The 57,671-nt window shown below is 64.1% G+C and carries 50 protein-coding genes; 19 read left to right on the top strand and 31 right to left on the bottom strand.

What is annotated here, in order from left to right:
- The first annotated feature begins 166 nt into the window (after positions 1-166).
- Positions 167-748: a tetratricopeptide repeat protein gene (locus GQB03_RS20520; RefSeq protein ID WP_235027161.1), complete on the top strand. Its 582-nt coding sequence runs from the start codon at positions 167-169 to the stop codon at positions 746-748.
- Between the two features lie 117 nt (positions 749-865).
- Positions 866-1,609: a penicillin-binding protein activator LpoB gene (locus GQB03_RS20515; protein WP_235027160.1), complete on the top strand. Its 744-nt coding sequence runs from the start codon at positions 866-868 to the stop codon at positions 1,607-1,609.
- Positions 1,610-1,702: 93 nt separating this feature from the next.
- Here GQB03_RS20515 and GQB03_RS20510 read toward each other — a convergent pair whose 3' ends face one another.
- The 4 genes from GQB03_RS20510 to GQB03_RS20495 all read right to left on the bottom strand — a co-directional run bounded on the left by GQB03_RS20510 (position 1,703) and on the right by GQB03_RS20495 (position 7,416).
- Positions 1,703-2,290, bottom strand: coding sequence for an OmpA family protein (locus tag GQB03_RS20510; RefSeq protein WP_235027159.1), 588 nt, complete (start codon positions 2,288-2,290; stop codon positions 1,703-1,705).
- A gap of 154 nt (positions 2,291-2,444) precedes the next feature.
- Positions 2,445-6,467, bottom strand: a complete 4,023-nt coding sequence (gene hrpA / locus GQB03_RS20505) for an ATP-dependent RNA helicase HrpA (RefSeq protein WP_235027158.1) — start codon at positions 6,465-6,467, stop codon at positions 2,445-2,447.
- A gap of 31 nt (positions 6,468-6,498) precedes the next feature.
- Positions 6,499-6,882: a fluoride efflux transporter CrcB gene (gene crcB, locus GQB03_RS20500; RefSeq protein ID WP_159693283.1), complete on the bottom strand. Its 384-nt coding sequence runs from the start codon at positions 6,880-6,882 to the stop codon at positions 6,499-6,501.
- Between the two features lie 81 nt (positions 6,883-6,963).
- Entirely contained in the window at positions 6,964-7,416 is a 453-nt protein-coding gene (locus GQB03_RS20495; RefSeq protein ID WP_159693281.1) for a hypothetical protein, read from the bottom strand.
- 191 nt (positions 7,417-7,607) lie between these two features.
- Between GQB03_RS20495 and GQB03_RS20490 the strand changes: the two genes are divergently transcribed.
- Both GQB03_RS20490 and GQB03_RS20485 read left to right on the top strand, forming a co-directional pair.
- Complete coding sequence (locus tag GQB03_RS20490; protein ID WP_159693279.1) at positions 7,608-8,123, top strand: sigma-70 family RNA polymerase sigma factor; 516 nt, start codon at positions 7,608-7,610, stop codon at positions 8,121-8,123.
- Positions 8,120-8,830 (top strand): DUF3379 family protein, encoded by a 711-nt coding sequence (locus tag GQB03_RS20485; protein ID WP_159693277.1) that lies wholly within the window; start codon positions 8,120-8,122, stop codon positions 8,828-8,830. The genes GQB03_RS20490 and GQB03_RS20485 overlap by 4 nt, the downstream gene beginning before the upstream one ends.
- 4 nt (positions 8,831-8,834) lie before the next feature.
- Here the strand turns inward: GQB03_RS20485 and GQB03_RS20480 are convergent, their stop codons facing one another.
- From GQB03_RS20480 to GQB03_RS20455, 6 genes are all read right to left on the bottom strand, one after another.
- Positions 8,835-10,964 (bottom strand): putative bifunctional diguanylate cyclase/phosphodiesterase, encoded by a 2,130-nt coding sequence (locus GQB03_RS20480; RefSeq protein WP_159693275.1) that lies wholly within the window; start codon positions 10,962-10,964, stop codon positions 8,835-8,837.
- The gene (locus GQB03_RS20475) at positions 10,961-13,780 is read right to left on the bottom strand and encodes a response regulator (protein WP_159693273.1); all 2,820 of its coding nucleotides are present in this window, start codon (positions 13,778-13,780) and stop codon (positions 10,961-10,963) included. The genes GQB03_RS20480 and GQB03_RS20475 overlap by 4 nt, the downstream gene beginning before the upstream one ends.
- The gene (locus tag GQB03_RS20470; protein ID WP_159693271.1) at positions 13,777-14,310 is read right to left on the bottom strand and encodes a YfiR family protein; all 534 of its coding nucleotides are present in this window, start codon (positions 14,308-14,310) and stop codon (positions 13,777-13,779) included. Before GQB03_RS20470 ends, GQB03_RS20475 begins: the two co-directional genes overlap by 4 nt.
- 7 nt (positions 14,311-14,317) lie before the next feature.
- Entirely contained in the window at positions 14,318-16,297 is a 1,980-nt protein-coding gene (locus GQB03_RS20465) for a TonB-dependent receptor plug domain-containing protein (RefSeq protein WP_159693269.1), read from the bottom strand.
- Between the two features lie 257 nt (positions 16,298-16,554).
- Positions 16,555-17,112: a YfiR family protein gene (locus GQB03_RS20460; protein ID WP_159693267.1), complete on the bottom strand. Its 558-nt coding sequence runs from the start codon at positions 17,110-17,112 to the stop codon at positions 16,555-16,557.
- An 11-nt stretch (positions 17,113-17,123) separates the two neighbouring features.
- Positions 17,124-19,205: a TonB-dependent receptor plug domain-containing protein gene (locus GQB03_RS20455; RefSeq protein ID WP_159693265.1), complete on the bottom strand. Its 2,082-nt coding sequence runs from the start codon at positions 19,203-19,205 to the stop codon at positions 17,124-17,126.
- A gap of 199 nt (positions 19,206-19,404) precedes the next feature.
- Between GQB03_RS20455 and GQB03_RS20450 the strand changes: the two genes are divergently transcribed.
- The 3 genes from GQB03_RS20450 to flhA all read left to right on the top strand — a co-directional run bounded on the left by GQB03_RS20450 (position 19,405) and on the right by flhA (position 24,665).
- A complete protein-coding gene (locus GQB03_RS20450; protein WP_235027157.1) occupies positions 19,405-21,141 on the top strand; it encodes a glutamine--tRNA ligase/YqeY domain fusion protein in 1,737 nt (578 codons plus the stop codon).
- A gap of 271 nt (positions 21,142-21,412) precedes the next feature.
- A complete protein-coding gene (flhB, locus tag GQB03_RS20445) occupies positions 21,413-22,555 on the top strand; it encodes a flagellar biosynthesis protein FlhB (protein WP_159693261.1) in 1,143 nt (380 codons plus the stop codon).
- A gap of 13 nt (positions 22,556-22,568) precedes the next feature.
- A complete protein-coding gene (gene flhA / locus GQB03_RS20440) occupies positions 22,569-24,665 on the top strand; it encodes a flagellar biosynthesis protein FlhA (protein WP_159693259.1) in 2,097 nt (698 codons plus the stop codon).
- Between the two features lie 4 nt (positions 24,666-24,669).
- On the opposite strand, the gene GQB03_RS20435 is transcribed toward flhA, so the two are convergent.
- The 12 genes from GQB03_RS20435 to GQB03_RS20380 all read right to left on the bottom strand — a co-directional run bounded on the left by GQB03_RS20435 (position 24,670) and on the right by GQB03_RS20380 (position 34,263).
- Positions 24,670-25,122: a DUF192 domain-containing protein gene (locus tag GQB03_RS20435; protein ID WP_159693257.1), complete on the bottom strand. Its 453-nt coding sequence runs from the start codon at positions 25,120-25,122 to the stop codon at positions 24,670-24,672.
- Positions 25,119-25,781, bottom strand: coding sequence for a pseudouridine synthase (locus tag GQB03_RS20430; RefSeq protein ID WP_159693255.1), 663 nt, complete (start codon positions 25,779-25,781; stop codon positions 25,119-25,121). Before GQB03_RS20430 ends, GQB03_RS20435 begins: the two co-directional genes overlap by 4 nt.
- A gap of 72 nt (positions 25,782-25,853) precedes the next feature.
- On the bottom strand, positions 25,854-27,011 hold the full coding sequence (locus GQB03_RS20425; RefSeq protein WP_159693253.1) for a DesA family fatty acid desaturase: 1,158 nt from the start codon (positions 27,009-27,011) through the stop codon (positions 25,854-25,856).
- Between the two features lie 73 nt (positions 27,012-27,084).
- Positions 27,085-28,404, bottom strand: a complete 1,320-nt coding sequence (locus GQB03_RS20420; protein ID WP_235027156.1) for a mechanosensitive ion channel family protein — start codon at positions 28,402-28,404, stop codon at positions 27,085-27,087.
- 79 nt (positions 28,405-28,483) lie between these two features.
- Positions 28,484-29,053, bottom strand: a complete 570-nt coding sequence (locus GQB03_RS20415; protein WP_159693251.1) for a phospholipase D family nuclease — start codon at positions 29,051-29,053, stop codon at positions 28,484-28,486.
- A 32-nt stretch (positions 29,054-29,085) separates the two neighbouring features.
- The gene (locus GQB03_RS20410; RefSeq protein WP_159693250.1) at positions 29,086-29,505 is read right to left on the bottom strand and encodes a hemerythrin domain-containing protein; all 420 of its coding nucleotides are present in this window, start codon (positions 29,503-29,505) and stop codon (positions 29,086-29,088) included.
- On the bottom strand, positions 29,502-30,125 hold the full coding sequence (locus tag GQB03_RS20405) for a hypothetical protein (RefSeq protein ID WP_327517257.1): 624 nt from the start codon (positions 30,123-30,125) through the stop codon (positions 29,502-29,504). Before GQB03_RS20405 ends, GQB03_RS20410 begins: the two co-directional genes overlap by 4 nt.
- Before the next feature lie 66 nt (positions 30,126-30,191).
- The gene (locus GQB03_RS20400) at positions 30,192-31,463 is read right to left on the bottom strand and encodes an RsmB/NOP family class I SAM-dependent RNA methyltransferase (protein ID WP_159693248.1); all 1,272 of its coding nucleotides are present in this window, start codon (positions 31,461-31,463) and stop codon (positions 30,192-30,194) included.
- A gap of 37 nt (positions 31,464-31,500) precedes the next feature.
- A complete protein-coding gene (locus GQB03_RS20395; RefSeq protein WP_159693246.1) occupies positions 31,501-32,397 on the bottom strand; it encodes a DUF3108 domain-containing protein in 897 nt (298 codons plus the stop codon).
- 12 nt (positions 32,398-32,409) lie between these two features.
- Positions 32,410-33,054: a phosphoribosylglycinamide formyltransferase gene (gene purN, locus GQB03_RS20390; RefSeq protein WP_159693244.1), complete on the bottom strand. Its 645-nt coding sequence runs from the start codon at positions 33,052-33,054 to the stop codon at positions 32,410-32,412.
- Between the two features lie 271 nt (positions 33,055-33,325).
- On the bottom strand, positions 33,326-33,589 hold the full coding sequence (locus tag GQB03_RS20385) for a hypothetical protein (RefSeq protein ID WP_159693242.1): 264 nt from the start codon (positions 33,587-33,589) through the stop codon (positions 33,326-33,328).
- Positions 33,590-33,591: 2 nt separating this feature from the next.
- Entirely contained in the window at positions 33,592-34,263 is a 672-nt protein-coding gene (locus tag GQB03_RS20380; protein WP_159693240.1) for an OmpA family protein, read from the bottom strand.
- A 101-nt stretch (positions 34,264-34,364) separates the two neighbouring features.
- On the opposite strand from GQB03_RS20380, the gene mutL reads away from it, so the two are divergent.
- Positions 34,365-36,182 (top strand): DNA mismatch repair endonuclease MutL, encoded by a 1,818-nt coding sequence (gene mutL, locus GQB03_RS20375; RefSeq protein WP_159693238.1) that lies wholly within the window; start codon positions 34,365-34,367, stop codon positions 36,180-36,182.
- Between the two features lie 21 nt (positions 36,183-36,203).
- On the opposite strand, the gene GQB03_RS23365 is transcribed toward mutL, so the two are convergent.
- From GQB03_RS23365 to GQB03_RS20345, 5 genes are all read right to left on the bottom strand, one after another.
- A complete protein-coding gene (locus GQB03_RS23365) occupies positions 36,204-37,184 on the bottom strand; it encodes a DUF2478 domain-containing protein (protein WP_235027155.1) in 981 nt (326 codons plus the stop codon).
- An 82-nt stretch (positions 37,185-37,266) separates the two neighbouring features.
- Positions 37,267-38,271 carry a thioredoxin family protein gene (locus GQB03_RS20360; RefSeq protein ID WP_159693236.1) on the bottom strand — a complete coding sequence of 335 codons (1,005 nt, stop codon included), beginning with the start codon at positions 38,269-38,271 and terminating at the stop codon, positions 37,267-37,269.
- Between the two features lie 71 nt (positions 38,272-38,342).
- The gene (locus tag GQB03_RS20355; RefSeq protein ID WP_159693234.1) at positions 38,343-39,350 is read right to left on the bottom strand and encodes an inorganic phosphate transporter; all 1,008 of its coding nucleotides are present in this window, start codon (positions 39,348-39,350) and stop codon (positions 38,343-38,345) included.
- Positions 39,351-39,366: 16 nt separating this feature from the next.
- Complete coding sequence (locus GQB03_RS20350; RefSeq protein WP_159693232.1) at positions 39,367-40,005, bottom strand: DUF47 domain-containing protein; 639 nt, start codon at positions 40,003-40,005, stop codon at positions 39,367-39,369.
- A 19-nt stretch (positions 40,006-40,024) separates the two neighbouring features.
- Positions 40,025-40,990, bottom strand: a complete 966-nt coding sequence (locus GQB03_RS20345; protein ID WP_159693230.1) for a TraB/GumN family protein — start codon at positions 40,988-40,990, stop codon at positions 40,025-40,027.
- Position 40,991: 1 nt separating this feature from the next.
- Here GQB03_RS20345 and miaA point away from each other — a divergent pair, with 1 nt between their 5' ends.
- Positions 40,992-41,960, top strand: coding sequence for a tRNA (adenosine(37)-N6)-dimethylallyltransferase MiaA (miaA, locus tag GQB03_RS20340; RefSeq protein ID WP_159693228.1), 969 nt, complete (start codon positions 40,992-40,994; stop codon positions 41,958-41,960).
- Positions 41,961-41,962: 2 nt separating this feature from the next.
- Here the strand turns inward: miaA and GQB03_RS20335 are convergent, their stop codons facing one another.
- Positions 41,963-43,291, bottom strand: a complete 1,329-nt coding sequence (locus GQB03_RS20335; protein WP_235027154.1) for a hypothetical protein — start codon at positions 43,289-43,291, stop codon at positions 41,963-41,965.
- A 129-nt stretch (positions 43,292-43,420) separates the two neighbouring features.
- Between GQB03_RS20335 and GQB03_RS20330 the strand changes: the two genes are divergently transcribed.
- Positions 43,421-44,281, top strand: coding sequence for a metallophosphoesterase family protein (locus tag GQB03_RS20330; RefSeq protein ID WP_159693226.1), 861 nt, complete (start codon positions 43,421-43,423; stop codon positions 44,279-44,281).
- Here the strand turns inward: GQB03_RS20330 and GQB03_RS20325 are convergent.
- The 3 genes from GQB03_RS20325 to purM all read right to left on the bottom strand — a co-directional run bounded on the left by GQB03_RS20325 (position 44,278) and on the right by purM (position 49,668).
- On the bottom strand, positions 44,278-47,364 hold the full coding sequence (locus GQB03_RS20325) for an efflux RND transporter permease subunit (RefSeq protein WP_159693224.1): 3,087 nt from the start codon (positions 47,362-47,364) through the stop codon (positions 44,278-44,280). The genes GQB03_RS20330 and GQB03_RS20325 overlap by 4 nt on opposite strands.
- Before the next feature lie 12 nt (positions 47,365-47,376).
- Positions 47,377-48,477 carry an efflux RND transporter periplasmic adaptor subunit gene (locus GQB03_RS20320; protein WP_159693222.1) on the bottom strand — a complete coding sequence of 367 codons (1,101 nt, stop codon included), beginning with the start codon at positions 48,475-48,477 and terminating at the stop codon, positions 47,377-47,379.
- 144 nt (positions 48,478-48,621) lie between these two features.
- The gene (gene purM / locus GQB03_RS20315; RefSeq protein ID WP_159693220.1) at positions 48,622-49,668 is read right to left on the bottom strand and encodes a phosphoribosylformylglycinamidine cyclo-ligase; all 1,047 of its coding nucleotides are present in this window, start codon (positions 49,666-49,668) and stop codon (positions 48,622-48,624) included.
- A gap of 133 nt (positions 49,669-49,801) precedes the next feature.
- On the opposite strand from purM, the gene GQB03_RS20310 reads away from it, so the two are divergent.
- The 9 genes from GQB03_RS20310 to GQB03_RS20270 all read left to right on the top strand — a co-directional run bounded on the left by GQB03_RS20310 (position 49,802) and on the right by GQB03_RS20270 (position 57,381).
- Complete coding sequence (locus GQB03_RS20310) at positions 49,802-50,893, top strand: AI-2E family transporter (protein ID WP_159693218.1); 1,092 nt, start codon at positions 49,802-49,804, stop codon at positions 50,891-50,893.
- Positions 50,890-51,564, top strand: coding sequence for a DnaA regulatory inactivator Hda (hda, locus tag GQB03_RS20305; protein WP_159693216.1), 675 nt, complete (start codon positions 50,890-50,892; stop codon positions 51,562-51,564). The genes GQB03_RS20310 and hda overlap by 4 nt, the downstream gene beginning before the upstream one ends.
- A 21-nt stretch (positions 51,565-51,585) precedes the next feature.
- The gene (locus tag GQB03_RS20300) at positions 51,586-52,248 is read left to right on the top strand and encodes a histidinol-phosphatase (protein ID WP_159693214.1); all 663 of its coding nucleotides are present in this window, start codon (positions 51,586-51,588) and stop codon (positions 52,246-52,248) included.
- 99 nt (positions 52,249-52,347) lie between these two features.
- Positions 52,348-53,694 (top strand): polynucleotide adenylyltransferase PcnB, encoded by a 1,347-nt coding sequence (gene pcnB / locus GQB03_RS20295; RefSeq protein ID WP_159693212.1) that lies wholly within the window; start codon positions 52,348-52,350, stop codon positions 53,692-53,694.
- Positions 53,691-54,191: a 2-amino-4-hydroxy-6-hydroxymethyldihydropteridine diphosphokinase gene (gene folK / locus GQB03_RS20290; protein WP_159693210.1), complete on the top strand. Its 501-nt coding sequence runs from the start codon at positions 53,691-53,693 to the stop codon at positions 54,189-54,191. Before pcnB ends, folK begins: the two co-directional genes overlap by 4 nt.
- A gap of 169 nt (positions 54,192-54,360) precedes the next feature.
- Positions 54,361-54,996, top strand: coding sequence for a deoxynucleoside kinase (locus GQB03_RS20285; protein WP_159693208.1), 636 nt, complete (start codon positions 54,361-54,363; stop codon positions 54,994-54,996).
- A gap of 73 nt (positions 54,997-55,069) precedes the next feature.
- The gene (gene panB, locus GQB03_RS20280) at positions 55,070-55,885 is read left to right on the top strand and encodes a 3-methyl-2-oxobutanoate hydroxymethyltransferase (protein WP_159693206.1); all 816 of its coding nucleotides are present in this window, start codon (positions 55,070-55,072) and stop codon (positions 55,883-55,885) included.
- A gap of 8 nt (positions 55,886-55,893) precedes the next feature.
- Positions 55,894-56,721, top strand: a complete 828-nt coding sequence (panC, locus tag GQB03_RS20275) for a pantoate--beta-alanine ligase (protein ID WP_159693204.1) — start codon at positions 55,894-55,896, stop codon at positions 56,719-56,721.
- A 216-nt stretch (positions 56,722-56,937) separates the two neighbouring features.
- Positions 56,938-57,381, top strand: coding sequence for a CBS domain-containing protein (locus tag GQB03_RS20270; protein WP_046532531.1), 444 nt, complete (start codon positions 56,938-56,940; stop codon positions 57,379-57,381).
- Positions 57,382-57,671 lie beyond the last annotated feature (290 nt).

Raw genomic sequence — 57,671 nt, 5'->3', positions numbered from 1 at the left:
GTTCGTTCACTGGGTTTTGCATCAACCTGCTAGACCCTAATTCATCAAGACTCCCTGTACCTCGCTGCTCTCCGGCGCATCGAATCTGACAAGAACATATTGTCTTGTGCTACGTTTTGCAAAAGCTATAATCGCCCGATCATATTCATTCTCCATGGACTGCATGATGCGACCGCTCAAAGGCTTCATGCTCTTGCTTGCGCTGCTCGCCGCAACTGGATGCGCTCAACCTCAGCCCCGCCAGACCGTGCAGATCTGCGATACGTCGGGCTGCAACGAGCGCCCGCGAAACTACGCGCCCGAGCGAAAGGCTGAGGAACTCGCAGATCCGCGCGTCCTTGCCCTCGAAGACGTCGCGAAAAAGGATCCGAGAGCCGCCTATGATCTCGGTTTGCGATATTTCAGGGGCGATGGCATCAGACAGGACAGTTACCAGGCGCTCACCTGGATGCGGGATGCAGCTGAACGCGGCGAGCTCTCCGCACAGAAGGCGCTTGGCCGGTTCTACCTTACCGGCCTCGAAGAGATGGGATCGGATCCCGCCGAGGCAGAAAAGTGGCTCACAATTGCGGCCGGGCGTGGTGACAAGGAAGCAAGCAAACTACTCGCGGAGGCCAGCGCAGCGAAGAAGTCAGATCAGGAATACTGGAAATGGACCCAGCGCTGGCGGCCGGTTTTCTACCGCTACTGGTACAGCGGCTACGCCTACCTTGGCTACTGGCGCGCCGGCTACTGGTATTACCACTGACAGCAACACTTTACTCCCCCTAATCTCCGTTCCGAGGCCCAACACATGAAACACTCCGCACTGACCATTTCCGCCCTGCTCGCCTCCGGCCTTCTTGCCGGCTGCGTGACGCCAGGGATGCCCAGCTTGGGCACCAACAGTACCTCGGAACAAGGTGCGGCTGCGGGGGCAACAAGTGTCAGTGAAAACGCTGATTTCGAACGATGTGACGAGACACTCGGTACGATCGCGATCGACGACGGCCGCAACGCATCGTGGTACGACGAGTTCGGTCGCACCACGCAGGTCACCTCGATAGAGCCGATGCTGAGGCTGGCCGTGCAAAAATCCAACTGCTTCGTCATTACCTCGATTGGTAATCAGCGGGCAGACGCCAGGCTTTCCCGAATCACCCAGATTCAACGCAACTCTGGAGAATACCGGGCCGGCTCAAAGCAACAGAAAGGCCAGCGCGTCGCGGCCGACTACTATCTCGAACCACAAATAATCATTAACAATGATTCAACCGGCAAGGTCGGCGGCGCGTTGGGCGGCCTGCTGGGCGGAACGATCGGCGCACTTGCAGGCAGCCTCGAATCAAAGGCTTCAGTGGTCACGCTATCGCTTTTCGACGTTCGCTCGGCGGTTCAGATTTCGGCGGCGGAAGGCAGTTCCACGGCAACCAACTACGGCGCGGCGCTGGGCGCCTTTGGTGGAGGTGCGGCAGGCGCACTTTCCGGCTTCTCGCGCACGCCGGAAGGCAAGGCGACCGTCGCGGCCTTCACTGATGCATACAACAAGATGGTCGTCGCGCTTAAGAACTACAAGGCTCAGGAAGTAAAAGGAGGCCTCGGCCGCGGAGGTCGCCTCAAGGTCAATTGACCAACGCTCCAACCGGGCAAGGGCAAGGCGGTCTCTCCTTCGGAAAAAGGCTGACCTGCCCTGCTCGGCCCCGGAACTATCTAACCGCGACCGTCAGTTCTTGGCGGCCGGGTTAACGAACATTTCCACGCGACGATTCTGCGCACGCCCGGCCTCGGTGGCGTTATCCGCGACCGGCATGCTTTCCCCCATGCCCGAAGCGATGACACGCGCGGCCGTAACGCCCCGCGACTGGAGATATGAGGCGACGCTCGTCGCCCGCTTCAGCGAGAGGCTTTGGTTGTATGCCTCACTTCCCTCGCTATCGGTATGGCCGACCACATTCACGGTGGTCGTCGGATGCTCATTGAGCGTAACCGCGATCCTGTCCAGGGTTTGCTCGAACGCGGGACTGATGGCAGCACTATCCGTACTGAACAGAACGGATCCAGGAATATCGAGCTTGACCGAGCCGTCCGGGCGCTCCGTCACTTTCACCTTGCTGCCGGCGAGATAACCAAACGCGCCCCCCAAGGCGGCCCCAACGACAGCGCTACCGGTCCCCCCGCCAATCTGCTTGCCGATCACACCACCAAACACGGCACCTGTCGCCGTGCCGATGGCCCTGTTCTGATTCTGGGTATTCGTAGCGCAACCAGCGAAAGCCATCGCGGTAACAACTATGGGGATAACAACCTGCATTCGCATACTCATACGATTTCCTTCTTGTTGACGTTCAACTACACGATTTCTCCGACGCTTAGTGCCACTGGCAGACCGCGCCCCTCATCGACAAGATACTCCCGGAGAGCACTTTCAGCTGTAAGACGATACCGACATCAGTGCCCGCTACGACCTACATTGGGCGGCTGTCCCAGATTTTCTGGAGCCGCTTCACCGACACCGGCATCGGCGTCCTGAGTTCCTGCGCAAACAGGCCGACCCGCAACTCCTCGAGCAACCAGCGGAACTCCTCCAGCGCGGGTTCCCGCACGCCGGCCTTGAGCTTGGCCAGGTTTTCCCGCTCCCACGCCTGGGCGAGCACCTTCCAGTCGCGCATGAGTTCGGCATCGCGGCCGGGGTTGTTGCGCAGCTTGTCGATTCGCACCACCGCGGCCTTGAGATAGCGCGGGAAGTGCGCAAGCCGTTCCCACGGGCAGGCCAGCAGGAAATCCCTGGGCATCAATGCAGACACCTGCGACTGGATGTCGGCCACCACGTCGGGGAAGGTCTTCAGGCCACCGAGGCGCTTCTGCAACAGGCCGTGCTCGACAATCACCTGACCGGCAAGCCGCATGAACTCCTGCGCAACCAAGGTGATTCGTGGCTTGGCCTCACGGCAGCGCTGCTCGAAGCCGGCCGCGTCGCCGGGCAGCGGCTCAACCAGGCAGGTTCTCGCCAGCGTCGCCGCCACAAGCTGCTGCTTGAGTTCGGCTTCGGTGCCGAAGGGCATGAACTGCAGCGCCAGTTCGCGAATTCCGGGAAGGCGTTCGATGGCCTTGACCTGATCCTTCAGGTTCAGCGCAAACAGCCGCGCGAGACCCTTCGAATGTACCCGGGCGGCCTCTTCCGGCGTGTCGTAGGGCCGCAGGCTGACCGTGGCGCCGTCGTCATGCAGCGCCGGAAAGCCGATGATCTCGCGCTTGCCGACCTTGACCTCGAGCAGTTCGGGCAAGGCACCGAAAGTCCATGCGATCAGCCCCGCGAACGAGTGCCCCTGCGCATCGTCGCCAGCACCCGTAGGCGGAGCGCCGGTATCGGCACGCTTGTCGGAGCGGCTCGCTGTGGGCTCGACTGCCGGCGCATCCGCCACCAGCTGCGCGGCCTTGAAGGCCGCGGCAATCTGCCCGTGGAAGCGCGCCCGCAGTTCCGAGAGGTTGCGCGACTGTCCCATCACCCGCCCGTGCTCATCGACCACACGGAAATTCATGAAGCAATGCGGATTGAGGTTCTCCGGGCGAAAACTCTCCATCGGCAATTTCAGGCTCACCCGCTCTTCGACAAAACGCTGCAGGGTACGCACCAGCGGTTCGTCGGTTTCGAGTTCGCCTGCCTCATAGAGCGCCATGAAGGCGGCGGCGCTTTCGACCATCGGCTGCAGGCGGTGGCGATGCTTCTGCGGCACGGTGCGCAGCAGTGCCGCAACCTTTTCTTCGAGCAGTCCGGGCACCAGCCATTCGCAGCGATTGCCCGGAATCTGGTTGAGCATCGCCAGCGGCACGAGCAGCGTCACGCCATCATCGGCCTCACCGGGCTGATGCAGATAGACCAGCCTGAGCTTCTGGCCGAGGACCTCGAAGCTGGCCGGAAAGCGCTCGGTGGTGATGCCCTCGGCCTCGTGACGCATGAGCTGGTCACGGGTCAGGTGGAGCAGCTTCGGCTCGGCCTTCTCGGCCAGCTTGCGCCACTTCTCGAAGCTCGCCAGATCGACCACATCGGCCGGCACCTTGCTCTCGTAGAAGGCCTGGATGAGCGCTTCGTCCACCAGCACATCGGGGCGCCGCGACTTGTGCTCGAGACGCTCGATCTCGGCCATCAGCCACCGGTTGTGGTTAAGGAAGGGCATGGCACGCGCAGGCCCCTCGGCGATCTCGCCCTCGACCAGGGCGCTGCGGATGAAGATTTCGCGGCAAAGAGCGGGATCGACATCGCGATAGGCGACGCTGCGCCGTGCATAGAGCACGATGCCGTGCAGGGTGCCGCGCTCCCACGCGCGCACCGCCCCCTGGGCCTTTTCCCAGTGCGGCTCGAACACGTGACGCTTGAGCAGATGCGCACCCACCTCCTCGAGCCACTCCGGCTCGATGCGGGCGATGCATCGACCGAACAACCGCGAGGTATCCACCAGCTCGGCGCTGACGATCCACTTGCCGGCCTTTCGCGCCAGCGACGAGCCGGGATGCGGCCAGAATTTGATCCCGCGGGCACCCAGGTAAGAACCCGCCTGCGGACCCGATGCATCCTCGACCTTGCAGCCCACGTGGCCGAGCAGGCCGGCCAGCAGGGCCTTGTGGATCGCTTCGTAGTTGGCCGGCTGCTGGTTCTCCTTCCAGCCGTGCTCGGCGCAGAGGGTATGCAGCTGGCTGTGCACATCGCGCCATTCGCGCAGCCGCAGCCAGGACATGAAGTGTTGCTTGCACCAGGCTTTCTGCTTGCTGCTGCTTTCGTGCCGGAGCACCTCATCCCAGGCCTTCCAGGCATGCAGAAACCACAGAAACTCGGATTTCTGGTCGATCTCGCCGCCACGGAACGTCGCATGCGCCTGATCGGCGGCGCCCTGCCGATCAGGCGGCCGCTCGCGCGCGTCCTGCGCTGACAAGGCGCTGGCGATCACCAGCATTTCACGCAGGCATCCGCGATCGCGGGCGGCGAGAATCATGCGGCCGATCTTCGGGTCCAGCGGCAGCTTGGCAAGCTCGCGCCCCACGGCGGTCAGCTGCAGGCTCTCATCCACAGCGCCCAGCTCGCCGAGCAACTGGTAGCCATCCGAAATCATCTTGCCGAGCGGCGCATCGATGAACGGGAAATCCTCGACCTCACCGAGCCTGAGCGACTTCATGCGCAGGATCACGCCCGCCAGCGACGAACGCAGCACTTCCGGGTCGGTATGGGCCGGGCGTTTGTCGAAGTCGTCCTCGGCATAGAGCCGGAAGCAGATGCCGTCCATCACCCGGCCGCAGCGACCGGCACGCTGCCGCGCCGCCGACTGGGCGATCTTCTCGACCTGCAGCTGCTCGACCTTGTTGCGATGCGAGTAGCGCTTGACCCGCGCCAGCCCGGTATCGACCACGTAGCGGATGCCGGGCACGGTGAGTGAGGTTTCAGCCACGTTGGTGGCGAGGACCACGCGACGCCCCCGGCTCGGCGCAAAAACCCGCGCCTGCTCCTGTGCGGACTGCCGGGCGAACAGGCTCAGCACCTCGGTGCCGGCGGAATGGTGGGCCTTGCGCAGCGCTTCGGCCGCCTCGCGAATCTCCCGCTCGCCGGGCAGGAACACCAGCACGTCACCGGGCCCGGCTCGCTGCGCCTCGTCCACCGCGTCGACCAGCGCATCGTAGAGATCCGGGCCCTTCTTTTTAGAATCGTCGACCTCAAGGTCCTCGACCGGCCGATAGCGGACCTCGATCGGGTAAAGCCGTCCCGACACCTCGATGACCGGGGCCGGCTTGCCTGCCCGATCGGCGAAGTGCTTCGCGAAGCGCTCGGCATCGAGCGTTGCCGAAGTGACGATCACTTTCAGATCGGGCCGCTTGGGCAGCAGCTGGCGCAGGTAGCCGAGCAGGAAATCGATGTTGAGGCTGCGCTCGTGCGCCTCGTCGATGATCAGCGTGTCGTAGGCCGACAGCAGCGGGTCGCCCTGGGTTTCGGCCAGCAGGATCCCGTCGGTCATCAGCTTGATGTAGCTGTCCGGGCCGAGCCGGTCGGTGAAGCGGATCTTGTAACCAACGTGCTGGCCAAGCTCGGATTTGAGCTCCTGGGCGATGCGGCTGGCGGTTGCACGCGCGGCGATCCTGCGCGGCTGGGTATGGCCGATCAGGCCCGCCGCGCCACGGCCCAGCTCGAGGCACAGCTTCGGCAGCTGGGTGGTCTTTCCTGACCCGGTCTCGCCGCACACGATCACCACCTGGTGCTTCCCGATCGCCTCGATGATCTCGTCGCGCCGCTGATTGACCGGCAGCTCGGGCGGGAATTCGGGTTTCGGCAGATGCGTGGTCCGCTCGCCGCGACGCGCGGCCGACGCCTCGAGATCGGCGCGGAGCGGCACAGGCAGATCATCGAGCCCGCGGGGCCGCTGCCTGAGGCCGCGCAGGCGGCGGCGCAGCGCCGGTCGATCGGCGCTGAGCACTTGCTCGAGCAGTGAATAGGGGTCCATCGTCATGGAAACGGCCGGTTCGGTGACGCCGCGTTCATCAACCCTGCAGACGGCTCACCGTCCAGAAACCCAGTCCGGTCATGAGCAGCGAGCCGCTCAGGTGGATTCCGGCGGTAAACAGCGCCCATCCGTACTGAGCCGCCTGCAGGAGCTGCACCACCTCGGCCGAAAAGGTCGAAAAGGTGGTAAGGGCACCCAGGAATCCGGTGATGGCGAAAAGCCGCAACTCGTGCGGCAGCCCGTGATGGACCGTAAACACGGCCACGGCCACGCCGATCAGATAACCGCCGGCAAGATTGGCAACGAGCGTTCCAAGCGGCAGGTGCACAAGTACCGGATTGAGCCGGATCCCGAGCCACCAGCGAATCCAGGCTCCGCAGGCTGCGCCGAGACCGACCGCCAGAAAGGCCAGGGGATTCATTGGATGAATGCGTCCGTCGTCTTCAACAGCCGCAATTGTAACCGCTCGGGCGAGCCTCGCCGAATCCGCCGACGCTGCGCGCTATCTGACTACCAGCTTGTAGTCGGGCGTTGGATTGAGCGGACAGGAGTAGACGTACTCGCCGGGCTTGAGGGCAATCTCGTAGTCCTGGGTCACTCCGGTGGTGAGCCCGCCGCCCGACACACTTGGCAACAGGGCCCGGCCGGCGAGGCTCGCACCGCGCAGCCAGAAGCCCAGTTCATAGGGCACGTCGCGGTTGGTGACCCTGAAGACGTATTTTCCGGCGGGCAGCTCAAGCACCTTTGCCTCGCCAACACGCTTCTCGCCGCTGGCCTTGTTGATACGCTCGCAATCGGCAGCGCTCTTCGGCCGGTAACCATGGTTTACATCGCCCTCGCTTTCCAGGAACTGGCAGCCGACCTGGTTGAGGGTGATGACTCTCGGGGTTTCGGTGTTCGCCGCGAAGGCGGCACTGGAAACGAGCAGAGCGGCAATCGGCAACAGTGTGCGCATGGGGTGTCCTCCGTGAATGTGATCGCGCAGGGCCGGGTGGCCCATGTCACTGAAGACCGACCACGCGGTGCCTACCTTACGGCAACCGAACCTGGGATTCAGACCGCCGCTGCTCGACCGGCTGATACCGCCCGCCGCTTCGGTAAGGTTCCGCGCCGACGCCCGGTCTAAGCTCGCAAGGGGAGAATTCCATGCTGCTTTCGTTGGGAAAGGAAAAGATTTTCGAACAGACCGTGCGCGGTTACAGCGCGGACCTTTATCGGTTTGCGTTCTGGCTGTGTCGCGACCGCTTCGTCGCCGAGGATCTCGTTCAGGAAACCTTTCTGCGGGCCTGGAACGCGTGGGACAAGCTGCGCGATCGCGCGGTGGTCAAGTCCTGGCTGATCAGCATTCTGCGCAACGAACATGCCCGCCTCTACGAGCGAAAGCGATTCGATTACGTGGATGATCAGCCCGAGGATCTCGCGATCGCCGCCGACCATGACCCGATTGCCCTCGTCGAAATAGAACAGCTCATTGGCGAACTCCCCCTGTCGCTGCGCGAACCTTTTCTGCTGCAGACCCTGGGGGGTTTCTCCTGTGCCGAGATTGCAGACATGCTTGAAACCTCCGAAGGCGCCGTCATGGTGCGACTCACCCGTGCCCGGCAGTCCCTGCGCGGCTTGCTCAAGGGCGAAGATGCACCGGCCCGAAGGGAACGCAAATGAAAACAGCACACGATTTCAACTGCCTCGACGTTCGTCGTGCCAAGCTGGCCGACCCGAGTCGCCTGCCGGCCGACGCCATCCGCCATGTGCAGGGCTGTCAGGCCTGCCAACGCTTCATCCGCGAACTCGACGCGAACGAACGTCGGATCGATGAGGCCCTGCAGGTACCCGTGCCCGAGGGCCTCGCCGACCGGGTCATGCTGCGCGTGCGCAACCGTCCGGGGGCCCGCCCCTGGCGTAGCTGGGCGATGGCGGCGACGATCGTCCTGAGCTTTGGTGTCGGCCTGCAGGAATTCGGCGGGGCCGCGCGCAGCGACTCCGCCAGCGAAGCGATCCGGCACGTCCTTCACGAGCCCGAGTCGTTCAGCCAGCATCGTCTGGCCGATCCGGCGCAGTTCAGAACGGTGCTTGCAAACTTCGGCGGGACACTCGAGGCGCCGATCGGGAAGGTGCTGTACATGAAGCTTTGTCCGGTTCCGGGCGGCACCGGCTGGCACATCGTGCTGCAGACCGAGTACGGTCCCGCCACCCTGATCCTGATGCCGGGTCGTCGCGGCGACCCGCTGCCCGAGGAAATACGAATGAAGGGCTATGTCGCAACCGTCGCAAGCGGTGGCCAGGGGTACTACGCACTGGTGGCCGAATCGGAGGACGCCCTGAACGCGCTGCGCGCGATGTTCACGGCCCGCGTGCGCTGGAATACCTGAACGATCAGGCGGCCAGCGCGGGGAGTCCGTTGCGCAGCGTGTTCTCGAATTCGGCCGCCGAGACCGGATGCGAGTAAAGGTATCCCTGCATCACGTGACAACCGAGCGCGATCAGATGCTGGACCTGGCTTTCGGTCTCCACCCCTTCGGCCACGACCTCGATACCCAGCGTCCGGGTCATCGCCACGATCGCAGCGACGATTGCGGCGTCACTGGCATCGTCCTCGATGTCGTTCACGAATGAGCGGTCGATCTTGACTACATCGAGTGCAAAACGCTTGAGGTAGGCGAGCGACGAATAGCCGGTGCCGAAATCATCGACCGCGATGCGCAAGCCCTTTTCGCGAAAACCATTGAGAATTCGGTCGGTCAGCTCGGCGTCGCGCATCAGCGAACTCTCGGTAAGCTCGAACTCGAGCAGATCCGGGTCGATCCGGTTGCGCTCGAGCGCGTCGCCGATCAGGTCGAGCAGGCCGACATGGCGAAAATGGCCGGCAGACAGATTGATCGAAATCGGCGGCGGATTGAGGCCGCCCGCGCGCCACTGCGCGAGCTGGCGGCACACTTCGCGAACCACCCATTCACTCAGCGGCACGATCAAACCGACCTCTTCGGCCAGGGGTACGAACTCTCCCGGGGACACCAGCCCGCGCTCGGGGTGAGCCCAACGAACCAGAGCCTCGGCACCGACGATGCGCTTGTGTACCGCGTCGACCTTCGCCTGGTAGAACATCCTCAATTCGCCACGATCAACCCCTCTGCGCAACGCGTTCTCGAGGCTGAGCTTGGCAAAAGAAGCGATCTTCATCTCTTCGGTGAACTGCTGGATGTGGCCCCCGCTACCCTCGCGCTTGGCCTGGCTGACCGCCGTCTCGGCACACTTCATGAGGCTGTCGGCATCACCGGCGTGGGCGGGAAAGACCGACAGGCCGACGCACGCGGACAGGGTCAGATCATGACCGGCGACGCGAATCGGGCGCTGCAGTTGCGCCTGCAGCCGCAGCGCAATATCGAACAAGGCCTGCTCTTCGTCCACGCCCTCGAGCATCAGTGCGAATTCATCGCCGCCGAGCCGCGCGACGAACACCTCCTCTCGCGCGTCCCGGGCGATCTCGTTGGCGAGTTCGAAGCGACTGAAGTCGCGCAAACGGGCCGCAATCAGCTGCAGCACCTGATCCGCACAGTCCTGGCCGAGGCTTTCGTTGATCCGCCCGAAACGATCCACGTCCAGGAACATCACGGCGCAGGATTCGTTGCGCCGCCCGGCACGCAGCACGATGCCATCCAGCGTTTCGCGGAACGATTGACGATTGGGTAACCCGGTAAGGCTGTCGAAATAGGCGAGATAGCGGATACGGCGCTCCCCCTCGACCCGATCGGTGACATCCTGCAGGGTACCCTGCACCGACGAGACTTCACCGGAAGCGTCAAAGACCGGCACTGCGATTTCCTGCATGGTCCGCACAGCCCCGTCGGGCCTTACGATACGATACTCGAGCTGATAGGCGCGGCCGTTGCGGGCCCCCTCCAACGCCTCGCCGAGCAGCTCTCGATCGGCCGGATACACGCGAGAAAGGACCGCATCGTGCCCCGACCCGAAGGTACTGGCGTTCTCGCCGAACAATGTCATGTAGGTATCGGAGCACTGCAGCAGATCCTCCTGCGGCACCCACTCCCAGCTGCCCATTCGGCCGATGCGCTGAGCATTGGCGAGCACATCCTCGCTGCGCACCAATTCGTCGAGCAGTGCGGCCGAACGCAGTGCATAGCGCACCCTGTGCCGCAACAGGGTCCAGTTTATGGGCTTCGAAATGAAGTCGGTGGCGCCCTCGTCGTAGGCCCGTTCGATCGAGCGGGTATCTTCCAGGCCGGTCAGCATGATGATCGGCAGGCGATGGCCCCGGGGCTCTTCGCGCAGGCGACGGCACACCTCGAAGCCGTCGATCCCGGGCATCATTACATCGAGCAACACGAGGTCCGGATTGACGCTGCCGAACAACCGCAATCCATCGTCGCCGCAATCGGCCTCGAAGACGGTGAACCCGCTTTCCCGCAAGGCCTCTGCGGCCAGCAGCCGGGTCAGCGCATCGTCATCGATGATCAGCAGACGGGCATCGTCCAGTACGTCTCTCATGATGCCCTCTCGGTCTGGAGCTCGCCGGCCGCGAGCAGCCCTTCGCCCTCCAGCGAATGAACGTAGCCGCGGAAGGACTCCTCGATCAGGTGCATCAGCGCCATCGCCTCGCCGCTGCGTCCCGCCTTGAGCTGCGCGTCGAGTTCCCGCGCCGCGTGCGCCACCCGCATGGCACCGACCGATGCCGCCGCGGATTTTGTCTTGTGGGCGAACTTCTGCACGCCGCTCCAGTTCCCGGCTTCGGCATCGCGCGACGCCTGCCCGATTCCGCTGCGGGACTCGCTCACGAACAGCGCCAGTATCCGGCCGAGCAACGGCGCCTGCCTGTCGCCGGCGACACCGGGCACTTCGAGCAATACATCGAGCGCCAGCAGGGGAACACGTTCGATACTCGCCGGATTTGCGGAACTCCGCGGTGTGGGCGGCGGGGCGCCATCCACGGCGAGCTCCCTTGCGCCCCGCGCGGCGGACTCGGGCGGCGGCTCGACACGGCTTACACGTTCGGGCGGCAGCACTTTTTCGAGCGCGTGGGCGAGCTGTTCGCGAACGATCGGCTTGGAGAGGTAATCGTCCATCCCGGCAGCGAGACAATTGCTGCGGTCATCGCGCAATGCATTCGCGGTAAGCGCGAGGATGGGCGTGCGCCACGCCGGCCTGGTGCGTGCCGCTTCGATCTCGCGGATCGCGCGGGTCGCGTTGAGCCCGTCCATCTCCGGCATCTGGATGTCCATCAGTACGACGTCGAAGCTACCAGCCGCATAGGCATTGACGGCCGCGATGCCGTTTTCGGCGGTCACCACCGTACAGCCCAGCGAGCGCAACATCGCGACCGCGATTTCGCGATTCACCGGATGATCCTCCGCCAGCAGGACACGCGCGCTGAAACGCTGGGTCAGCGCCCCTGGCTGACGTGACGCCGGCACTTCCGGCAGGGAATCAGACAGCAGCCGTGCGAGATCCGCCTGCATCAGCGGCTTGGACAGACATGCCTTGGCCCCGGCGTGCCGGGCGCGGTCGCAATCGGACGAAGAGCGCAACCGGGTAAGCGCGACGACGCGCGCGCCGCTTGCGCACAGGCGCGGAACCACCTGCTCACCCGCACGCTGAACCAGGCGCGAATCGAGCAGGACCCAGCCAGGTTGGCTGACCGTCGCCAGAAATCGTTCGGCGGTCGGGAAGCCTTCACTGCGCAGCCCCAGGTTGGCGACCTGTTTGCACAGCACTTCGCGCAGCCGCTCATTCTCGCTGATGACCGCCACCGGCAGACCATCCGAGGAGACGGACTCGGGCTCCGGGCCGGCCAGCAATTCGGTGGTGATTTCCACCGAAAAACTCGCGCCGTGTCCGGGCATGTTCTTGAAACTCAGACCACCGCCCATCATCTCGGCGAGTTCGCGAGCGATGGCAAGGCCGAGCCCGGTACCGCCGTAGCGTCGTGCCATCGAATTGTCGGCCTGCGAAAATGCCTTGAAGAGATTGCCTTGCGCCGACACGGGGATACCGATCCCGGTGTCTTCGACCGTGCAGCGCAGACGCACTCGCGCGCCCTCCGTCGCCCCGTCGGGCAGTTGCTCGAGATGGACCACCACCTCGCCGGCCTCGGTGAACTTGACCGCGTTCGAGACCAGATTGCCGAGTACCTGACGGAAACGGTGGGGATCACCCCGCACTAGGGACGGCACCGACGGGTCGATCAGCACCAGGATTTCGAGCCCTTTCAACTGGGCGCGCTCGGCGAAAAGAAGCACGACCTCTTCGACGGCCCGCACCGGAGAGAAGGGCAGAAACTCCAGTTCGAGCTTGCCGGCCTCGATCTTGGAGAAGTCGAGGATGTCATTGATGATGAACAGCAACAGCTCGGCCGAACCATGCAGCATATCGACGAAGCGCCCCTGGCGTTCATCGAGCGGAGTATCGCGCAGCAGATCGGACATGCCGAGAATCCCGTTCATCGGCGTACGGATTTCGTGACTCATGTTGGCGAGAAAGAGGCTCTTCGCCAGACTCGCCGCCTCGGCCTGCTCCTTGGCGAGCCGCAATTCCGCGGTGCGCGCCTCGACCTCGGCCTCGAGATGATTCCGGTGTTTCGCCAACTCCTCGTCACGCTGCTCGATCTGGCTCAGCATTTCGTTAAAGCCCGCGATCAGTTCGCCCACTTCGTCGCCCTTGCCTGCCGGTGCACGCAGGTGATACTGCTTTTCGATTGCCACCCGCCGCGCAACCCGCGCCAGTCCGAGCATCGGATCGAGGATGACGGGCAGGATCCGGTTGATGAGGGCGACAGCCGCACCGATGCCAAGACCGGCGCCTGCCAGCGCGAAGAGCAGCCACAGCCCCAGCCCTTGCCATGTTTCGGCCAGCGAGAGTTCCAGCGCCATGTAACCGACACCCTCGTCGTCGTGGACGATCGGCGTCGTGCTGCGCAGCGCGTCCCATGACCAACGAGGTGCCGTCTCGCGGCTCTCGCCGACCAGCTCCGCGATCTGGGCCTGCCTGCCGATCAGTCCGCGAGGATAGGTGGCAAACACGCTACCGTCTGCGCGAAGCAGCGCGGCACGCCGCACCCGCACGATGTTGCGCAGTGAATCGAGCAATTGGGTCGCGGCAACCGGATCTTCGAAACGGATGGCCGAGACCGCATTGTCGGCGATGATCCGCGAGTAGACCTGCGCCTCTTCGCCAACCCGCTCGACCTCCTTGCTGACCTCGCTGTAGATGATCGCCATCATCGCCAGCGACATGCCGACCAACACGCCGAGCAGAACGACCGTGCGGAGCTTGCGGCCAATCGACATGTTATGGAATCGCCCGGTCATCGCCCTGCCTCCGTACCGACAACTCGCCGAGCGAGGCGCAGCAACTGCGCACTGAGTTTCATTCCCTCGCGCTGGATCACAGCATAGTTGATATCGAAACGAATGCGGTCGTCTACCAGCACGAAGCCGATGCCGCCCCCCTCATCGACGAAGCCCTCCATATCGCTGACCGTCAGCACCGGACTCCCCTCGAGACTGCGCAGCAAGGTCGCGGAACGCCGCTCTTCCGAATCGGAAATGAACAGGAGCTGGCAACTGACGGCCTGGGCAACCGAGCCGAGCAGGATGATCCTGACGTCCCGCCCCTGCACCTGACGATGCTCCAGCGATGCCAGCGCGGCGCCGAACGGATCCCGCCCCAGCAAGCAGATCCGGAGCGTGCCTGCCGGCATCGCCGGCCACTCTGCATAGCGGGCGAAGTTCAGCAGAAAGGCGGCCTTGAGCTGGTACTCGCTCGGCGGGCTCTGCGCCATCGCACCGACGGGCAAGCCAAGCGCCAGCGCAATGAGAAGTTTTACGAAGGTGCGCATCGGCGGATCAGTGCATCCACACCGCCTTGAGAAGGAATTGCCGTGGAATCTCGCCGTTCTCGGAGGGGAAGAAATCGTACGCGATGAACTCCGGATGCGACGGATCGAACAGATTCCGCACCTCAGCGGTGAGCCGGAAACTCCGGCTCGGGTGCCAACTGAAACGCAGATCGGTCGCGGTATAGGCATCGATCCCGATCCGGAGCGCGCTGACCCTGCGCACCGCGATGCCAAAGCTGTGGGTGTCGTCGATGTTCCGATCGTAATGCGTCACAAAGGAGTAGTGGGGTACCACGTCCTTGATCCTGAACGGCAGTCTGTCGTCAAGCAATCCAGCAGGCTTGGTTGCACTGACGTTTTTCACGGTAAACGCCGCGGCAACGCGACTATCGGCAGACAACTGGGTTTCCGCCGACATCTCCAGACCAACGCTGTCCGCATCGATGCGATTGCCTCGATAGACCAGTTGCTCCATCGGCCATGGCGCACCGGGCGATGGCACCACGGGGCCGTAGGATTCGCTGACCAGGCCCTGGTAACGATGATGGTAAGCGACCAATTCGAAGCTGCCGCCGCTCAGCTGACGACGGAAACCCAGCTCGAATGCCGACAGACGCTCGGCATCAAGCGGATCGTCGGGATTGACCACGGTACGCAGCGGCACGCCGCCCGCACCGAAACCGTAGAAAGCACTGCTGTATGCCTCGCCGACCGAGGGCGTTCGCGAGGCCCGCGACCACTGTGCCCACATGCTGTCCACCTCGGACGGGGTCCACAACAGGCGCACGTTTGGCTGGGGTTCGAAACCCGACAGACTGTTGTCTTCGAGGCGGGCACCGAGCAGGAGCTTCCAGCGCCGCGGCTGCAGCGTGATTTCGTCCTGCATGAAGGCACTTATGATGCGTTCGTTGCTGCTGCGCGGATCAAGGCTTACAAAGAACGGCGCACTCAACTCGATATTGTAGGAAATCGACCGCCAGCCCAGCCCCCAGATGAATTCATGCGAGCCGATTGGCGCAAGCTGGTTCTGGAAATCCATGTCCGCGGTATCGACCGTCATCTGGCCGTATTGCGGCAATTGCAACTTCTGCTGCTCGACGAACGCCTGGAGACGACCTTCACCGCTGCCGATCGCCCAACTCCGCACCCCCATCAGATAACCACCGGAATAGCCGAACTCGGCCTTCTCGAGGCCAGTGGCACCGTATTGGCGCTCTGGGCTCTCCTGGTCATAGACATCACCCTGCACGCTCCAGCCGGAACTGCCTGCGCCAGAACGATCGACGCGAAAACCGGCGTGCCAGCCACTCTGCGCATCGCCGAGGGCATTGCCGGCCACGGTCTCGGCTGGCGAGCGGTTGACGCTGCGTGCATAGACCCGGGCGTCCACATTGTCGGCAAGCGAGAAACCATAACGTGCGGCGACTTCCGGGCGGCCCCTGTCGTCCACGCTCATCGACATCAGGGCTCCCCGCGTCGCCGAAGTCTTGCGGGTAACGATGTTGATCACGCCGTTGACCGCGTTGGCCCCCCACAGCGCGGCGCCCGGACCACGCACCACCTCGATGCGCTCGATGTCTTCCATGATCGGTGCAATGGTTTCCCACAGCACCCCCGAGAAGGCGGGTGTGTAGACGCTGCGTCCATCCACCTGCACCAGCAGCTTGTTGGCAAAGCGGCTGTTGAACCCCCTGATCGACACCGCCCAACGTCCTGCGCCGATCTGCGCCACCTCGACACCGGGAACCGACCGCAGGGCCTCGGGAATGCTGCGCGCGCCGGAACGACGGATATCCTCGCGGCTCAGGACGGTAACGGCCGCCGCGGTGTCCGAGAGACGCTGGGCCTTGCGCGACACACTGGTGACTTCCATCTTGACCAGTTCCTCTAGGCTCAGGTCGGTCAGCGGCGTTGATTCGGCAAACACATTCGAACTCGCGAGGAGCCAACACACCATTGCGGCACGGGCGGTATTGGATAGGTTCATTGCAGTGGTTCCGTCAAGAGCTGGTCACACGAGCGGCAATATCGGAAGGATCTGGTTTGAATACGGCAATCCCGGAATTTACTTGAACGGGCCTCGTCCGGCGCGGGATGCCCCACCGCGACCGGAATGGCAATCGACCGATGCGCATCGAGTCGGCCCCTTTTTGGCGGGGGCCGGTCAATGCATCGAGAGACGATACCGCGCCGGAACGGGCCGAGCGCGGCAACACACGGAAATGCCGGAAGCCGCGATAGCGATCATCGCACCGTCAGCTCAGCCGCATTCCGGGCAAGCTTCAGCATCTGCGCACTGGCGCGCAGCCTGCCCAGTTTCAGCGCTTCTGCATTGACCTCGAACCGAACCCGATCGTCGGCGACCACCAGGCCAATCCCGCCGCCGGCCCCGATGAAACCATCGGCGTCGCCCACCACGAGTACCGCGGCACCACTCGTCGCCTGCACCACGTCGTGCAGCAGCGCAGCATCGCCCCGCCCGACGAACACCATCTGGCAATGTCGAAGCTGGGCGAGCGGCACGCCCTTCATCACCTGAATCACCCGTCCTTGGGCCTGTCGGCCTTCGAGCGCCTCGAGCATCCGGTCCAGGCTGTCGCTGCCCGCGATGCACAGGCGCAGCGGCCCCTGGGCAGCGACGCCCGGCCACTCGACATACTTGGCGAAGTTGTAGACATACGCGGCCTTGACCCGCGACTCGGTAGAGACCTCGGACTGGGCCAGTGCGACGTTCCCGGAAAGAAACGCGCCTGCAAGAAACAGGAACGCGAGGGCGCGGCGAAGGCGGTCGATGCTGATCATCATCCTCCTCCTCACCAACGCCACTCGGCACGCGCATAGACTCCGCGCTCGAGTTCGTAGAAGAGCATGTCGGGGAGCGACCCCTTGAATTCCTGATGACGATCCTCCAGCAGGTTCTGCCCAACGAGCGAGAGCACGAGGCCTTCCCACGGCTGCCAGGCATAACGTGCATCAAGCGTCGTATAGGCCGGAATTTCGCCGTGACGCAAGCGCGACACATGACGCAGCCACAAGTCCACTTGCCGGGCACCGCTCAGGTTCATCGAAGAGCGCAGCGAGACCTGATAGCGTGGCGACGACCCGGCGTAGCGCCGGGCTTCGGCCGCGGCGAGGACATCCGCCGGCATGTCGGCAGTCATCAGCTGATTCGACCAGCTGCCCTGCAAACGCCACCAATCGTTCACCCGCCAGTCGGCCGAAAGTTCTATGCCACGGCTGGTAAAGCGTCCGGCGTTGGTTGCGACCGTGTCGAGCAGCAGGTAATTCGGTATGAAACCGGCCGGGCAGCCGCCGATCGGGCCGAGCGGCAGTGGCGTCGGCATCAGGATGACGTCGGCCGGGCAACTCGGGTTCCCCACCAGCAGGCTGCGGACATCGCTGTATCGTGTCATATACAGGGCCGCGTCCCACGACAGCCGCGCGCTTTGCAACTGGCGAAAACCCATTTCGACGCTCAACGCCTTTTCGGCGGTGAATCGCGAGCTCTCCATGCCATTCAGGCGCATCAGCGCGGGCACGCCGACACCCGGGACGGGCTGCACGATCAGGTCGAGCGAGGACTGCAGCTCAGGCCGGTTCGGCGAACGCACCGAACGCGACACGGCAGCCCACCAGGATTCGCTCGTGGTCGGTGTCCATAGCACCCGTACGTTGGGCTGCCAGTTGGCACCCGCATAGCTGTCGTGCTCGAACTTGCTGCCGAGGATCAGGCGCCATCGATCCGGGACGAGCGTGAGCTCGTCGTGGATGAAGGCGCTGAAGGTGTCTCGGGTACGTGACGACGGCGATACCACATAGGGCGGGTTGTCGCTGAAATGGTCGGTCGTCCAATGGTAGCCGAGCCCCCAGATGAGGTCATGCCTGCCGGACTGGATGCGCCGCTGGAAGTCGAGGTCCAGGTCGGTACGCGCAGCCCAGATCCAGTCGAGGTTCGTGCGAGCCTGGTCGACATAGGCCTGCAGCACGGAATCAGAACCGTCCGGATCGCTCCACGAATAGCGCCCGAGCAGGTTCGCGCCGCTGTCGTGTTGATCCATGCGCCGGGTATAGACGTAGGGCGCGACCAGAATCGGGAGCTCCCATTCATCACCGCTGTGGGCGTTGTAGGCATCGCCACTCGCGGTGAACATGCTACCGCCGGAGAGCGGCCGGTCGAGCCTGAAACCCACCCGCTGGTCACGCTGTCCGTCACGCGCGGCACCGGCGTCGTCACGCAGCGAGGACGCGTCGCGCCCCTGGGCCTTGCCGTACACGCGGTAATGACCACCGCCGTCGAGTGCGCCGCCGTGACGAAGGGCGACCGAACCCGTCTCTTCGGTGCCGGCCTGGACCGCGACGAGATCGCCCTGCGTCTCGGACGTCTTGCGGGTAACGATATTGATCACGCCGTTTACCGCGTTTGCCCCCCACAGTGCGGCACCCGGCCCACGGATCACTTCGATGCGCTCGACGTCCTCGGGCATGACGTCCTGGCTCTCCCACATCACCCCCGAGTACAGCGGCGTGTAGATGCTGCGCCCGTCGATCAGCACCAGCAGTTTGTTGGCGAAACGCTCGTTGAAACCACGCGCAGTCACCGCCCAGCGGCTGGACGAAATACGCGCCACCTGGATGCCGGGGACCATTCGCAGCGCCTCGGGGATCGAGGTTGCGCCCGAGCGCATGATCTCCTCGCCGGTGACCACGTAGGCAGCCGCCGCGAGCTCGCCCACCCGCTGCGTCTTGCGCGACATCGTGGTGAGGCGGAATTCGGAGAGTTCCTCGAGGCTGAGCTCGAAGAGATCGACTTCGCGCGCTCCGGCCTGAAAGGCACACCCCAGGGTAGCGGCAACCAACACGGCGCGCAGGGTCGCGCCCAGGATAGCTTTTTTCATTTCGTGTTTCCGATCAACACCGCGCTCGGCCGGCTGTTTCCGTTTTCGGAACGATTCCGGCAATACAACGACCGTCCCCCCAGGAACCTGAGGCGCGTATGGTAAGCGCGAAGCGGGGCCATATGGCATGTCCTCCGGGTTAGAATCGCAACTCGCACCCCGTCCCGGGGTCACCGACTGGCAATTCTGGAATTCCCAAGTGAGCGACAACCAAGACGTCAACCTGCCGTCCAACTTCCTGCGCAGCATCATCGAGAACGATCTGGCGAGTGGCACTTTCGCACCTCGCGGCGACAGCGCCAGAATCCGCACCCGCTTTCCGCCCGAGCCGAACGGCTACCTCCATTTCGGCCACGCGAAGTCGATCTGTCTCAACTTCAGCCTGGCCCACGACTACGACGGCGCCTGTCACCTGCGCTTCGACGACACCAATCCGACCAGAGAAGAACAGGAATATGTCGACGCCATCATCGATGCAGTGCATTGGCTGGGCTTCGACTGGGGTGAGAACCTGTTCTTCGCATCGGACTATTTCGAGCGCATGTATGCGTTCGCCGAATACCTCATCCGCGCCGGCAAGGCCTATGTCGATTCACTGTCGGCCGAAGAGATGCGCGCCTATCGCGGCACCCTGACCGAGGTGGGCAGGGACAGCCCCTACCGCACGCGCAGCGTCGAAGAGAACCTCGATCTCTTCGCGCGCATGAAGGCTGGCGAATTTGCCGACGGCACCCACATCCTGCGCGCCAAGATCGACATGGCCTCGCCCAACATCAATCTGCGCGACCCGGCGATCTACCGCATCCGCCATGCCCATCACCACCGCACCGGAGATACCTGGTGCGTGTACCCGATGTACACCTTCGCGCATCCGATCGAGGACGCCCTCGAGAACATCACCCATTCGTTCTGCACGCTGGAGTTCGAGGATCAGCGGCCGTTCTACGACTGGCTGCTGGAGCAGCTTCGCGCAGGGGGGCTGATCCCCAGCCCGGCGCCGAAGCAGATCGAGTTCTCGCGCCTCAATCTCACCTACGTGGTGCTTTCCAAGCGAAAGTTGATCCAGCTCGTCGAGGAAGGCCACGCCCAGGGATGGGATGACCCGCGCATGCCGACACTGGTCGGCGGACGCCGCCGCGGTTATCCGCCGGAAGGGTTCCGCCTGTTCGCCGAGCGCATCGGCGTCTCCAAATCCGACTCGCTGATCGAATACAGCGTGCTCGAGGAGAGCATGCGCGAAGTGCTCAACGACTCGGCCGAACGCCGGGTGGCGGTGCTGGACCCGCTCAAGCTGGTCATCGACAACTACCCCGAGGGCCAGCTCGAGGAATGCACCGCCCCGAATCATCCGCTCAAGCCCGAACTCGGCAACCGCTCGATGCCGTTCGGCCGCGCATTGTGGATCGAACGCGAAGACTTCATGGAAGAGCCGGTAAAGGGGTTCCGGCGGCTGTTCCCAGGCAACATGGTGCGGCTGCGCTACGGCTACGTGGTCAAGTGTCTCGGCTGCGACAAGGATGCCGAAGGCAATGTAACCGCAGTCCACTGCGAGTACATGCCGGACTCAAGGTCCGGCACGCCGGGCGCCGACAACTACAAGGTCAAGGGCAACCTGCACTGGGTCAGCGTGGCCAGGGGCGTACAGGCGGAGGTGCGCATGTACGACCGCCTGTTTGCCCACCCGGCGCCGGGCTCGCGCCGCGAGGGCGACGCCCCCGAGCTGGAGCGCGACTTCCTCGATGACCTCAATCCTGATTCGGTGAGCGTGATCCGTGCGTGGCTCGAACCGTCCCTCGGGGAAGTCGCGCCGGAATCGCGTTTCCAGTTCGAACGGCACGGCTATTTCGTTGCGGACCGCTTCGACTCGAAAGCGGGCGCCCCGGTCTTCAATCGCACCGTGACCCTGAAGGACTCGTGGACAAAAGGCGGTAAATAGGCGGCGCAACACCGACCTCTGCACAAGGAAATCCCGGCCATGCCGGGATTCTCCTGTTCAGGCGTAACACTAGCGTGGCGATCTTCATCGTCGCCGGCGCTTAGGCGCGCGTGGCACTGCGATCTGCGGTCGACCGGACTGCGCACGGCCCCATTCGCGTGATCGCGCAATCACGGCATTTGCCCGAATTACCACGGTATCCCCCCTCTTTCCGGGCCTTCATCCGCCTTGCCACGGCCGATAATCGGCACCATACAAGGAGTCCGGGCGCATGGCCGAGGAAAGCGACCTCGAAAAAACGGAATCACCCTCAGCACGACGGCTGGAACAGGCTCGCGAAGAAGGGCAGGTTCCGCAGTCGCGGGAGCTATCGACCTTTCTGGTCATGATGTGTGGCGTCGCCGGCCTGTGGGTGATGGGCCAGTTCCTCTCAGAGCGCCTGTTCGGCCTCATGCGTCAGGGCATGTCGATCCCGCGCGAGGCTGCCTTCGACCCCACCGCCATGGCAGCGACCTTTCGCGAACTGTCGATCGACGGGCTGCTCACGATCAGCCCCCTGATGGTGCTGCTGATGCTCGCCGCCGTCGCAGGCCCGCTCTCGCTGGGCGGGTGGGTGGTTTCGTCGAAGGCCCTCGGACCCGATCTCACCCGCATGAATCCGCTCAAGGGTCTCGAGCGGATGTTCTCGACCCACGGCCTCGCGGAAATGGTCAAGGCCTTGCTCAAGGCAAGCCTGGTCGGCGGCATTGGCACCTGGGTGATCTGGCACGACCAGGACCACCTCATGGCCTTGATGACCCAACCGCTTGGCGCGAGCATGCCCGACTTCGCCGCCACGGTGCTGTTCGCCGCGCTGCTGATCGTATCCAGCCTCGCCCTGCTGGCGCTCATCGACGTGCCCTTCCAGCTGTGGCAGTACCACAAGCGCCTGCGCATGACGAAGGAAGAGGTCCGTCAGGAAGCCAAGGAGACCGAAGGCGACCCACAGGTGAAGGCACGCATCCGCCAGACCCAGCGCGAGATGGCTCGCCGGCGCATGATGTCGAAGGTTCCGGAAGCCGACGTGGTGGTGACCAACCCGACGCACTTCGCGGTCGCGCTCAAGTACGACGCGGCACGCATGGGCGCGCCGGTGGTGATCGCCAAGGGCCGCAACGCGGTGGCCCTGAAGATCCGCGAGCTCGCCGCCGAGCACAAGGTGCCGCTGCTCGAGGCACCACCGCTGGCGCGGGCGCTGTATGCCCACTGTGAGCTCGAGCACACCGTGCCGGCAACCCTCTATACCGCGGTGGCCGAGGTCATGGCCTGGGTCTATCAGCTCAACCACTGGATCGCCAACGGCGGTCTGCCGCCGGAGGCTCCAGCCGATCTGCCGGTTCCTGCGGATCTCGATCCCGGCGCAGCCGAAGAATGACGGGCCCTGAAAGATGAACGATTCGCTCTCCCTGCGCAGCATGCTGAACGTGCAGAACCTGCGCCAACTGGCAGCGCCGCTGCTGATCATCCTCATCCTCTCGATGATGGTGCTGCCGCTGCCGGCCTTTCTGCTCGACCTGTTCTTCACCTTCAACATCGCCACCTCGGTCATGGTGATGCTGGTGGCGATGTACAACAAACGGCCGCTCGACTTCTCGGTCTTCCCGACCGTGCTGCTGGTCACCACCCTGCTGCGCCTCTCGCTCAACGTGGCCTCCACACGGATCGTGCTGCTCGACGGCCACACCGGACCGGATGCCGCGGGCAAGGTGATCGAGGCCTTCGGCCACTTTCTGGTCGGCGGCAACACCGCCGTTGGCCTGGTGGTATTCACCATCCTCACGGTGATCAACTTCGTGGTGATCACCAAGGGCGCGGGACGCATCGCCGAGGTGAGCGCCCGCTTCACCCTCGACGCGATGCCCGGCAAACAGATGGCGATCGACGCCGACCTCAACGCCGGCCTCATCGATGACAAGGAGGCCAAGCGGCGGCGCAGCGAGATCTCCTCCGAAGCGGACTTCTACGGCGCCATGGATGGTGCCTCTAAGTTCGTGCGCGGCGACGCCGTGGCGGGCATCCTGATCCTGGTGATCAACGTGCTCGGCGGCCTCGTGGTAGGCGTCATGCAGCACAACATGGGTCTCTCCCAGGCGGCCGAAAACTACACCCTGCTGACCATCGGCGACGGCCTTGTGGCGCAGATTCCGGCGCTGATCATCTCGGTGGCAGCCGGCCTGGTGGTATCAAGAGTGGGCGACGAGGGCGATGTCGGCGGCCAGGTCATCCAGCAGGTCTTCGCCAACCCACAGGTACTGATCCTCACCGCCGCAATTCTCGGCATCCTCGGACTGATCCCGGGCATGCCCAACCTGGTTTTCCTGCTGCTCGCCAGCCTGCTCGGCTTCGGCGCCTGGCGCAAGATCAAGAGCCGCAGCATTGAGCCCGCCGAAAAACAGGCCGCTCAGCAGGCGGCGCCGGCAGCCGCCGCGCCCGAGTCACAGGAGGCCAGCTGGAGCGATGTCACCCCGGTGGACGTGCTTGGCCTCGAGGTCGGCTACCGCTTGATCCCGATGGTCGACAAGGGGCAGGACGGCGAACTGCTCAAACGCATCCGCGGACTGCGCAAGAAATTCGCCCAGGAGGTCGGCTTCCTGACCGCCTCGGTGCACATCCGCGACAACCTCGAGCTCAAGCCGAACGCCTACCGCATCACCCTCAAGGGCGTGGAAATCGGCAGCGGCGAGGCCCACCCCGGTCAGTTCATGGCGATCAACCCGGGCCGCGTCGCCGGCCCGCTGCCCGGCCGCGAGACCCGTGACCCGGCCTTCGGCCTGCAGGCGTTCTGGATCGACGCGGGGCAACGCGAGCAGGCGCATGCGCTGGGCTACACGGTGGTTGACTCGAGTACGGTGGTGGCCACCCATCTGAATCAGCTCATCCTCGATCACGCGGCCGAGCTGCTGGGCCGCCAGGAGGCGCAGGCCCTGCTGGATCACATCGGTCGCGAAACACCCAAGCTGGTCGAGGATCTCGTACCGAAGCTGCTGCCGCTCGCGACCGTCCAGCGGGTCCTTCAGAATCTGCTCGAGGAAGGCGTCAATATCCGCGACATGCGCAGCATCATCGAAACCCTTGCCGAGAACGCGCCACGTACCCAGGATGCCGTGGAGCTCACCTCACGGGTACGCGCCGCACTCGGCCGGGCGATCATGCAGGCGCTCTTCCCCGGCGGCGCGGAGCTACAGGTGCTGACCCTGGAACCCGGTCTGGAGCGCGTCCTGTTGCAGGCGGTCGGCAGCGGTGGCACGGAAGGCGGCGCAATCGAACCAGGCCTGGCCGACACCTTGCTGCGCCAGACCGCCGAACTCGCGCAGCGTCAGGAGAGCATTGGCCTGCCCGCGGTGCTGCTCGTGCCGGCGCCGCTGCGCTGGCTGCTGTCGCGCTTCCTGCGCCGCTCGGTGCCCGGCCTCAAAGTCATCGCCAATTCGGAAGTACCGGAAAACCGCACCATCCGGGTCACGGGCGTGGTCGGCGCCGGCGGCTGACGACTCAATTGGGCGGCGTGCCGCGCGGGATGCCGGAGATGCGCGCGCCCGGCCCGAGCCCGCGTGCTGCAAACCAGCCAAGATTCATCTCCAGCGCATAGCGCGCCGGCTTGGCGGCGCAGTGGTTGTCTTCGGTCCGGGGCTGCATCTGCTCGATATTGATGATGCGCCCTTCTCCGTCGAGAAAGGCCACCGACAGCGGCAGCAGGGTATTGCGCATCCACATGCAGTGCCGGTCGTCTGCGGTGAAGATGAACAGCATGCCATGCTGCGGCGCCATCTCCGGACGATTCATGAGCCCGATCGCGCGGCTCTCGAAGGTCGCCGCCACCTCGGCCTCGATCCGGTACATGCCGGCAGACAGCTCCGCGACCGGCAGCTGGGCCGCGGCGGCACCGGCAAACAATGCGGTGGAGAAAGCGATAGCGGCACGCATGCCACGGCAAGAGCGCTTCATCGGGAAGATCCTTTGTTCGGGCGAGGGTCCCGGCGGGGCCCTCCTCGAGAAATGTGCGGCGAAGTCGGCCGCTCGACTGGCTTAACGCCCGGCCCGGCGCGTCGTTGACCGCCGCCGGGGAGTTCGACGCTGCGCGACTCGCCCGGCGCGAGGCCATCGAGCCGCCAGGCACCGATCGCGATGCGCACGAGGCGCAGCGTCGGCAGGCCGACCCGGGCGGTCATGCGCCGCACCTGCCGGTTCTTGCCTTCGACCAGTTCGATCTCGAGCCAGCTGGTCGGCACGGTCTTGCGAAATCGCACCGGTGGGTCGCGCGGCCACAGCCACTCGGGCTCCGCGACCAGCCAGGCCCGGCAGGGCCGGGTAACGAAATCGCCCAGATCCACCCCGGCCGCCAGCCTCGCCAGCGCCTCCGGCCCGGCCTCACCTTCCACCTGTACCAGATAGCGTTTGGCTTCCTTGTGATCGGGATGGGCGATACGGTGCTGCAGGCGACCATCATCGGTCAGCAACAGCAGGCCCTCGCTGTCCGCATCGAGGCGTCCCGCGGCATACACACCGGGCGTGTGGATATAGTCTTTCAGGCAGGCCCGTCCGGGCTCGGCGGTAAACTGGCACAGCACGCCATAGGGTTTGTTGAGGAGAATCAGCCGACTCATCGCGTTCGCGGCATCCACGAAAAGCAGAAACCCGCCTCACGGCGGGTTTCCGGCGAGATGGCGAGCGTTCGCTCAGGCTGCATAGCAACGCAGCCGACCCGAGAATTCCTGCAGTTGCGCAATGCCACTCTGCTCGGCACGATGGATCCAATCCTGCAGCTGGCTCAGCAGCTGCTCGCTGCTGGCTGACGAACGCGCCCACAGCGCGGCGAGTTCGGTACGCATCTTCACCACGGTGGCGAGGCGCTTGCTATGGTCCAGCGCCCGTTCGAGCTGCACCCGCTCCGCTTCGGCGAGCTTCTCCCGGCTGCTCAGCACCAGCCTGCGCAGCTTGCGCGGCTCGATGCCTGCGCCCTTGAGCTTGTCCAGTTCTTCGCGATACAGCTGCTTGAGCGAGCCCACGTAGCGGGTCATCACATCATAGCGGTGGGTGATGATCGCCTGCAGCATCTCGAGATCGGGCGTCTTGCGGGCCTCGCAGAAGCGCGGCGTCGGAATGACCTTCCTGGCCTTCGCCAGACCGAGGATCTCGAGGATGCGGATATACATCCAGCCGATGTCGAATTCGTACCAGCGGGCCGAAAGCTTGGCCGAGGTGGCGAAGGAGTGGTGGTTGTTGTGCAACTCCTCTCCTCCGATGAGGATGCCCCACGGCACCAGATTGGTGGCCGCATCCGTACAGTCATAGTTGCGATAGCCCCAGTAGTGGCCAAGGCCGTTCACGACGCCTGCCGCCCAGAACGGAATCCACACCATCTGCACGGCCCAGATGGTGATCCCGATGGCGCCGAACAGAACCACGTCAATGATCAGCATGAGCGCAATCCCGATGGCGTTGCGCTCATAGACGTTGCGCTCCAGCCAGTCATTGGGCGTGCCGTGGCCGTAGCGGTCGAGAGTTTCCCGGTTCTTCGCCTCTTCGCGATAGAGCTCGGCTCCCTCCCACAGCACCTTCCTGATGCCTTTCACCTGTGGGCTGTGCGGATCGTCGACCGTCTCGCATTTGGCGTGATGCTTGCGGTGGATGGCGGCCCACTCCTTGGTCACCATCCCGGTGGTCAGCCACAGCCAGAAGCGGAAGAAATGACTCGGCAGCGGATGCAGCTCGAGGGCTCGATGGGCCTGATGGCGGTGCAGGTAGATCGTGACGGAGGCAATGGTGATGTGAGTCATGCCCAGCGCAACCAGCACGTAGCCCCACCAGGGCAGATCGATGAAACCTGACAACATGCGTTTTTAATTCCTTGAATCGAAGGAGAATTCCGTGATTGTACGAACAAAGCATCCGCTACGGCAAAGCATTTCAGGCGCTCGCCGCCGGCACTTGACCGGTGATTGCAGGTAGCGGCGAGAGAATCCGGACCTCGCGCTGCGGGAACGGGAATTCGATTCCGGCTTCGCGGAAACGCCGCCATACCGCAAGGTTGATTTCGGAGATCACGCCCAGCGAACCTTCACGGGGATCGCCAAGCCACATGCCGACCCGGAGATTGATCCCGCTGTCAGCGAAATTGACGAGGTAGGCCTTGGGCGCAGGCTCCTTGAGTACCCGCGGCTGCCGCGCAGCCTCTTCCACCATGATCGACATGGCGAGATCCAGGTCCGAGCCGTAACTCACCTGGACATCGACCGGCAGCAGCATGCGGGTATCGGTGAAGGTCTCGTTCTGCACCACCGAACTCACGAGAGTCTCGTTCGGCACCAATACCTCCACCCCGTTGAGGCCCTTGAGTACCGTGTAGCGGGTGGTGATGTGGCTGACCACGCCCCGGTCGCCCCCGACCGAAACCATGTTGCCGATGCTGATCGAGCGATCCAGCAGAATGATGAAACCCGACACGTAGTTGGCCGCGATCTTCTGCATGCCGAAGCCGAGCCCGACGCCGAGCGCGCCGCCGAACACCGACAGGGTCGTGAGATCGATGCCCACCAGCGGCAGTGCGATCAACACCGCGACGAGGATCAGCGCCGCCTTGCTGATCCGCGAGAACACCAGCTGCAAACTCGGATTGAGCGAAGTGGAACGCAATAGCCGCTGCTCGATCAGGCCGGAGAGCCACAAGGCAAACAACAGGGTCAGCAGCACGGTAAGCGCACCCTGGAAGATCAGCCACAGGGACAGCTGCTGGGCGCCGATGGCAAACTGGACCGACTCCATGCCGGCGATGAGTTCGGGCAACCAGCCGACGATGTGCAATGCCAGCACCGCCCACACTACCAGCGACACGATCTTTTCCGCCGCAGCCAGCCAATCCGATGGCGGAAAGGCCTGACGCAGCGCGAACACCACCATGCGTACCACGCCCATCGAGATGAACAGCGGTACCGCCACGTCGAGCAGGTGCGTCTCGTGCCAATGCCGCAGCAAGGCGCGCCCCAGCGTCACCACGAGCAGCGCCCCAAGCGGAAAGACCAGGCGCAGCAAGCCCCCCTCGCCGAGACGACGCGCGCCGCTTCGTCCCACTGCGGCGAGCGCGCGGTGACGCACCCTGTAGCGTCGGTCCAGCCACCAGCCAAAGAGAACGGCGATCAGCAGCAGGCCGAACTCCATGAACACCCCGGGGCGTTGCAGCGCAGCCAGCACCGAATCGACCAGCGCATCCAGTGGCGTGTTTGCGTTCATCGATCAAGCATCCTGTATGTCCGTAGCGCGCGGTAGCCGGGCTGGACGTTCTGCAACAAGGCCCGCGGGCCGCCCGGATTCACTTTGCGACTGGCTCGAGATTGCGATCCACGGCCGTGGCGCGGTTGCGATGCTGCTCCCAGTTTGCCAGGTAGGCCTCGGCGAGCACCGGATTGTCCCGCAGGATCAGCAGGTTCTCGGCGTTCCGATTGGCCGCCGACCAGGTGAAATTGTAGGAACCGGTCGCCACCGCCGGCCGCCCGCCGCGGGGGTCGATGATCATGACCTTGTTGTGCGCGGCCGCATAATCGGTTTCGAGCGCAACCGGAATGCCCGCCGCAACCAGCCGGGACAGCACGTTGCCCTTGGGGCGTCGGTTCATCTGGGCATCGGCAAGCACCTCGACACGCACCCCCCGTTTGGCTGCCGCCACAAGCGCCGCAGCCAGCGGACGGCTGGTGAAGGAATAGCTCTGCACGTAGATCGCGTCACGCGCCGCTTCGATCGTACGCAGCAGCGCGCCTTCCGCATCGTCCCGCGGCGAAAACGCCACCTCGATCGAGCCTTTCGCAGGCATGCGCTGCGGCAACTCTGCCGCCAGGAGTGGCTGCGCAAAGAGCAGCGCCAATACGAATGAAGGAGCACGCATCATGGCCGGCAATTGTAGCCTCGCCGATGGTTTCAGCAATCCCGCGCGGAAAGCCGGGCAAGCTCGTCCGCGGGAATCCTGGCCTGCGCACACTCGAAGAGCTCGCGTTCTTCGAAACGCACATGATCACTCAACAACTGCGCAAAGGCCGCGAGCGCATCGGCACCGCCATCAGGAAGCGCCGCGGCGAGCACGCGCAGCCGGTGATGCTCATCCAGCGTACGATCGACGAGACGGTCCTCGCCCGCGCCGGCGAGCGCCGGAAGCAGCCAGCGCTCCTCATCGAGGAAATGGGGCTCGAGCTCGGCGGCGAAGCGACGCGCGGCGGCCGCCGCCACCGACTCGATCTCCCCGGCAACGCCCTCCGCCAGCGCCCGGCGCGCACGCTGCGCGATCGACAACGCCGTGTGGTGCTCGCGCGACAGCTTCAACAAGGCATCGGCGCGCTTCATCCCTGGATCCCCCGACGCTCGACCTGCCACAGCTCCCCATCATCCCAGTGATCGAGCAGCATCCGCCTGACGCGCGCCTGCCACAGGCGGGCAAACTCCTGGCGTTCGGCGCGGCTCGCCGTCCCCGCCCCCACGAGATGCATGAGCGGACGCAGGCCCGATGCCGCCGGCACGCGGTCGAGGCGAGCGGAGAGGCTTACCTCGGCGCCGACGTCGGGTCGCTGCAGGCGGAACACGGCCTCGCCGGCAACGCCGAACTGCATCAGCCCACGACGCGCGAAACGCCCCGCGATTCCACCGAAGCCTCCCGCCACCGCAGCCCCGCAGAGCAGCCCGACGACGCCCGCGACCACGCCGGTGACGCCGGCCTCGACCCCGTCGCTGAAAACCGCCCTTACCGCCCCGCGCTCCGGCAGGGACTCGCCGTACAACTCGGAGAGCCCTTTGCAGGTCAGGGCATAGGACATCGCCACCGTGGGACACGAATGGCCGGCGAGGCGCACCGCATCCGCATAGCGATATTCGATGACCCCGCCTTCGGCAGAGCCAAGACATTCCGCAAGCGGGTCATAAACAGTAAGGACAGGCACGGATTTGAAGAACTCGGGCAGACGCATCATTCACTCACACATAATTCGGGCCCACGACGGCACGGCAGGCGCTCAAGACTGCGGACATCGACTGGATCAAGCTTGAGCTCGTTCCAGCACCGCCGCGAAGAAACCGTCGGTGTCATGGACCTGGGGCAGCAGACTGAGCCGCTCGCCGCACTCCAGCTCGATCCCCTGCTTGCGCAACACCTCCGCCGCGCTGATCTGCACGAAACCCGGATGCGCGGCCAGGAAGGCGTCGACGATGGCATCGTTTTCCTCCACAAGCAGACTGCAGGTCGCATAGACAAGCCGCCCGCCCGGCCGGACCAGCCGTGCCGCGGCCGCGAGGATGGCTGACTGCTTGACCACCAGTTCATCGACCGAAGCGTCGGTCTGGCGCCACTTGAGATCGGGATTGCGCCGCAAGGTTCCGAGCCCGCTGCACGGCGCGTCCACCAGCACCCGGTCAGCCTTGCCGGCAAGCCGCTTGATACGTGCGTCGGTCTCGCTGGCGACCACCATCGGATGCACGTTCGAGAGTCCGGCTCGGGCCATCCGTGGTTTGAGCTTGGCGAGCCGGCGCTCGGCCACATCGAAGGCATAGAGGCGCCCGGTATTACGCATCAGCGCCCCCAGCAGCAGGGTCTTGCCGCCCGCGCCGGCGCAGAAATCGACCACCATCTCGCCGCGCTTCGGTGCCACGAGATAGCCGAGCAACTGGCTGCCCTCGTCCTGGACCTCCACGCAACCATCGAGGAAAAGCGGGTGACGCTGCAACGCCGGCTTGCCTGCCAGCCTGATCGCGACCGGCGAGAACGCACCTGCGTGCGCCTCGATTCCCGACCCGGCCAACCCGGCCAGCACCGCGTCGCGGTTTGCCTTCAGCGTGTTGACCCGCAGATCGAGCGGCGCCGGCCGATTGAGCCCGCGCGCCAGGGCGACAAGGCCTTCCTCATCGAAACGCGCGGACAGGCGCCTCACCAGCCAGTCCGGCAGATCCGTGCGCTCGCCCAGCGTCTCGTCGCCGATAGTCCGGGCCTTCAGCTCGCCCGCCCAGGCCTTTTCCTCACCATTCAGCGCGGCATCGAGACGACGCAGCGACATGCCCTCGCCGCGCACCAGCCAGGCCAGCAACAACTGCCTCGGTGTCGCACGGAAGCCGGCGAGGCGACGCAACCAGCGAAGGCGCCGCAATACCGCATAGACCGACTCGGCAATGAAGGCTCGATCACGCTGACCGAGGTTGCGTTGCTCGCGGAAACAGCGCGACAGCACGCTGTCCGCGGGGTGCTGGAAACCAAGCACGCTACCGAGCACCTGTACCGCCTGATCGAGCAGCGCCCGCGAAATACCTTCCTGACTCATTTCCTGCTCATCCTGTCCGGCCGACAAGGCCGCTTGTTCATTCCCGAGCGCCGCTCACCGCCACGCCATCGAGCACGACGACACGGGCACGCTGGTCGAGCACCTCACCCTTCCTGTCCTGCATGCGTATCCGTACGGGAACCATGTCCCCGTCGAACGCATACCAGATATCAAGTACCAGACTGCCATCGGTCGCGGTCGCCCGCAGGTGACGCGTCTCGAACCGCCCCGCCGGTACCTCGGACCGCTCACTGCCGAGCGCCTCGATCCGCGTTTTCGCCGCCGACTTGCCGGTAACGACGGTAAGCTCCTCGCCACTGCGCCAGCCGCCCAGGCTCAGCTGGTGCCACAGGCTGAGCACATCCTGGTCGCCGGGCGCCACATCGACCTCGCGCGCCTTGCCGTCCTTGAACAGCTTGACGCGTCCCGCCTGCCAGTTGAATTCGGACCACTCGCGCCGCTTGCCGCCGCGCTCCACGCTGAAGGAGGACGGCCGAAGCCCCTGCGGCAAGACGCGCCCCTCGCTGCGCTGGACATAGTCCACCGCCTTGAAGAGGGCCACGAGTCCGGTCGTTTCGACCCGCGCCTCCATGCTGTAACGGCCGTTGGCTTGTTGCCAGCGATGGGTTGTCGTACCCAGCCTGAAGTTGCCGTCGCCCCGAAACACGTCGAACACGATCTCGCCTCTGGCGGACCACGACGACTGGGCCGCTGCGGCGACAAGCGCGACGGGCCTGAACGGTGTCGGCCCGGGCAACTGCGCCTCGCCCGCCGATTTGGAAAAGGACGGCACCACGGTCAACCGCAGCGCTTGCGCGTCAAGCGGTCGGTCTGCGGCGGCGTGTCCGACAAGATGGGCACACAGCAAGACCGCGAGCACCGGGCGGAACATCAGCGACAGCCTCGTTCGCAGGCCGGATGCGAGGAGAGTCATTGCGCTCGATCCTCAGTCCGCATCGATCGCCGGTACGCAACCGAGTACCGCCGGCACATCCGCGCCGGCGAGCTTCACCCTGCCATCCTCGACCCTCAGGCGCCCCTCGGCGAACCAGCGTACTGCCTGTGGATAGATGCGGTGCTCTTCGCGGAGCACTTTCGCAGCCAGGCTGGCTTCATCATCGCCGCTCGTCACCGGCACGGCAGCCTGAATCACGATCGGCCCGCAATCGAGTGTTGCGGTGACGAAGTGGACCGTCGCGCCGTGGATCCGCACGCCCGCCTCGAGCGCGCGGCGGTGCGTGTGCAACCCCGGGAAGGACGGCAGCAAGGAGGGGTGGATATTCATCAACCGTCCGGCGTAGTGCTCGACGAAGCCGTCACTGAGCACACGCATGAACCCCGCCAGCACGACCAGGTCGGGCTCATGCGCGTCGATCGCGGCAGCCAGCGCGGCGTCGAACGCTTCACGCGAACCGTAGGCCGTGTGATCGACCACCTCGCAGGCAATATCATGCTCCGCGGCGAACGACAGACCACCCGCTGTGGGCCGGTTGCTGATCACCGCGGCGATGTGCGCAGAGGGAATCGCCGCCCGAACGATCGCCTCCATGTTGCTGCCACGACCGGAAATCAGGATGACGATATTTTTCATGACTCGAGACCAATACACGGCTTGGGCAGGACGACAGCTCCCCGCGGCGCCAGCCGCCCGCGAACGAAAGCGAAAACGACGGCAGGCGCCTCAAGGCGCCATCGCATAAGGGATTCGCGTGTTCGGGTGCAGTTTCCGGGGACAGAAAGACACGAGCGGACGAAGCCGCAAAAAGTGGGACTGCCGGCATTCTACCCGACTGTCGCCCTGCCGCTCGTCCACGACGCGGCCAGGCGGCATGACGGCCGACACGTGGCCGACCGCCGAACGGTCAGTGACGCAGATTTGCGACTGCGGTTTCCCGGCCGAGCCTTACCGCGGGATCCTCGCCGGGCACACGCTCGGCCCGGGCACCCGCATTGAGTGCGAAGGTCCGCGCCTGCGTGCCACCGGTTCGCGCCCAGAGGTCCATGAGATAGTCGGCATCGGCTCGCGCCCGACCGAGCGCCTCACCCCTCACCATCCATGCGACCCAGAAGCCGATGGCTGCGGACGCGAACACCGCGACGAGCAATACTCCGTAGAGCCATTCCATTCTCAGTTCCCCATGATCCGGATTTCGGTCCGGCGATTGAGCCGCCGGGTTTCGCTTTCGTTTCGACCAAGCCGCGATTCAGCCTCACCCACGCCTTCGAAACTGACTCTGTTGGCGGGCAAGCCGGCGGTAAGCAACTCGTCGCGCACGACCTGCGCACGCCGAGCGCTGACCTCGAGATTCCTGCGCCTTGAACCCCAACTGTTGGCATGCACCCTGACCTGCACCGCAAAATCTCCGTTTTCCGCTACAAGTCGCTCGCCGAGCTGAAACAACGCGCGACGACTGGCGTCGCGCAGCTGAAATTTCATGTACCGGAACTCCAGCGGCGTTTCAGCCAGCATCCGGTCGACCTCGGCCTGCAATCTCCCGGCCTGCGACACGGCAGCGACAGACGTGTCGCTAACCGGCGCGACGCTCTCCGAGGCCCTGGCCTCGGAGATAAGCGGCTGCGCAGCCGCCCGGGGTCGCTCGACCGGCACGATCTGGCCAGCCGCCGCAAGCGGACGCACTGCGGCAAGAACGCGTCCCATCGAGGCTTCGACGTGCGCCTGGACGTAAGCCGCGAGTGACAGCCAGAGGAGAATCAGCAACAACGCTCCGACCAGGACCGGCCAGTGTGCGGCCCGCCGGATGCGATTCGCTCCAGCGTCGCCGATCTGAGGGGGTGGCATCGCGATTTTCATGTAAGCGAAATTCTTACACGGCGCCATTCCGCCTTGCGTGAACTTTTGTCGCCGGCGAAGCATGATCGTGCCCCGTATAATCGGTTTCCATGCCAGTCATTCATCTTCTCCCCGACCAGCTCATCAACCAGATTGCCGCGGGTGAGGTGGTCGAGCGACCTGCCTCGGTGGTCAAGGAAGTGCTCGAGAACGCATCCGATGCAGGCGCCCGGACCATCGAGGTAGTGCTCGAACAAGGCGGAACAAGGCGGATCCGCGTCGTGGATGACGGTCGCGGCATCGGGCCGGACGACCTGCCGCTCGCCCTGGAGCGACACGCGACGAGCAAGATCGCCAGCCTCGAAGATCTCGAACAGGTCGGCACCATGGGCTTTCGCGGAGAAGCGTTGGCGGCGATCGCGGCCGTGTCGCGGATGAGCATCACCAGCCGCGCCGATGGCGAAGCCCACGCGTGGCGGGTGGACGCCAGCGACCGTGCGCTCGCACCCGCGGCACTGAACCAGGGCACCGTGGTCGAGGTGGCCGACCTCTATTTCAATACCCCGGCACGACGCAAGTTCCTCAAGAGCGAAGCCACCGAGTATGCACATTGCGACGAAATGTTCCGTCGCGTCGCGTTGGCGCGGCCAGACGTGGCCATGCAGCTCTCGCACAACGGGCGGGTGATCCACCGGCTTCCGGCTGCCGACGCCCTACGTCGCACCGGCGCGCTGATGGGCGACGATTTCCTCGCTCACGCCCGCCCGCTAGAAGCCGACGCGGGCCCGCTGCGGCTCTCCGGCTTTGCCTCCCTGCCAGCCTATTCACGCGCGAGCCGGGACGCCCAGTACTTCTTCGTGAACGGCCGCTACGTCCGTGACAAACTGCTGACCCACGCGATCCGCGAGGCCTACGCAGACATCCTGCACGGCAGCCGCCATCCCGCCTACGTGCTGTTTCTCGAACTGGATCCGGCCGGGGTTGACGTCAATGTGCATCCGGCCAAGATCGAGGTGCGCTTCCGCGAGGCGCGCGCAGTGCACCAGTTCGTCTATCACGCCCTGAAGCGCACCCTCGCCGAATCGGGTGCCAGCCAGGCGGGCAATACGCAGACGGAAACGGCGCCGGCGCGCGCTGCCGAAACCGCTTCGCCGGCAAGGCCTGCATACCCGCCGCCGCAGGCGAGCCAGGGACGCCTGGCCATGGATTCAGCAAACCGGGCCTATTTCGATTTCGTGTCCACGGCGCGGCCGGCCGATGCCGTTCCGAGCCATTTCGGCCCCGACACGGTCCCCGCAGCGCGACCAGCGCAACCCACGCCTCCGACGACGGGCCGCGCACACGACGCGCCGCCGCTGGGCTTCGCTATCGCCCAGCTGCACGGCATCTACATCCTTGCCCAGAACGAGGCCGGCTTGGTGCTGGTGGACATGCACGCCGCCCACGAGCGGATCCTCTACGAGCGCTTGAAGACCGTCCTCGACGGCACCCCGTCGATACAGCGCCTGTTGATTCCGGCGGTGTTCGGCGTCGGCCCGCGCGAGATGGCCACCGCGGAAGAATGTGCCGATGTACTGCTCGGCATGGGCTTCGAGGTAAGCCCTGCCGGCCCGCAGGAACTCGCCGTGCGCAGTGTGCCGGCGCTGCTCGCCTCGGCGCCGGTGGCCGAGCTGCTGCGCAATCTGCTGGAGGAACTGCGCGAATATCCGGCCAGCGAAGTGATTACCGCGCGACGCAACGAACTGCTCGCCACCATGGCCTGTCATGGTGCGGTCCGGGCCAACCGCAGCCTCACGATTCCGGAAATGAACGCCCTGCTGCGCGAGATGGAGACCACCGAAAGGGCCGATCAGTGCAACCACGGTCGCCCTACCTGGACCCAGCTCACCATGACTGATCTCGACCGCTTCTTCATGCGCGGCCAATAAAGCCCCGCCAGCCAGCCCTCTCTAGAGCGCGGCGATGATGCGGCCGGCGATGTCCTCGAGCCTTGCCATGTCCTCACGCTCACGCCCGTGGGACTTCATCGGCACACCGGCAAAACGCGGAATCACGTGAAAATGAACGTGCGGCACGGTCTGGCCCGCGGCAGCGCCATTGAACTGCGAAATCAGTACCCCGTCTGCCCCGAGCGCTGAAACCGCGGCGGCTGCGAGTTTCCGGGTGGTCAGGATGCAGTGCTGCACGGCTTCGTCACTCATGTCGAAGATCGTCTCGGCGGGCTCGCGGGTGAGCACCAGCAAGTGCCCGTCCGACTGGGGCATGATGTCCATCATCGCGAAGCTATGCGCATCTTCGTAGAGCTTGATGCAAGGCAATTCGCCGCGCAGGATGCGCGCAAAAACATTCTGGTTATCGTAGGCCATGGCGGCTCCCTTCCTGGATTGATCGGTGAGTGTCAGTGTTTCGCGATTGGGGGTGCCGAGCGATGCCCACCAGTCGAGCGCTGCGCCTTCGTCGAGCGGCAGCAGCACGCCCTCGCCACCCGTAAACCCCAGCCAGGCGTCCACGTGGTCGCGTCTCACCGTGGTGAGCAACGGGAAGCCGGCCGCTGCAACTTCGGCCATCTCGGCACGCAGGCCGCTGCCGGCGAGTTCCTGCGTGCCGAACTTGTTGAATATGAAGAGATCGGGCGCCGTAGCCATGCTTTGGCGCACCAGCGAGGCAGCTTCGGCCATTGCCGCAGGGTCGAGGCGGCAGGAGGTAGAACCGCTCCCGAGATTCTGCGAAATCGGGATGATGCGCCGGCTGGCAAGCTCCTCGAGGCTCATCTCGCAGGCACAACCCGGCTCGAGCCGCAAGTGCTGCACCACGCCGCCGAGACGTACACCTTCCTCCGCGAGCCGGCCGGCAACGCGTTGCAGCAGCGCATCGGGCTGGTCGTCCGGCGTGAAGACAAGCGCGGCAATGGGCAGGATCGGGTCGGTCACGCAGGTCTCGCGTACGTTAAGCCGGCATTGTCGCACCAGTACGCCCACTCGTGCACCGCCGGCACCCACCGCGCCGGTGCGCTCATTTCCAGATATCGACGTCCTGCCCACGGGCGCGCAACAGATCCGCCCGCCCCTGCAGATAACGCTGGAATTCCGGCTCGGTACGATAGGCGCGATCGGCAACATAGGCGAACGAGGTGGCGAGGTGGAACGGTCGCAGGTAAGCCTCGATGCGGAACACCTCCCGCCCCTGGTCGAAAAACACCACGCTCGGCGTGTAGGCAATGCCGAGCTGTTTGGCCCACTTCTCCGCGGTGGTGACTTCACCCGCTGGCGTCACGATGTCGCTGCGCTCGCCCAGAGCCAGCCGCACCACGTCGAAACGGGCCAGCAGGGCCTTCATTTCCTGTCGAGAGAACCCTTCACGATGCATCTCGTCACACGGGCCGCAATAGCGCGTCTCCCAAAGCACCGCCAGTGGCTTGCCGCCATTGCGGTCGAGCCGATATGGCGGTTTGAGGAAGAAAGGTTCCGGATTGAGGTCGGCGGAAGCCTGCTCGCGCACCGCGGTAGCGAGATAAGTTGCCAGAGGCTGACGAGGATCGGGCCCTTTGATGACGTAATCGAGCGCTGCCGAAAAACGCGGCGGCGGGAAATAGCCGTTGAGGCGTTGGCTGACCTTGCCCTGCCGGTCAAGGAAGAGGATGGTCGGAGTGAACTGCACCCCCAGTCTGCGTGCCAGCACCTTCTCGGTCTGCACCGTGCCATCCACCCAGGTCACCGGCCGGTCGCCCCAGATATCGAGCGCCACCACCTGGAAATTCGCGCGGGTCTTGTCGACGATCTCCGGGCGGCTGAAATTGGTCGTGAGCAATTCCTTGCAATAAGGGCAGCCATCCTGCCCGAAATAGATCATCACCTGCCGCTTGTCGCGCGCTGCCTCGGCGACGTCCTCACGAAAATCAAGAAAGGACTGCGAGAACCACGCAGGCAGGCTGGGTGCCTCCGGCGGAGATGTCTGCGCCATGAGCGGCGAAACCCCGAGCAATGAGGCAACGAGCGACAACAGACGGACAAGCATCATCGAGACACCTCCGGAATGAATGCCCATGAGACACGTCGAGCAGCGGGAAATTCGCTCGCCGGCCGAAGGCTTCAGAACAGGCTGCTGCTGATCCACCAGGCGGCGGCCGACACCAGCGCCGCACACGGGATGGTCAGGATCCACGCCCACACGATGACCGATGCCAGGCCCCAGCGCACGCCGCCGCGCGGACGCACCGAACCGACGCCGACGATCGCGCCGGTAATGGTATGCGTGGTGGAGATCGGCGCTCCCAGGGCGGAGGCGAGAAAGATCGTCACAGCGCCCCCCGTTTCGGCACAGAAACCGCCCACCGGCTTGAGTTTGGTGAGCTTCTGCCCCATGGTCCTGACGATCCGCCAGCCACCAAACAAGGTACCGAGTCCGATCGCGCCGTAGCAGCTCACCACCACCCAGCCGGGCACCGGATCGGACGCCAGCGAAAAACCGGAGCCGATCAACAGCAGCCAGATCAGGCCGATCGACTTCTGGGCATCGTTCCCGCCGTGGCCAAGGCTGTACAGGGCCGCTGACACGAGCTGCAGGCGGCGGAACCAGCGGTCCAGCCGACCCGGCGTGCCGCGAAAGAACACGCGCGATACGACCACCATCAACACGGAACCAAGGGCGAAGCCAAGCAGCGGCGAAATGACGATGAAGGCAAGGGTTTTCACGATTCCGCTGCCGATCAGCGCCGCAAAACCCGATTTTGCGAATCCTGCGCCGACCAACCCGCCGATCAACGCGTGGGACGAGGACGAAGGAATGCCGTAGTACCAGGTCAGGACGTTCCAGAAGATGGCCGCGACCAGGGCACCGAAGATCACGTGGGCATCGACCACCTCGGGGAGCACCGTGCCCGTGCCGATCGTCGTTGCCACCTCCAGCTGGAACACGAACATCGCCGCAACGTTGAAGACGGCCGCCCAGATCACCGCCTGCTGCGGCTTGAGCACCCCCGTGGAGACGACCGTGGCGATCGAGTTCGCCGCGTCGTGAAAGCCGTTAAGGAAAGCGAACACCAGGGCCAGTGCGACCAGCAGGACGACCACCGCGATGCCGAGCTCGAAGGCTGTCATGTCGGCGCAGTCCTGATCAGGTGTTTTCCAGGGCGATGCCCTCGAGGATGTTACCTACCGCCTGACAGGCATCGGTCACCGACTCCAGCACTTCGTAGATTGCCTTCATGCGGATCAGTTCGCGCATGTCCTGCTCGTCGCGAAAGAGTCGCCCGATGGCATTGCGCATGACCCGGTCGGCGTCCGATTCGAGCCGGCTGAGCTCCGCGCAGGTCTTTAGCATGCCATCGATGTTGCCAGTATCGGATACCAGCGCCACCGCCGATTTCACCCGGTCACAGCACGAAACGATGATATCGACCAATTGCCGGAGCTCCGGCGTTGCGCGACGGATGTCATACACCGACAGGGACAGGGCGGCGCTCTCGATCAGGTCGAGGATGTCATCCATGCGGCTGATGAGGCGGTGGATCTCGTCGCGATCGAGCGGGGTGATGAAGGTCTTGTGCAGCAGCGTGACCGTTTCGCGGGTGATCGTGTCCGCGCGCGATTCGATCGCCGACACCTCGTCGACCAGCCCCCTGACACTGCCGCCTTCACCGCCCAGAGCCTCGACCAGACTGCGTAGCGACCGCGCACCGATGACCGTCTGCTCGGCGTGAGCATTGAACAATTCGAAAAACCGCCCTTCACGGGGCATGAAGCGGCCAAACATGGGGATTGCGCCTTGTAATCTAACGGTAATATTCGCCGCGGAGTCTATCACGCCCGGTGCTCGGCGGCTGCGACGAAACCGGCGGATCGACGACCCGCTCGAGCACGAAACCGAGCTTCGCAAGCTCCGCGACGAGCCCTTCGGGGCCATCCAGGTGCGCCGCGCCGACGGCCACGAAGAGCGGCCCCGGCACGTCCGTCAGCTGTGCGATCCGGAACGCCATCTCGTGGTTGCGTTGCGCCAGGACCTGGTCGAGCAAGGGCGCCAGCGCCTCCTCGTCCGCCTCGAGCTCGAGCAGTTTCGCCAGGGCAGGACCATCTCCACTGCGCCAGGCACGTATCGTTCGATCGAGATAGTCACCGAGCCTGCCGTTTTCGAGCAGATCGATGGTCTGCGCGAGCGCGGAGAGCTGGGCCGCTTCTCCACCCGCGGCAAGTGCGTCGATCTGTCGCTCGACTGTCTCCAGCGCCAGCAGCTCGATGCCCGTCGCGCGTGCCGCGGTGGCCAGCCAGACGTCCACACCCCACTGCGGCCCGTAGCCGAGTTGCCCGGCGGCACTCACCATGAGGCTCATCGAGACCAGCCACGGCTGCATCCGGTCGAGCAGTTGCGGCGACACACCTTGCTGGCGGGCAAGGCCGACCAGCGCCAGCCATTGTGCAGCGGGCAAACGCCCCGAGAGACCAGCCAGGTCCGCGGGTACGCGCCCGGCGCGACCGAGCGCTACGCCGATCGTCGGATCGGTCGGATCAAGCTCCAGCGCCAGCACGCGACTGGCGTTAAACGCTGCTCGCGCGGACTCCGGGAGCGGATAGCATGCGGCCGAACACAGGTGCACCGTGCCGAAGAGGTAACCCCTGAGCGCGCCCGCCCGATCCCGCACGGTCCACAGGAACCCGTCGTCACCCGCCTGCACGGCCAACGCGACAAGCCACAGCCCGACCGCACACAAGCCATGCTTCGTCGTTACAATCCACCTCGCCATCATGTCTTCCAGTAACAGTTCCCGCTCACTTCCACCCGCGCTGCTGCTGCTCGGCCCAACCGCCAGCGGCAAGACGGCCGCATCGCTGGCGCTGGCGCACAGTCTGCCGATCGAGATCATCAGCGTCGACTCGGCGCTGGTCTACCGCGACATGGACATTGGCACCGCAAAGCCGGACGCCAGCGAGCAGGCCGTCTGTCCGCATCACCTGATCGACATCATCAGCCCCGAAGAAAGCTACTCGGCCGCACGCTTTCGCGTCGATGCGCTGCGCCTGATGACCGAGATCAGCGCGCGCGGCAACGTCCCGCTACTCGCCGGCGGCACCATGCTCTACTTCAAGGCCTTGCAGGACGGACTGTCGGCCCTGCCGCAGGCCGACCCGGAAATCCGCCGCGAGATCGACCTCGAAGCCGCCCGGCGCGGCTGGCCGGCCCTGCATGCCGAGCTCGCTCGGCTCGATCCGCAGGCCGCCGCGCGCCTCGAGCCCGGTGACGCGCAGCGTATCCAACGCGCCCTCGAGATCATCCGCCTCACCGGCGAACCGCTCGCCGCGAGCTACGCGCGCCGCGAAGAGGCCGCGCCCCCGTTCCGGATGCTGCCGATTGCGCTGGCACCGTCGGACCGCAGCGTGCTGCATGCGCGGATCGCCCGGCGCTTCGAGGCAATGCTGGCTGCCGGCCTGATTGACGAAGTGAAGCGTCTGCGCCTGCGCTACGCGCTCTCGCCGGAATTGCCGTCGATGCGCTGCGTCGGCTACCGGCAGGCCTGGGCGTATCTCGACGGCCGTATCGACCTCGACGGATTGCGCTTCACCGGCATCGCCGCAACCCGCCAGCTCGCCAAACGTCAACTGACCTGGCAGCGCCAGTTTCGCGAGAATTGGTCCGATCTGCTCGAACTCGACTGCCTCGCCGACGATCTTGTGGCCAAAGTTCTGGACAGTGCCCGGCGCTTCGTCGGTGCCTGAGCTCACAGCAGGCCACGCCAGGCACCGATTGCCAGCAACCACAGCGCGGCCAGTCCGTAAGCCATGAGGCCATACTTCGCATTCAGGCGCGCAAGCGAAACCGCGGAGAGGCCATAGCGCCCCTGCAGCGCCAGATGAATGCCCGACAACGGGCTTACCGCAAGGCCGATCGCCCAAGACATGCAATAGACCGTGGCCATCAACACAGGGTCGGGCGACAGCGGCGCGGTCCACGCCGAGACGATCGAGATCGAGATCACCGCGTGGATGCCGATCATCGCGAAGCCGATCATCAGTGCGAGCAGCAGCGCCGCCTGCAGCGGGCCGACGCTATCGAAGGGCATGCCCAGGCTGGTCGATGCCATGAGGCTGCGCAAGCCGCTGGCGAAGACCGCTGCGGCGAGGAACAGGGCCAGCTCGCCCGACATCGCGGGCAGGCGGGAGCGCGCCTGCTGGACCACGCGATCGGTACCCGCGAACAGGCCGCTGCGCCACAAGGTCGCCACCACCGCGATCAAGGGCGCCACGATGGTGATGATTGCCAGCGCGGACCAGGACGGAAACCACAGGTGCATCAGCCCCACCCCCACCGCCAGCACCAGCGGCGCAGCGAGGGCGCCGGGGCGCATCGGGTAGCCCACGAACTCACGCCCGCCTTCGGGCAGTTCGCGCTCCAGCCGGCGCCCGGCGAGCACCAGCAGGAGGACGGCAAACGGGAGGCCCCAGGCAAGAACGCCAGCCAGGCTGGCACCGGGCGCGTAGGTGATCGCAACCGCGACCGCGGCGAAGAAAGGCGACCACATCGCGGCGGAGAGAAAACTTCTCACCAGCAAGGCTGCCTGCTCGCCGCGCGGCACGCCCTTCGGGCCGATGCGATCGGCAATCATGAAAACCGCCGAAAGATTGATCGCCGCGCCTAGAAAATGGGTCGCGAGCAAGGTCTGCCAAAGTGCGCGCCGCCCCTTCGGCAGGGATTCGGTCGCGTTCGCCAGACTCAGCAGCTGCAGAAAGCTCACCCCGACCAGCATCCCCAGCAGCGCATTGTTCTGCGTCAGGGCGCCCAGCCAGTAGGCCGGCGCACCGCGAACGGTACTCCAGCACAGCGCGAGCACGCCGATTGCGATGAGCAGTCCAACCAGGCGCCGCTGGCGACGGTCCAGCTTCGGCCACAGCAGGATCGCGGCCCCCCATGCGGCAACGCCAGCGGGCCAGGCAGGCAGTGGGGTGCCCACGCCGTTGAGCACCGCGAGCGCAGCCATCACCACAAGAAGCGACGCGGCAGCCGCATCACGCAGCCGCGCACTCGTCATCAGCTCATCGAAAAGCCCCATATCCCCGCCCTGTCAGCTGGCCAAGCGCCGGTTCGATTCGCCGGCCAGCCCTGAAAATCTGTCAATATTGCGCCCATGATCCAGTAATCGGCCGATTCTTGCCGCTTCAAGCGTCAGCGAGCCCCGAAGATGAACGACACGCGCACCCATGACTGCCTGCGACTGATCCACCTGAGCGACCTCCATTTCGGTGACCAGACGGCGGGTTCGGCTGCGGCGCTGAAGCAGGCGATCCGCTCGCTGAAGCCGGACCTGATCGTGGTCACCGGCGATCTTACCCAGCGTGGCCGCGCGAGCGAGCTGGGCAGCGCACGTGACTATCTGGATGGCCTCGGTGCCCCCTGGGTGGCCACGCCCGGCAATCACGATCTTCCGCGTTGGCCACCCTGGCGCCGACTGGTCGACCCGCTGCAGGATTTTCGCCGGCTGGTATCCCCCCGCCCCGACGCCCGGGTGGACGCCGACAGAATGCGACTGGCACTGATCGACAGCACCAATCCGGCAGTGTGGAAAGCAGGACGAATCCAGCCCGAGGCAGCCCGGGAGGCGGCCGCCTATCTTGCCGGGGGTCGCAGCGGCCAGTTACGCGTGGTGGCGACCCATCACCCCTTCGACGACAGGCCGGGCGACAAGATGGGCGGCATGCACGGTGCCGCCGAGGCGCTGAAGATCCTGTGTCACGAGGGAGAGGTGGATCTGCTGCTGTGGGGCCACAGGCATCGTACCGAAATCGGCATCCTCTACCAGGAGGGCTTGCGCTGCGTGGTCGGCAGCGGCACCGCGAGCCCGACCTCTCCACGCTGCGAGAAAAAGGGTGAATCCTTTCATGCGCTAGATCTGGGAGAACACGCGATCAGCATCGCCCTATGGCGACGCAGCCCCGACACCGAGCGCTTCCGGCGGGTCGGCACCCGCCACTTCGATCGCCAGAAGGAAAACCATTGGCGTGAAGTGGAGCCGGAACTGGAAGAAGAGGAAGAGGCCGTCTAGTCGGACGAGGCCGGCTGGAGGCCTCCGGGTTCGCCCCCGGCGGCCATCTCACGCTCGCGCCTCGCCAGCAGGGTATAGACCGTCGGCACCACGAACAGCGTGAGGACGGTGCCCAGCAGCATTCCACCGACGATCACCCAGCCGATCTGTTGCCGACTCTCCGCCCCTGCACCGCTGGCCAGAGCGAGCGGTATGGCCCCGAGCACCATTGCGCCGGTGGTCATCAGGATGGGCCGCAGACGCAACACCGCGGCTTCCGAAACCGCCTCGAAAATCGAGCGGCCCTGCTCGCGCAGTTGATTGGCGAATTCGACGATGAGGATGCCGTGTTTGGTGATCAGACCGACCAGGGTCACCAGACCGATCTGGCTATAAACATTGAGCGTGCCGCCGGTGAAATGCAGCGCGGCAAGGGCACCGGCCATCGACAACGGCACCGTCAGCATGATGATGAGCGGATCCCGGAAGCTCTCGAACTGCGCGGCCAGGACGAGATAGATGAACGCCAGCGCGAGCACGAAGGTCAGCGCCAGGCTCGACGAACTCTCGCGGAAATCACGTGACTGGCCGTTGTAGTCGATCGCATAACCGGCCGGCAGAATGCGCTGGGCGGTGTTCTCCAGGAAACCGAGAGCCTCGCCAAGCGCGTAGTCTGGTGCGAGATTGGCCGAGATCGTGACGGCCCTGCGCTGACCGAAATGATTGAGTTCGCGCGGACTGACCGTCTCGTTCACCCTGAGCACGCTGGCCAGCGGGATCATCTGTCCATTCTTGCCGCGCACGAAGATGTCCCGTATGTCGCGCGGCTCGCTGCGCTCGGTGCCTGCCACCTGCACGATCACGTCGTATTGCTCCGCATCCTGCTTGTAGCGGGTGACCTGGCGGCCGCCGAGCATCGTCTCGAGCGTTCGGCCGACCACATCGACCGACAGCCCCAGATCCGCCGCCTTGTCGCGATCGATGCTCACCGCCAATTCGGGCTTTGTGAGCTTGAGATCGGTATCGGCCGCGACAAAACCGGGGTTGTCGGCAATCGCCGCCATCAACTGATCCGTGTAGCGCTGCAACTCGCGGTACGAAGCGGACGTGATGATCACGAAGTTCACTGGTCGCGAACGGGCCCGCTGGCCCAAGGACGGCGGCGTGACCGGGAATGCCAGCACCCCGGGCACTGCCGCGAATGTTGGCTGGAGCTGCTTGGCAATCTGGGTGGACAGCACGCTGCGCTCGCTCCAGTCGCGCAGGCCCGCGAACGATATCCCCTGCGAGACGGTAGGACTGCCGGTAACCACGAAATAGCGTTCGACCTCCGGCGTTTCCGCGTAGATGGCCTCGAGCTGGCGGGCATAGCGATCCATGTATTCGATCGTCGCCCCCTCGGGACCGGAAAAGATGCCGATCACGAAACCACGGTCCTCGACCGGCGCGAGTTCCGACTTCAGGCTGCCGAGCAGCAATGCCGCGGACCCGGCAACCAGCACGAAAAGCAGCATCACCGCCCAGCGCATGCCGAGTGCCGCGGCAAGCAGTCCGCGGTACCCTCGGGTCATCGCCTCGAGCGCCCGTTCGACACCGTTGTAGAGCCAGCCGTGCGACGCGTCGTGGCGCAGCATCTTCGAGCACATCATCGGTGACAGCGTCAGCGCCACAAAGCCCGAAACCAGCACCGCGCCAGCCAGCGTCAACGCAAACTCGGTGAACAGCTTGCCGGTGCGGCCGGTCATGAAGGCCACCGGCGCATACACCGCGGCCAGCGTGATGGTCATCGCGACCACCGCGAAGCCGATCTCCCTGGCACCCTTGAAAGCCGCCTCGCGGCGCGGCATGCCCGCCTCGATGTGGCGGTAGATGTTTTCCAGCACCACGATCGCGTCGTCCACCACGAGCCCCACCGCGAGCACAAGCGCGAGCAGGGTCAGGGTGTTGATCGAAAATCCGAACAACAGCATCAGCGCGAACGAGCCGATGAGTGAGACCGGGATGGTTACCAGCGGGATCATCACCGCCCGCCAGTTGCGCAGGAACACGAAGATGATCACTGCCACCAGCAACACGGCTTCGCCGATGGTCGAGAACACCGCCTTGATCGAACGGTCGATGAACACCGTCGAATCGTTCGAGATATCGACCCGCATGCCTTCCGGCAGATCCTCGATGATGCGCGGTAGCTCGGCGTGCAAGGCGCGGGCGAGGTCGAGCGGATTGGCGGTGGATTGCTTGATCAGCCCGAGCGCCACGGCCGACTTGCCCTTGAAGCGCACCGAGGTGCGCTCGGAAGCTGCGGCCACCTCGACGCGACCGATGTCCCTGATTCGCACCGGATAGCCGTCCGGGGTGGGAGCGGGACGCACAACGACATCCTCGAACTCGGAGACGCGCGAGAGATCGGTTCGCGCCACCACCGCGAACTCTCGCTTGCGGCTTTCGATCAGCCCCGCCGGAATCTCCACGTTCTGCCGGCGCAGCGCGTCCTCGACGTCCTGGGTGGTCAAACCGAAACCGGCCAGCCGGGTGCGATCGAGCCAGATCCGCATCGAATACTGTCGGTCGCCGAAAACCCGCACGTCGGCAGCACCGGGCAGGGTCTGCAGCCGCGGCTTGACGATGCGGGTAGCGACATCGGTCACCTCCAACGGCGAATGGCGATCGCTTGAAAAGGCTAGATAGATGATCGGGTTCGCGTCGGCCTCGACCTTGGCAATCACCGGCTCGTCGATGTCGTCCGGCAGCCGCTGGCGCACCCGCGACACGCGGTCGCGGACATCCGCCGCGGCACTGTCCGGATCGCGCTCAAGCTTGAACTTGATCGAAATCTGCGAATCCTCCTGGCGACTGATCGAGGACAGCACGTCCACGCCCTCGATGCCGGCCAGTGAATCCTCAAGCGGCTTGGTGACCTGCGATTCGACGATTTCCGGGCTGGCCCCCCGATAAGTGGTGCGTACGGTGACCACCGGCTCGTCGATCTTGGGGTATTCGCGTACGGTGAGCTTGTCGTACGAAACCAGCCCGAGCAGCACCACGACCAGCGACATCACGGTGGCGAGCACCGGTCGCCGAATGCACAGGTCCGGAAGGAGCATGACGGCGGGCGCTCAGTTCGCCGCGCCGGGCGTCGCCGGCCGATCGACCTGGATGACCGACGAACCATCGTGCAACTTGATCTGCCCCGCGGTCACCACCCGCTCGCCGGCACCGACGCCGGAACGGATCTCGATCTGGGCATTGCGCCGGCTGCCGGTCGTCACTGCCACCCGCACCGCCTTGTCATCGCGCACCACGAACACGAACGGCCCCTCGCCGGAAGGCATCAGCGCCTCTTCCGGCACGGCGAGCCCTTCCCGCTCAGCCATCACCAGACTCACCCGGACAAACATGCCTGGCCGCAACAGGCCTTCGGCATTGTCGAGGTGCGCGCGCAGCCGCAGGGCGCGGCCCTCGGCATCGACCAGCGGATCGATCGCGTCGACACGCGCCGAAAAGGATTTATCGGGAAATGCATCGCTCGCGACCACCAGCAGCTGCCCGGGTTTCAGCCTTGCGAGGTAGATGTCGGGCAGACGGAAGTCGAGCTTGAGGGTGGCGATGTCCTCGAGATTGATGAGATCGGCGCCTTCCTTGACGTAGTCGCCCACGCTCACGCTGCGAATGCCGACAACGCCCGAGAAAGGGGCGCGGATCTCGGTCTGTCGCAGGCGCGCAGCAAGCAGTTCGGAACCCGCCTGGGCGACGGCCAGCGCAGCGGCGGCTTCGTCGCGGGCACGCTGGCTGACGAAATTGCGACGAAAAAGGTCTTCGGTGCGCTGCGCGTTAGTCCGCGCCAAGGCTTCGCTCGCCCTTGCCTGGGCGAGTTCGGCCCGCTGCGTCGCAGCGTCCAGCACAACCAGCAAGGCCCCCTTGCTGACGGCTGCGCCATCCTTAAAGTGAATTGCCGAGACACGCCCCGCAATCTCCGGCCGCAGCACCACCGACTCGTTGGACCTGAGCGTTCCCACCGCACCGAGTTCATCGGGCATGGCGATCCGCTCCACCTCGGCGGTCTCGACGCTGACCGGAGCCCCCTTGTCCTTGCCGCCGGCATCGGCCGCCGGTGTCGAAACCCCGCCGACCGAACGGTTGGCGACATACGCGAATCCCGCCAGGGCGACCAACCCAAGCGCACTCACTACGGCAATCAGACGACGGAGCGTGGCCATGTTGCAGAATCTCGAATGAGTAGAAACACATTGCGCTCCGGCACGAAAGGGCTATCCCCGTTCGAGCGTGAAGACAGCACCCGCTGCGCTTCGTTTCATCCGGGATCGGACATTGCGGGGATCATGCCTGACCAAGACCCGGCATCATGCAACCACGGTCGCTGCCTGCCCGTCGCCTCGACGGGCAATATGGCCGATGACGTGCACCGTCTCGCCCGCCTCACGCAACATCGCGGCAGCCTGGTCCGCCAACGCGGGATCGACCACCACCACCATGCCGATGCCGCAGTTGAAGACGCGATACATTTCCTGCTCGGCGACGTTGCCAGCCCCCTTGAGCCACTGGAACAGGTAGGGCATCTCCCAGCTCCCGGCATCGATGATCGCAGTGAGGTCATCAGCCAGGATGCGCGGCACGTTCTCGGTGATGCCGCCGCCGGTGATGTGGGCCATGCCCTTGACCACGCCGGGGATCGCCTTCATCAGCGCGAGCAGCGGCTTCACGTAGATGCGCGTCGGCTCGAGAATCACGTCGCGGAGCGGGCGGCCGTGAAAGTCCGCGTCGAGCTCGGGTTTGGTCAGATCGATGATCTTGCGGATCAGGGAATAGCCGTTGGAATGCGCGCCGCTAGAGGCGAGGCCAAGCACGACATCGCCCGGCACGATGCGCGAACCATCGATGAGTTCGGATTTCTCGACCGCACCGACCGCGAAGCCGGCGAGATCGTATTCACCATCCGGATACATGCCCGGCATCTCGGCGGTTTCGCCACCGATCAGCGCGCACCCGGCCAGCTCGCAGCCCCGGGCGATGCCCTTCACCACGTCCGCAGCGGTGTCGACATCGAGTTTGCCGCAAGCGAAATAGTCGAGGAAGAACAGCGGCTCAGCACCCTGGACCAGGATGTCGTTGACACTCATCGCGACCAGGTCCTGGCCGACGGTGTCATGCTTGTCGAGCTGGAAAGCGAGCTTCAGCTTGGTGCCGACGCCATCGGTGCCGGATACCAGTACCGGCTCGCGGTACTTGCCGGTGAGTTCGAACAGCGCGCCGAAACCACCGATGCCGCCGAGCACTTCGGGGCGCATGGTACGCTTGGCCAGCGGTTTGATGCGATCGACCAGCGCGTCGCCGGCTTCGATGTCGACGCCGGCGTCGCGGTAGGAAAGCGATTGGTCTGGGGTGCTCAAGGTGATTCCTCTCGGGTGCGCATGGCAATCGTGACGACCAGCGTGGTTGAGCGACTCCCCGCGAGCGGATAGAGTTACGCCCTTGCCCGCATCGCGCGCAAGATTGCCCCAAAAAACCGGAAGTTTACCCGAAATGTCCTCGAATCGTGCCGACCGCCTGCAGTCCCTGGCCTGGCTGGCGGTCGGCGCCGGCCTGCTGTGGCTCCTGTGGCTGCTTTCGCCGATTCTGGCGCCCTTCGTGGTCGCCGCGGTGCTCGCCTATATCTGCGATCCGGGGGTCAATTGGCTGGTGGCGAGACGCATCCCGCGCGCGCTCGCGGTGACCATGATGATCGTCGGCCTGGGAATCATGCTGATGCTACTGATCCTGATCCTCACGCCAATGGTATACCGCGAGGGGCTCGCGCTGGTGCAGCGCCTGCCGGACCTGGTAGATCTGCTTAACAGCAAAGTCCTGCCATGGGCTGAAACCCAACTCGGCGTCACCCTGCAGCTCGACGCGGGAGCCATCCGCAAGTGGCTGGCCGGCAACTGGAGCACCGCCCAGGACGTGCTGACTTTGCTGCTGGCCCGAGCGCGCAGCGGCGGCATGGCGCTGGTTGGCGTAGTGGCCAACCTGTTCCTCGTACCGCTGGTGATGTTCTATCTGCTGCAGGAGTGGCCGCGCATCCTCGGCTACCTCGAGGACACGGTGCCACGCCCATGGCACGCGCGGACCACGAAGTTGCTATCGGAAGTCGATCAGGTCATGTCGGAATTCCTGCGCGGCCAGCTCTCGGTAATGCTCCTGCTGGCAATCTTCTACAGTATCGGGCTGTGGCTGGCGGGGCTGCGCTTTGCTCTACCGGTCGGCGTGATGACCGGCCTGCTGGTTTTCATTCCCTTCGTCGGCTTCAGCGCCGGCCTTCTGCTTGCCCTGATGGCCGCGTTGCTGCAAGCCCAGGGCTGGCCCCCCATCATTGGCGTGGCGGTGGTGTACAGTCTGGGGCAGCTGGTCGAGAGCTTTCTTCTGACGCCTTATCTGGTCGGGGAGCGTATCGGCCTCCATCCGCTCGCAGTGATCTTCGCGCTCATGGCGTTCGGAGAACTGTTCGGCTTCGTCGGGGTGCTGGTCGCGCTGCCGGTCAGCGCCGCGCTGCTCGTCGGCGGACGGGAACTGCGCACGCTGTACCTGGAGAGCAGCCTGTACCGCGGCGATGGTGATGGCGCGAAGGTCGATCAATGAAACAACTGGTGCTCGACATCACGAAGGACGCCCCGCCGCGCTTCGACAACTTCATCGTCGGCGCAAACGCGGCGCTCGTCGCGGCCCTGCGCGAGAGGGCCGACACACTGGCAGACCACCTTCTCCTGTGGGGCGCCCACGGATGCGGTCGCAGCCATCTGCTCGAGGCAACAACGGCCGCTGCTCGGGATGGCGGCCGCCCGGCGATTGCCATCGACGCCCGCGAGGCCGGTGCCTGCCTGCCCGAGGACGAGGGCCTGCTACTCGCCATCGACAATGTCGGAGCGCTTTCCGAAACAGCCCAGATCGCGCTTTTCAACAGCTTCAACAGGGCCGGATCGCTTGGCCAGACGCTGCTCCTTAGCGCCGACAGACCGCCCTTGGGATTACCCTTGCGCGAGGATCTTCGCACCCGCATCGGTCAATGTCTGGTCTTCGAAGTCCTGCCGCTGGCGGACGACGAACGTGCCAGCATCCTGCATGGCATGGCCGAACGACGGGGATTGCGGCTCGACACCGACGTGGTGGCCTACCTCCTGCGCCATGGCCGCCGTGACATGCCAAGCCTGCTCGCCGTGATGGACGCACTCGACGCAAGCTCTCTCGAACAAAAACGCCCGATCACGCTGCCGCTGCTCCGCGAGCTGATGCAGCGTGGTCTGGATATCTGAACCCTTACGCGGAAACACCGAATGGACCTCGTTCTCTTCGACCTCGACAACACCCTGCTCGCCGGTGACTCTGACTTCGAGTGGGCGCAATTCCTGATCGGCCGTGGCGTTGTGGACCGGGAGATATACGAAGCGCGAAATCTCGAGTTCTATGAACACTACAAGGCCGGCACGCTCGATATCCACGCCTTTCTCGACTTCCAGCTGGCGCCGCTGGCCCGCCATTCGCGCGCGGAACTCGACGCCTGGCACCGCGAGTTCATGGCGGAACGGATCGAACCGATGATGACGGCGGCTGCCCGCAGCCTTGTCCGCGGCCACATCGAATCGGGCGCCCTGGTGGCGATCGTGACCGCAACCAACAGCTTTGTTACGGGTCCGATCGCGCGAGCCTTCGGCATTCCCCATCTCGTCGCGACCATTCCGGCCCAGCAGGACGGCTGCTTTACCGGGCAGCCGCGGGGTACACCGGCATTCAAGGCCGGCAAGATCGCGCGCGTCGATGCCTGGCTCGAATCCATGGGACTGTTCTTCGGCAGCTTTCGATCGAGCTATTTCTATAGCGACTCGCACAACGATCTTCCGCTGCTCGAAAAAATCACCAATCCAGTCGCGGTGGACCCGGACGACACCCTGCGCAGTCATGCCGAACGGCGCGGCTGGCCCGTGATCAGCCTGCGATGATCGTGCAACGAATCGACCCGAAACCCGCCTTTTTCACAGGCAGGGCAACGGTTCAGTTATCATTCCGAGGTTTACAAACCTGAGAGACTCACCCTGGCAATGATTCGAAAACTGCTCCGCCGGGTTTTCAAGCGGACGGAAGCGACGAGCTCCGCGGAACTCGCCATCATCCCGGTCGATCGTCATGGCCTGCGGCGCGAGCAACTTTCACCGGCGGCACGAAAGGTTTGCGCCGTACTTCAGGAGCGCGGCTACAAAGCCTATGTGGTCGGTGGCGCAGTACGGGATCTGCTGGCCGGACTGACACCGAAGGATTTTGACGTTGCCACGAGTGCGACACCCGAACAGGTACGCGAAAGCTTTCGACGTTCGCGAATCATCGGCCGACGGTTCAAGATCGTGCATGTCATGAGCGGGCCGGAAACCATCGAGGTCTCGACGTTCCGCGCCGGACAGGACGCGGAATCGACAGAGACCGACGAACATGGCCGCATCCTGCGAGACAACGTTTTCGGCAACCAGCAGGAAGACGCAACCCGCCGCGACTTCACGGTCAATGCGCTTTACTACGACCCCTCGGACGAAACCATCCACGACTACCATCACGGCGTCGCTGACCTGCAGCAGAAGACGCTGCGGATAATCGGGGACCCGCGTACCCGCTATCGCGAGGACCCGGTAAGGATGCTCCGTGCAGTGCGCCTCGGCGCGAAGCTCGGACTCAGTATCGATCCTGACGCGCGCAAACCGATCCGCGAAATGGCAATGCTGATCGACAATGTCCCGCCAGCTCGCCTCTTCGACGAGATGCTCAAGCTGCTTTTTTCCGGGCATGCAGTCACCTGCCTCAAGCAACTTCGCGAGGAAGGGCTCCATCACGGCTTGCTGCCGTTGCTCGACGTCATCCTCGAGCAACCACTGGGCGAACGCTTCGTCTGGCTCTCACTTGAAAATACAGACCAACGGGTTCGTCAGGGCAAGCCCGTGTCTCCCGGCTTTTTGTTTGCAACGCTGCTGTGGCATGAAGTTCTCGCGGCATGGGAAAGTCGCAAGGCTGACGGTGAAGCAATCTACCCAGCGCTGTTTGCGGCCATGGACCAGGTACTGGATCAGCAGGCGGGCAAGCTGGCCATCACGCGACGCATTGCCGGTGACATCAAGGACATCTGGGCCCTGCAACCCCGCTTCGAAAAGCGCTCCGGCAAAGCCCCGTACAGAGTTATAGAGCAGCCCCGCTACCGTGCCGGCTGGGATTTCCTCAGGCTTCGTGCCGAATCCGGTGAATTACCCATGGAGCTGGCCGACTGGTGGGAACGCTTCTCACACGCGGGCCACGATGAACGCGCAGCACTTCTGCAGCCGGATAGCGACGCCCCGCGCAAGCGCCGCCGCAAGCGACGCAAATCACCGGCTGCCGGTGCTACCCCAGGGGCCTCGGGAGAATGAAGGCCGCGCGCCCATCACGCGCCTACGTTGCACTCGGAGCCAATCTCGGACAACCGGTTATTTCTCTTCAGTCGGCATTTGACAGCCTCTCCCGGCTGGACAAGACGTCGCTGTTGAACCGCTCCAGCATTTATCGCACAGCACCCATCGGGGTCAGTGACGGGCAGCCGGATTACTACAACGCAGTGGTTGCACTCGACACCGCCTTGAGCCCGCAAGAACTCCTTGCGGCTCTGCTAAAGACGGAAACGGATCACGGAAGGGTGCGTCCAGCACAGCTCGCCGCACGTACACTCGACCTGGATCTACTCATGTACGACGAGCGTGTGATTGACGAGACTGGTCTGACCGTTCCGCATCCCCGCATGCACCTGCGCGCCTTCGTCTTGCATCCACTCCATGAAATCGCACCGGGTCTCGTAATTCCAGGTCGCGGCCCGGTCGCTGATCTGCTCAGATCCGTTTCCGATCAACGCATCGCAAGAATCGAGGCTTGAGCCGGGATTCCCGCCCCCTGCCCTCGTACCGATTCGGGAACGCCATACAGACGCGTCTCGGAGCGCAGAGCCCCACCGGGGATCAGCCAAACACACTTACCCCCCGCCCGCAGCCTTGTGTATGCTACGCAAAATCTCCATTTCATTTCGGGGCACGAGGCACACGCGGATGCTTGAAAAGGCAAGGTACATAGTGGTGGAGGGCCCCATCGGGGCGGGCAAGACTTCGCTGGCCCGACGCCTCACCGAACGGCTGGCCGCAAAACCGATCCTGGAACAGCCGGAATTGAACCCGTTCCTCGCGCGCTTCTATCAGGACATGGAACGCTGGGCCTTTCCCACCCAGCTGTCTTTTCTTTATCAACGCATCGATCAGCTGGCATTCCTCCACGCGGAAGACACGCAGCGCATCGTCAGCGACTTTCTCCTCGACAAGGATCCGCTGTTTGCCGGTCTGAATCTGGGCGACGACGAGTTGGCACTTTATCGGCGGCTTTTCGACAGCCTGAAACCGAGAATCGCACCTGCTCCCGACCTCGTGGTTTATTTGCAGGCAAAGCCCGAAACGCTGGTGGAACGCGTACGCAAACGTGGCCTCGAAGCCGAGCGACGAATCAGCGAGACATATCTCGAAAAAGTCGCCGACAGTTACGCGCGCTTCTTCTATGAGTACCAGGCTGCACCGGTGTTCATCGTAGACGCGGAAATTCTCAATCCGGCCGATCACGAAGAAGATTTCGAACTCTTGGTGGAACGCCTGAGGAACATGCGTAGCTTCAGGGAATTCTTCGGCTACGCGGCCTAGCGTACTTTTCTCCAAACAGGCTTGTGCGACGCAGCAGTTTGATGTTAACTGCCGCCTTCACAGGAGGGTACGGATGAGCTACCTACAGGAACAGAAGCCGGTAAATCTGCACTCACTCGCCAAGATGCGCGACGAAGGGCGAAAGATTGCAATGGTCACAGGCTACGATGCGAGCTTTGCGGCCTTGCTCGAACGTTGTGGCGTGGACGTCATCCTTGTCGGCGATTCCTTGGGCAATGTCCTGCAAGGCCAAAAGACCACACTTCCAGTCACCCTTGAGCACATGATCTACCACACGGAATGCGTTGCGCGAGGATGCTCCCGCCCGTTCATCGTGGCGGATATGGCCTTCGGCAGTTACCACGAAAGTCGCGAACAGGCGATGCGCAACGCTGCGTGCCTCATGGCCGCGGGCGCCCAGATGGTGAAACTCGAAGGTGGCGCTTTCATGGCGGATACAGTCAGCTTCCTCGTCGAACGCGGCGTGCCGGTGTGTGCTCATATCGGGCTTACGCCGCAATCGGTACATCAACTCGGAGGCTATCGCGTCCAGGGTCGTACAGACGATGGGGCGGCCAGGCTGAAATCGGATGCGCTCGCGCTCGAACAGGCCGGTGCAGCACTCGTAGTCTTGGAAATGGTGCCCGCACACGTAGCCGCTGATTTGACCAGCACACTAACTAGCATGGGCACGATCGGAATTGGCGCAGGCCCTGACTGCGATGGTCAGGTACTTGTATTGCATGATCTGATCGGCGTATTCCCCGGACACAAAGCCCGCTTCGTCAAGAACTTCATGATCGGTTCCTCGAGCATCGACGAAGCCGTTACGCGCTACGTCACCTCGGTCAAGGACGGCACGTTCCCGTCCGCCGAACATTGCTACTGATAGCCGTTATGCAAATTTACAGATCCGTCGCAGCGTTTCGCTCCGCTCGTGCAAGCCTCGGACGCGTCGCCTTTGTCCCAACGATGGGAAATCTGCACGAAGGGCATATTGCCTTAATGCGTCAGGCAGCCGAACGCGCTGATACTGTGGTCGCAAGCATTTTTGTGAACCGCCTTCAGTTCGGCCCAAACGAGGACTTCGACCAATATCCTCGAACACTCGAAGCTGACTGCGACAAGCTCGAACGTGCCGGGGTCCGGCATCTGCTCGCCCCCATCGAACAGGAAATGTACCCAAACCCCCAGAATTACCATGTCGAACCCGCAGCAGAGCAGACAAAAACGCTAGAGGGCGAGTTCCGGGCAGGACATTTTCGGGGCGTGGCCACTGTTGTGATGAAGTTGTTGAATATCGTCCAGCCAGACATCGCCCTTTTCGGCAAGAAGGATTATCAGCAGCTGATGATCCTTAGCAACATGGTTCATCAGTTCGCGATGCCTATCGAGGTCCTGCCCGGTGAAACAGTTCGGGCTGATGACGGCCTTGCACTGTCATCCCGAAATGGCTATCTAACTGCGGAAGAAAGAAGAGAAGCACCACGTCTTTACAGAACATTGTTGAACCTCCGCGAACAACTCAGGAATGGCTGCCGATCATTCGATGAACTGGAACGGACTGCGGTCGCAGAGCTGACAGAAAACGGCTGGCGGCCGGACTATGTTTCGGTTCGCAGACGCGAAGACCTACAACGGCCCGGCAGCGATGATCGAAGCTTGGTGGTGCTAGCAGCGGCAAGGCTCGGGAAGACGCGCTTGATAGACAACCTCGAAATCTGAAAACCGGTGCGCGTGTTGGTTACTGACCGTACCATGCACGTAATCGACCCGCCCGCTTGCCCTTGCCGTCCCCTTGGTTCCCGTATGCTCTTGTCAGTTGAAGCATTAACATGGATCATGGAGCGCTAATAGTAGATGCGCACCTGACAACGCGATGAAAGGCCATCTTGGCCCGTCATACTTTTGCGAATACATAAAAAGGAAGAGAGGCCATACATGAGTACTTCGGTCGGTCAGATTCTGGAGCGTAAGGGCAGTAAGGTTCTTTGTACCTCACCTGAGACCTCCATACTAGATGCGCTCAAGATCATGGCTGAAAACGATGTTGGCGCAGTTCTGGTTACGGAGGGAACTCGACTTCTCGGGATTTTTACCGAGCGTGATTACGCCCGCAAAGTGGTGCTTCATGGTCTGAGCTCCCGGGACAGCAAGATATCTGATCTCATGACGTCGAACGTCCTGACGGTTTCTCCAACGCAAACACTCGATAGTCTCATGCAAATGATGACCGAAAACAGGATTCGCCATCTGCCGGTCGTAGATCACGGCGCATTGGTCGGCATAGTAACTATTGGAGATGCAGTCAAAGCGGTTATCGCGGAACAGGCCGCTACGATCAATCACCTTGCGAGCTACATTTCCGGAGATTTGGCGCCGTAGTTAGGGGAAAGATCGACCTGTTCAGTCGTCAGGTCCCAGTGGAGTTTGAGCGGCGTCACGCCGCGAGCAGGCAAACCGCCTAGGAAACCCGGGGCGATCACTGATCTCCATGGGATCCTGATTATCGGGCCTTTTCAGGAGAGCAGCAGCCACTTGTCGCCGTGTCCAGACTGCCGGGACCGCCTCTGTAGACATGGAAAGGCCCCTGATGGATTATCAGGGGCCTTTTTTGGTTAGTCTGACGATGACCTACTTTCACACCCGGATGGGCACTATCATCGGCGCGGTCT

This window comes from Cognatazoarcus halotolerans, from assembly GCF_009800965.1.
In the GTDB taxonomy this organism is placed as follows: domain Bacteria; phylum Pseudomonadota; class Gammaproteobacteria; order Burkholderiales; family Rhodocyclaceae; genus Cognatazoarcus; species Cognatazoarcus halotolerans.
This window is presented reverse-complemented; position numbering and strand designations above follow the sequence as displayed.

Coding starts and splice junctions, on each gene's coding strand:
- GQB03_RS20520 (WP_235027161.1), top strand. CDS start 167: ATGCGACCGCTCAAAGGCTTCATGCTCTTGCTTGCGCTGCTCGCCGCA.
- GQB03_RS20515 (WP_235027160.1), top strand. CDS start 866: ATGCCCAGCTTGGGCACCAACAGTACCTCGGAACAAGGTGCGGCTGCG.
- GQB03_RS20510 (WP_235027159.1), bottom strand. CDS start 2,290: ATGCAGGTTGTTATCCCCATAGTTGTTACCGCGATGGCTTTCGCTGGT.
- hrpA (WP_235027158.1), bottom strand. CDS start 6,467: ATGACGATGGACCCCTATTCACTGCTCGAGCAAGTGCTCAGCGCCGAT.
- crcB (WP_159693283.1), bottom strand. CDS start 6,882: ATGAATCCCCTGGCCTTTCTGGCGGTCGGTCTCGGCGCAGCCTGCGGA.
- GQB03_RS20495 (WP_159693281.1), bottom strand. CDS start 7,416: ATGCGCACACTGTTGCCGATTGCCGCTCTGCTCGTTTCCAGTGCCGCC.
- GQB03_RS20490 (WP_159693279.1), top strand. CDS start 7,608: ATGCTGCTTTCGTTGGGAAAGGAAAAGATTTTCGAACAGACCGTGCGC.
- GQB03_RS20485 (WP_159693277.1), top strand. CDS start 8,120: ATGAAAACAGCACACGATTTCAACTGCCTCGACGTTCGTCGTGCCAAG.
- GQB03_RS20480 (WP_159693275.1), bottom strand. CDS start 10,964: ATGAGAGACGTACTGGACGATGCCCGTCTGCTGATCATCGATGACGAT.
- GQB03_RS20475 (WP_159693273.1), bottom strand. CDS start 13,780: ATGACCGGGCGATTCCATAACATGTCGATTGGCCGCAAGCTCCGCACG.
- GQB03_RS20470 (WP_159693271.1), bottom strand. CDS start 14,310: ATGCGCACCTTCGTAAAACTTCTCATTGCGCTGGCGCTTGGCTTGCCC.
- GQB03_RS20465 (WP_159693269.1), bottom strand. CDS start 16,297: ATGAACCTATCCAATACCGCCCGTGCCGCAATGGTGTGTTGGCTCCTC.
- GQB03_RS20460 (WP_159693267.1), bottom strand. CDS start 17,112: ATGATCAGCATCGACCGCCTTCGCCGCGCCCTCGCGTTCCTGTTTCTT.
- GQB03_RS20455 (WP_159693265.1), bottom strand. CDS start 19,205: ATGAAAAAAGCTATCCTGGGCGCGACCCTGCGCGCCGTGTTGGTTGCC.
- flhB (WP_159693261.1), top strand. CDS start 21,413: ATGGCCGAGGAAAGCGACCTCGAAAAAACGGAATCACCCTCAGCACGA.
- flhA (WP_159693259.1), top strand. CDS start 22,569: ATGAACGATTCGCTCTCCCTGCGCAGCATGCTGAACGTGCAGAACCTG.
- GQB03_RS20435 (WP_159693257.1), bottom strand. CDS start 25,122: ATGAAGCGCTCTTGCCGTGGCATGCGTGCCGCTATCGCTTTCTCCACC.
- GQB03_RS20430 (WP_159693255.1), bottom strand. CDS start 25,781: ATGAGTCGGCTGATTCTCCTCAACAAACCCTATGGCGTGCTGTGCCAG.
- GQB03_RS20425 (WP_159693253.1), bottom strand. CDS start 27,011: ATGTTGTCAGGTTTCATCGATCTGCCCTGGTGGGGCTACGTGCTGGTT.
- GQB03_RS20420 (WP_235027156.1), bottom strand. CDS start 28,404: ATGAACGCAAACACGCCACTGGATGCGCTGGTCGATTCGGTGCTGGCT.
- GQB03_RS20415 (WP_159693251.1), bottom strand. CDS start 29,053: ATGCGTGCTCCTTCATTCGTATTGGCGCTGCTCTTTGCGCAGCCACTC.
- GQB03_RS20410 (WP_159693250.1), bottom strand. CDS start 29,505: ATGAAGCGCGCCGATGCCTTGTTGAAGCTGTCGCGCGAGCACCACACG.
- GQB03_RS20405 (WP_327517257.1), bottom strand. CDS start 30,125: ATGATGCGTCTGCCCGAGTTCTTCAAATCCGTGCCTGTCCTTACTGTT.
- GQB03_RS20400 (WP_159693248.1), bottom strand. CDS start 31,463: ATGAGTCAGGAAGGTATTTCGCGGGCGCTGCTCGATCAGGCGGTACAG.
- GQB03_RS20395 (WP_159693246.1), bottom strand. CDS start 32,397: ATGACTCTCCTCGCATCCGGCCTGCGAACGAGGCTGTCGCTGATGTTC.
- purN (WP_159693244.1), bottom strand. CDS start 33,054: ATGAAAAATATCGTCATCCTGATTTCCGGTCGTGGCAGCAACATGGAG.
- GQB03_RS20385 (WP_159693242.1), bottom strand. CDS start 33,589: ATGGAATGGCTCTACGGAGTATTGCTCGTCGCGGTGTTCGCGTCCGCA.
- GQB03_RS20380 (WP_159693240.1), bottom strand. CDS start 34,263: ATGCCACCCCCTCAGATCGGCGACGCTGGAGCGAATCGCATCCGGCGG.
- mutL (WP_159693238.1), top strand. CDS start 34,365: ATGCCAGTCATTCATCTTCTCCCCGACCAGCTCATCAACCAGATTGCC.
- GQB03_RS20360 (WP_159693236.1), bottom strand. CDS start 38,271: ATGATGCTTGTCCGTCTGTTGTCGCTCGTTGCCTCATTGCTCGGGGTT.
- GQB03_RS20355 (WP_159693234.1), bottom strand. CDS start 39,350: ATGACAGCCTTCGAGCTCGGCATCGCGGTGGTCGTCCTGCTGGTCGCA.
- GQB03_RS20350 (WP_159693232.1), bottom strand. CDS start 40,005: ATGTTTGGCCGCTTCATGCCCCGTGAAGGGCGGTTTTTCGAATTGTTC.
- GQB03_RS20345 (WP_159693230.1), bottom strand. CDS start 40,990: ATGGCGAGGTGGATTGTAACGACGAAGCATGGCTTGTGTGCGGTCGGG.
- miaA (WP_159693228.1), top strand. CDS start 40,992: ATGTCTTCCAGTAACAGTTCCCGCTCACTTCCACCCGCGCTGCTGCTG.
- GQB03_RS20335 (WP_235027154.1), bottom strand. CDS start 43,291: ATGGGGCTTTTCGATGAGCTGATGACGAGTGCGCGGCTGCGTGATGCG.
- GQB03_RS20330 (WP_159693226.1), top strand. CDS start 43,421: ATGAACGACACGCGCACCCATGACTGCCTGCGACTGATCCACCTGAGC.
- GQB03_RS20325 (WP_159693224.1), bottom strand. CDS start 47,364: ATGCTCCTTCCGGACCTGTGCATTCGGCGACCGGTGCTCGCCACCGTG.
- GQB03_RS20320 (WP_159693222.1), bottom strand. CDS start 48,477: ATGGCCACGCTCCGTCGTCTGATTGCCGTAGTGAGTGCGCTTGGGTTG.
- GQB03_RS20310 (WP_159693218.1), top strand. CDS start 49,802: ATGTCCTCGAATCGTGCCGACCGCCTGCAGTCCCTGGCCTGGCTGGCG.
- hda (WP_159693216.1), top strand. CDS start 50,890: ATGAAACAACTGGTGCTCGACATCACGAAGGACGCCCCGCCGCGCTTC.
- GQB03_RS20300 (WP_159693214.1), top strand. CDS start 51,586: ATGGACCTCGTTCTCTTCGACCTCGACAACACCCTGCTCGCCGGTGAC.
- pcnB (WP_159693212.1), top strand. CDS start 52,348: ATGATTCGAAAACTGCTCCGCCGGGTTTTCAAGCGGACGGAAGCGACG.
- folK (WP_159693210.1), top strand. CDS start 53,691: ATGAAGGCCGCGCGCCCATCACGCGCCTACGTTGCACTCGGAGCCAAT.
- GQB03_RS20285 (WP_159693208.1), top strand. CDS start 54,361: ATGCTTGAAAAGGCAAGGTACATAGTGGTGGAGGGCCCCATCGGGGCG.
- panB (WP_159693206.1), top strand. CDS start 55,070: ATGAGCTACCTACAGGAACAGAAGCCGGTAAATCTGCACTCACTCGCC.
- panC (WP_159693204.1), top strand. CDS start 55,894: ATGCAAATTTACAGATCCGTCGCAGCGTTTCGCTCCGCTCGTGCAAGC.
- GQB03_RS20270 (WP_046532531.1), top strand. CDS start 56,938: ATGAGTACTTCGGTCGGTCAGATTCTGGAGCGTAAGGGCAGTAAGGTT.